At 31.5% G+C, this 57,671-nt stretch carries 46 protein-coding genes and 2 pseudogenes; 16 read left to right on the forward strand and 32 right to left on the reverse strand.

Annotated features, from left to right (window positions below; all coding sequences use genetic code 11):
- Positions 1 to 174 precede the first annotated feature (174 nt).
- Entirely contained in the window at positions 175 to 1,830 is a 1,656-nt protein-coding gene (locus ACREWB_RS18910; protein WP_431549025.1) for an oleate hydratase, read from the reverse strand.
- Positions 1,831 to 2,094: 264 nt separating this feature from the next.
- Entirely contained in the window at positions 2,095 to 2,874 is a 780-nt protein-coding gene (locus ACREWB_RS18915) for an SDR family NAD(P)-dependent oxidoreductase (RefSeq protein WP_431549026.1), read from the reverse strand.
- Between the two features lie 137 nt (positions 2,875 to 3,011).
- Between ACREWB_RS18915 and ACREWB_RS18920 the strand changes: the two genes are divergently transcribed.
- The 3 genes from ACREWB_RS18920 to ACREWB_RS18930 all read left to right on the forward strand — a co-directional run bounded on the left by ACREWB_RS18920 (position 3,012) and on the right by ACREWB_RS18930 (position 7,563).
- Positions 3,012 to 4,586, forward strand: coding sequence for a PucR family transcriptional regulator (locus ACREWB_RS18920; RefSeq protein ID WP_431549027.1), 1,575 nt, complete (start codon positions 3,012 to 3,014; stop codon positions 4,584 to 4,586).
- A 202-nt stretch (positions 4,587 to 4,788) separates the two neighbouring features.
- On the forward strand, positions 4,789 to 6,726 hold the full coding sequence (locus ACREWB_RS18925; RefSeq protein ID WP_431549028.1) for an oxidoreductase: 1,938 nt from the start codon (positions 4,789 to 4,791) through the stop codon (positions 6,724 to 6,726).
- A gap of 42 nt (positions 6,727 to 6,768) precedes the next feature.
- Complete coding sequence (locus ACREWB_RS18930; protein ID WP_431549029.1) at positions 6,769 to 7,563, forward strand: acetoacetate decarboxylase family protein; 795 nt, start codon at positions 6,769 to 6,771, stop codon at positions 7,561 to 7,563.
- Between the two features lie 71 nt (positions 7,564 to 7,634).
- On the opposite strand, the gene ACREWB_RS18935 is transcribed toward ACREWB_RS18930, so the two are convergent.
- From ACREWB_RS18935 to ACREWB_RS18960, 6 genes are all read right to left on the reverse strand, one after another.
- A complete protein-coding gene (locus ACREWB_RS18935) occupies positions 7,635 to 9,137 on the reverse strand; it encodes an NAD(P)H-hydrate dehydratase (protein WP_431549030.1) in 1,503 nt (500 codons plus the stop codon).
- 169 nt (positions 9,138 to 9,306) lie between these two features.
- The gene (locus ACREWB_RS18940) at positions 9,307 to 10,470 is read right to left on the reverse strand and encodes an iron-containing alcohol dehydrogenase (RefSeq protein WP_431549031.1); all 1,164 of its coding nucleotides are present in this window, start codon (positions 10,468 to 10,470) and stop codon (positions 9,307 to 9,309) included.
- A gap of 35 nt (positions 10,471 to 10,505) precedes the next feature.
- Positions 10,506 to 10,796, reverse strand: a complete 291-nt coding sequence (locus tag ACREWB_RS18945; protein ID WP_431549355.1) for a nitroreductase family protein — start codon at positions 10,794 to 10,796, stop codon at positions 10,506 to 10,508.
- Between the two features lie 50 nt (positions 10,797 to 10,846).
- Complete coding sequence (locus ACREWB_RS18950; RefSeq protein ID WP_431549032.1) at positions 10,847 to 11,845, reverse strand: NADH:flavin oxidoreductase; 999 nt, start codon at positions 11,843 to 11,845, stop codon at positions 10,847 to 10,849.
- Positions 11,846 to 11,897: 52 nt separating this feature from the next.
- Entirely contained in the window at positions 11,898 to 12,929 is a 1,032-nt protein-coding gene (locus ACREWB_RS18955; protein WP_431549033.1) for a threonine aldolase family protein, read from the reverse strand.
- A gap of 118 nt (positions 12,930 to 13,047) precedes the next feature.
- Positions 13,048 to 15,657: a cation-translocating P-type ATPase gene (locus ACREWB_RS18960; RefSeq protein ID WP_431549034.1), complete on the reverse strand. Its 2,610-nt coding sequence runs from the start codon at positions 15,655 to 15,657 to the stop codon at positions 13,048 to 13,050.
- Between the two features lie 640 nt (positions 15,658 to 16,297).
- Here ACREWB_RS18960 and ACREWB_RS18965 point away from each other — a divergent pair.
- Together ACREWB_RS18965 and rodA are read left to right on the forward strand one after the other, a co-directional pair.
- Positions 16,298 to 17,536, forward strand: a complete 1,239-nt coding sequence (locus ACREWB_RS18965; protein ID WP_431549035.1) for an L-lactate MFS transporter — start codon at positions 16,298 to 16,300, stop codon at positions 17,534 to 17,536.
- A 109-nt stretch (positions 17,537 to 17,645) separates the two neighbouring features.
- Positions 17,646 to 18,794 (forward strand): rod shape-determining protein RodA, encoded by a 1,149-nt coding sequence (gene rodA / locus ACREWB_RS18970; RefSeq protein WP_431549036.1) that lies wholly within the window; start codon positions 17,646 to 17,648, stop codon positions 18,792 to 18,794.
- Between the two features lie 60 nt (positions 18,795 to 18,854).
- Here rodA and ACREWB_RS18975 read toward each other — a convergent pair whose 3' ends face one another.
- Both ACREWB_RS18975 and ACREWB_RS18980 read right to left on the reverse strand, forming a co-directional pair.
- The gene (locus ACREWB_RS18975; RefSeq protein WP_431549037.1) at positions 18,855 to 19,385 is read right to left on the reverse strand and encodes a YbhB/YbcL family Raf kinase inhibitor-like protein; all 531 of its coding nucleotides are present in this window, start codon (positions 19,383 to 19,385) and stop codon (positions 18,855 to 18,857) included.
- Between the two features lie 231 nt (positions 19,386 to 19,616).
- Positions 19,617 to 20,360 (reverse strand): alpha/beta hydrolase, encoded by a 744-nt coding sequence (locus tag ACREWB_RS18980; protein WP_431549038.1) that lies wholly within the window; start codon positions 20,358 to 20,360, stop codon positions 19,617 to 19,619.
- A 324-nt stretch (positions 20,361 to 20,684) separates the two neighbouring features.
- Between ACREWB_RS18980 and ACREWB_RS18985 the strand changes: the two are divergent.
- Positions 20,685 to 23,025: pseudogene (locus tag ACREWB_RS18985) on the forward strand (GxGYxYP domain-containing protein); the annotation flags it as partial.
- A gap of 166 nt (positions 23,026 to 23,191) precedes the next feature.
- Here ACREWB_RS18985 and ACREWB_RS18990 read toward each other — a convergent pair.
- From ACREWB_RS18990 to pepF, 3 genes are all read right to left on the reverse strand, one after another.
- Complete coding sequence (locus tag ACREWB_RS18990; protein ID WP_431549039.1) at positions 23,192 to 24,049, reverse strand: SDR family oxidoreductase; 858 nt, start codon at positions 24,047 to 24,049, stop codon at positions 23,192 to 23,194.
- 209 nt (positions 24,050 to 24,258) lie between these two features.
- Entirely contained in the window at positions 24,259 to 24,600 is a 342-nt protein-coding gene (locus tag ACREWB_RS18995; RefSeq protein ID WP_431549356.1) for a BCCT family transporter, read from the reverse strand.
- 39 nt (positions 24,601 to 24,639) lie between these two features.
- Positions 24,640 to 26,448 carry an oligoendopeptidase F gene (gene pepF / locus ACREWB_RS19000; RefSeq protein WP_431549040.1) on the reverse strand — a complete coding sequence of 603 codons (1,809 nt, stop codon included), beginning with the start codon at positions 26,446 to 26,448 and terminating at the stop codon, positions 24,640 to 24,642.
- Positions 26,449 to 26,745: 297 nt separating this feature from the next.
- Between pepF and ACREWB_RS19005 the strand changes: the two genes are divergently transcribed.
- The 3 genes from ACREWB_RS19005 to ACREWB_RS19015 all read left to right on the forward strand — a co-directional run bounded on the left by ACREWB_RS19005 (position 26,746) and on the right by ACREWB_RS19015 (position 31,537).
- On the forward strand, positions 26,746 to 27,933 hold the full coding sequence (locus ACREWB_RS19005) for an MFS transporter (protein ID WP_431549041.1): 1,188 nt from the start codon (positions 26,746 to 26,748) through the stop codon (positions 27,931 to 27,933).
- A 121-nt stretch (positions 27,934 to 28,054) separates the two neighbouring features.
- Positions 28,055 to 30,745, forward strand: coding sequence for a DEAD/DEAH box helicase (locus ACREWB_RS19010; RefSeq protein ID WP_431549042.1), 2,691 nt, complete (start codon positions 28,055 to 28,057; stop codon positions 30,743 to 30,745).
- 18 nt (positions 30,746 to 30,763) lie between these two features.
- On the forward strand, positions 30,764 to 31,537 hold the full coding sequence (locus ACREWB_RS19015; protein WP_431549043.1) for an SWIM zinc finger family protein: 774 nt from the start codon (positions 30,764 to 30,766) through the stop codon (positions 31,535 to 31,537).
- Positions 31,538 to 31,646: 109 nt separating this feature from the next.
- Here ACREWB_RS19015 and ACREWB_RS19020 read toward each other — a convergent pair whose 3' ends face one another.
- From ACREWB_RS19020 to ACREWB_RS19050, 7 genes are all read right to left on the reverse strand, one after another.
- Complete coding sequence (locus ACREWB_RS19020; protein ID WP_431549044.1) at positions 31,647 to 32,624, reverse strand: diaminopimelate dehydrogenase; 978 nt, start codon at positions 32,622 to 32,624, stop codon at positions 31,647 to 31,649.
- Between the two features lie 221 nt (positions 32,625 to 32,845).
- A complete protein-coding gene (ulaG, locus tag ACREWB_RS19025; RefSeq protein ID WP_431549045.1) occupies positions 32,846 to 33,910 on the reverse strand; it encodes an L-ascorbate 6-phosphate lactonase in 1,065 nt (354 codons plus the stop codon).
- 19 nt (positions 33,911 to 33,929) lie between these two features.
- The gene (locus tag ACREWB_RS19030) at positions 33,930 to 34,562 is read right to left on the reverse strand and encodes an orotidine 5'-phosphate decarboxylase / HUMPS family protein (RefSeq protein ID WP_431549046.1); all 633 of its coding nucleotides are present in this window, start codon (positions 34,560 to 34,562) and stop codon (positions 33,930 to 33,932) included.
- Between the two features lie 23 nt (positions 34,563 to 34,585).
- Positions 34,586 to 35,884 (reverse strand): PTS ascorbate transporter subunit IIC, encoded by a 1,299-nt coding sequence (locus tag ACREWB_RS19035; protein WP_431549047.1) that lies wholly within the window; start codon positions 35,882 to 35,884, stop codon positions 34,586 to 34,588.
- A gap of 27 nt (positions 35,885 to 35,911) precedes the next feature.
- A complete protein-coding gene (locus ACREWB_RS19040) occupies positions 35,912 to 36,193 on the reverse strand; it encodes a PTS sugar transporter subunit IIB (RefSeq protein ID WP_431549048.1) in 282 nt (93 codons plus the stop codon).
- Positions 36,194 to 36,652: a PTS sugar transporter subunit IIA gene (locus ACREWB_RS19045; RefSeq protein ID WP_431549049.1), complete on the reverse strand. Its 459-nt coding sequence runs from the start codon at positions 36,650 to 36,652 to the stop codon at positions 36,194 to 36,196. It abuts the gene before it with no gap.
- Positions 36,649 to 38,808, reverse strand: a complete 2,160-nt coding sequence (locus ACREWB_RS19050) for a BglG family transcription antiterminator (protein WP_431549050.1) — start codon at positions 38,806 to 38,808, stop codon at positions 36,649 to 36,651. Before ACREWB_RS19050 ends, ACREWB_RS19045 begins: the two co-directional genes overlap by 4 nt.
- A 222-nt stretch (positions 38,809 to 39,030) precedes the next feature.
- On the opposite strand from ACREWB_RS19050, the gene ACREWB_RS19055 reads away from it, so the two are divergent.
- The 3 genes and pseudogenes from ACREWB_RS19055 to ACREWB_RS19065 all read left to right on the forward strand — a co-directional run.
- Positions 39,031 to 39,249 carry a hypothetical protein gene (locus tag ACREWB_RS19055; RefSeq protein WP_431549051.1) on the forward strand — a complete coding sequence of 73 codons (219 nt, stop codon included), beginning with the start codon at positions 39,031 to 39,033 and terminating at the stop codon, positions 39,247 to 39,249.
- 9 nt (positions 39,250 to 39,258) lie between these two features.
- Positions 39,259 to 39,612 (forward strand): cache domain-containing protein, encoded by a 354-nt coding sequence (locus tag ACREWB_RS19060; protein WP_431549357.1) that lies wholly within the window; start codon positions 39,259 to 39,261, stop codon positions 39,610 to 39,612.
- Positions 39,590 to 39,793 (forward strand): annotated as a pseudogene (locus ACREWB_RS19065) (cache domain-containing protein); the annotation flags it as partial. The gene ACREWB_RS19060 and the pseudogene ACREWB_RS19065, both read left to right, overlap by 23 nt.
- Before the next feature lie 131 nt (positions 39,794 to 39,924).
- Here the strand turns inward: ACREWB_RS19065 and ACREWB_RS19070 are convergent.
- The 6 genes from ACREWB_RS19070 to ACREWB_RS19095 form a co-directional block, all read right to left on the reverse strand.
- The gene (locus tag ACREWB_RS19070) at positions 39,925 to 40,245 is read right to left on the reverse strand and encodes a cupin domain-containing protein (RefSeq protein WP_431549052.1); all 321 of its coding nucleotides are present in this window, start codon (positions 40,243 to 40,245) and stop codon (positions 39,925 to 39,927) included.
- 110 nt (positions 40,246 to 40,355) lie between these two features.
- Positions 40,356 to 43,184, reverse strand: a complete 2,829-nt coding sequence (locus ACREWB_RS19075; protein WP_431549053.1) for a hydrophobe/amphiphile efflux-3 (HAE3) family transporter — start codon at positions 43,182 to 43,184, stop codon at positions 40,356 to 40,358.
- 33 nt (positions 43,185 to 43,217) lie between these two features.
- On the reverse strand, positions 43,218 to 43,775 hold the full coding sequence (locus ACREWB_RS19080) for a TetR/AcrR family transcriptional regulator (RefSeq protein WP_431549054.1): 558 nt from the start codon (positions 43,773 to 43,775) through the stop codon (positions 43,218 to 43,220).
- 131 nt (positions 43,776 to 43,906) lie between these two features.
- The gene (gene hcp, locus ACREWB_RS19085; protein WP_431549055.1) at positions 43,907 to 45,553 is read right to left on the reverse strand and encodes a hydroxylamine reductase; all 1,647 of its coding nucleotides are present in this window, start codon (positions 45,551 to 45,553) and stop codon (positions 43,907 to 43,909) included.
- A gap of 187 nt (positions 45,554 to 45,740) precedes the next feature.
- Entirely contained in the window at positions 45,741 to 46,466 is a 726-nt protein-coding gene (ric, locus tag ACREWB_RS19090; RefSeq protein WP_431549056.1) for an iron-sulfur cluster repair di-iron protein, read from the reverse strand.
- Positions 46,467 to 46,487: 21 nt separating this feature from the next.
- Positions 46,488 to 46,949, reverse strand: coding sequence for a flavodoxin domain-containing protein (locus tag ACREWB_RS19095; RefSeq protein WP_431549057.1), 462 nt, complete (start codon positions 46,947 to 46,949; stop codon positions 46,488 to 46,490).
- 251 nt (positions 46,950 to 47,200) lie between these two features.
- Between ACREWB_RS19095 and ACREWB_RS19100 the strand changes: the two genes are divergently transcribed.
- The 3 genes from ACREWB_RS19100 to ACREWB_RS19110 all read left to right on the forward strand — a co-directional run bounded on the left by ACREWB_RS19100 (position 47,201) and on the right by ACREWB_RS19110 (position 49,365).
- Positions 47,201 to 47,911 (forward strand): Crp/Fnr family transcriptional regulator, encoded by a 711-nt coding sequence (locus tag ACREWB_RS19100; protein ID WP_431549058.1) that lies wholly within the window; start codon positions 47,201 to 47,203, stop codon positions 47,909 to 47,911.
- A gap of 192 nt (positions 47,912 to 48,103) precedes the next feature.
- On the forward strand, positions 48,104 to 48,664 hold the full coding sequence (locus ACREWB_RS19105; RefSeq protein WP_431549059.1) for a hemerythrin domain-containing protein: 561 nt from the start codon (positions 48,104 to 48,106) through the stop codon (positions 48,662 to 48,664).
- Between the two features lie 50 nt (positions 48,665 to 48,714).
- Complete coding sequence (locus tag ACREWB_RS19110; protein ID WP_431549060.1) at positions 48,715 to 49,365, forward strand: hypothetical protein; 651 nt, start codon at positions 48,715 to 48,717, stop codon at positions 49,363 to 49,365.
- Between the two features lie 79 nt (positions 49,366 to 49,444).
- Here the strand turns inward: ACREWB_RS19110 and ACREWB_RS19115 are convergent, their stop codons facing one another.
- From ACREWB_RS19115 to ACREWB_RS19125, 3 genes are all read right to left on the reverse strand, one after another.
- Positions 49,445 to 49,909, reverse strand: coding sequence for a hypothetical protein (locus ACREWB_RS19115; RefSeq protein ID WP_431549061.1), 465 nt, complete (start codon positions 49,907 to 49,909; stop codon positions 49,445 to 49,447).
- A 300-nt stretch (positions 49,910 to 50,209) separates the two neighbouring features.
- Positions 50,210 to 51,256, reverse strand: a complete 1,047-nt coding sequence (locus ACREWB_RS19120) for a nucleotidyltransferase family protein (RefSeq protein ID WP_431549062.1) — start codon at positions 51,254 to 51,256, stop codon at positions 50,210 to 50,212.
- Positions 51,257 to 51,583: 327 nt separating this feature from the next.
- Positions 51,584 to 52,405: a DUF4352 domain-containing protein gene (locus ACREWB_RS19125; protein WP_431549063.1), complete on the reverse strand. Its 822-nt coding sequence runs from the start codon at positions 52,403 to 52,405 to the stop codon at positions 51,584 to 51,586.
- A 205-nt stretch (positions 52,406 to 52,610) separates the two neighbouring features.
- On the opposite strand from ACREWB_RS19125, the gene ACREWB_RS19130 reads away from it, so the two are divergent.
- Positions 52,611 to 53,645 carry a homoserine dehydrogenase gene (locus ACREWB_RS19130; protein ID WP_431549064.1) on the forward strand — a complete coding sequence of 345 codons (1,035 nt, stop codon included), beginning with the start codon at positions 52,611 to 52,613 and terminating at the stop codon, positions 53,643 to 53,645.
- 92 nt (positions 53,646 to 53,737) lie between these two features.
- Here the strand turns inward: ACREWB_RS19130 and ACREWB_RS19135 are convergent, their stop codons facing one another.
- The 3 genes from ACREWB_RS19135 to ACREWB_RS19145 form a co-directional block, all read right to left on the reverse strand.
- On the reverse strand, positions 53,738 to 54,088 hold the full coding sequence (locus ACREWB_RS19135) for a PqqD family peptide modification chaperone (protein ID WP_431549065.1): 351 nt from the start codon (positions 54,086 to 54,088) through the stop codon (positions 53,738 to 53,740).
- Positions 54,078 to 55,997, reverse strand: a complete 1,920-nt coding sequence (locus ACREWB_RS19140) for an OPT family oligopeptide transporter (protein ID WP_431549066.1) — start codon at positions 55,995 to 55,997, stop codon at positions 54,078 to 54,080. Before ACREWB_RS19140 ends, ACREWB_RS19135 begins: the two co-directional genes overlap by 11 nt.
- A 187-nt stretch (positions 55,998 to 56,184) precedes the next feature.
- On the reverse strand, positions 56,185 to 57,390 hold the full coding sequence (locus ACREWB_RS19145; RefSeq protein ID WP_431549067.1) for a GGDEF domain-containing protein: 1,206 nt from the start codon (positions 57,388 to 57,390) through the stop codon (positions 56,185 to 56,187).
- Between the last annotated feature and the right edge of the window lie 281 nt (positions 57,391 to 57,671).

The following is a 57,671-nucleotide window of genomic DNA, read 5'->3' on the forward strand; positions in this document are numbered from 1 at the left end:
GCCTAGACCTTCCTTCAGATTCCTCATCGCTAAGGACACCCTTGGTGTCGGCTATGTGCTTGGCACTATCAACCCGCACTCGGGACTTACACCCGTTAGATTGCGCCCATGCCGGGCGCACAAAAAAAGAATCATAGGCTTTTAAAGCCTATGACTCCTTAATATTATTTTAAATTATTTTAGCAAAGATTTTATTGCAATTAATTCTTTACTTAAGTTATCATCCTTCGTCATTTCAAGCCCAGAATTAAGTAGTACACGAACATCATGTTGCCCTTTATAAATAGGAGTAAGTCTCTTATTTAGATTTAGGAATTTATAAACAGCAATTTGTGCACCCCTTACAGAATAATCCATAGTAAATACTACATCATCTTTTATTTCGCAGAACTGTCCAAGTAATGCTAAATTAGTTGAACCTTCTGGAACATTTTCAGGTCTATCACCCTTTGCCCTAGTTAAAAATTGTGCTGTTGTAAAGGGTAATATACATGGTATACAAATAGATGTTTCGATAATCTTCTTCATATCCTCTTTAAAGTTTAGGTGATATAATACCTCAGCTAATATTTCCTCACCAGTACAATCTACCATTCTCTTCTTTATAAAATCACCTTTAGCGTATGGGAATAGTGAATAGCCCCATATAATTTCTATATCTTCAGATTGACTAAGAAAATGTGGTTGATTATGCAAAACTATTGTCATAAGCCATGAAGAATCTCTAAATGTCATATGAGCCCCAGTACCCGGCTGATTCCCTGAGAATTCTATTATTTTCTTATACATTGTTCTATCTTTAAGTGTCACTGTGAAAGATTCCCACATAGATTCTTCAACGCGATCATCAAATACTTGTGGTTTACCAAACTCTGGACGGTTAACGGCGATTTTTTCCCAAAGATCCCATGCTCCACCTACATGTTTATCATTAATTACTGGAACTGTAGTCATTGATCCAAGGCTTGTACCAGCTGTTAGTGAACCAATAGTAGCAAAAGCAAGGTCTCCCTCTCCTACTTCTATTCTAGTCTCGAATCCATCTTTGATGCATTTGAACGCTGTAACAGTAGTCTGCGTATCTGATGGTTTAAATTCTAAATCAGTTACTCTACAGTTTAATTCAAAATTAACACCTTGTGCTTCTAACCATTTTGTCATAGGGAGTAGCATTGAATCATATTGATTATATGGAGTACGACGTATTCCAGATAAATCACTTAAACGTGGTAATTCTTGTATAAACCTATGAAGATATCTCTTAAGTTCAACAGCACTATGCCAAGTTTCAAATGCAAAAAGCGTAGTCCACTGAAGCCAAAAATTTGTTTTAAAGAATGCTTCTGGGAAACAATCTTCAATAGTTTTCGTTCCTAGTGAATCTTCAGAATTAATCATTATATCCATTAACGCCATTCTATCTGCGCGATCAAGTCCTAAAGTCGATACATCTAATATGTTAGCATCATTATCTATTAATCTAGCTTTTGCATGAGTATGAATTTTTTTATTAAAACCATTAAATTCATCAAGTATTGAAACTTTAGGATCAGTTAATGATGGAATGCTTTCCATTATTCCAAAAGTACAAGCATATGCTTCCCTATCAAACATTCTTCCACCACGGATTACATAACCACCCTTATCATTACCATTTCCGTCCATGCTTCCACCTGTGATATTTAATTCTTCATATATATGAATATTTTTACCAGGAACATGTCCATCTCTAATTAAAAATATCGCAGCTGCCATTGACGCAAGTCCAGCACCAACCATATAAGCATTTGTATTTTCTACATCAATTGTTTGATCAAAATTAAATTTCATTCTAATACCTCCATTTGAAAATATGCCATAAGTTGTAAGCTTATGCTATAGGTCTAATATAAACCCAAAAGGAGGCAAGGTATACAATCACTTTCGACGAACTGTCTTAAAACCATACACATAGCTTATAATGTATGGTGCCACCCACGTGGCAAGTGGCATATTACAAGTGACAAAAACACCCTAAGCTCATTTGAGAGTCTAGGGTGTTTATAATTTTTCATAAATTTTATTGCACAGAATAAAGTACTTGTTCTATAAAATTTAAGTTAATGTATATCCACCATCAACTAAAATTGTTTGACCTGTTATAAATCCACCAGCATCGGAGCAAAGCATATTCGCAATTCCTTTAAAGTCTTCTGGAAATCCCCAACGTCCTACTGAACATTTTGCAGCAACTACTCTGTCCATCATCAATTTTTTCATAGGTGGTTCTGTAGTCATTCTACTATAAATAGGACCTGGAGCAATAGCATTTACAGTAACACCATATGGAGCTAGTTCAAGTCCAAAAGATCTAGTTACCCCTCTTATTGCATGTTTCGTAATTACATAAGGTGACATTCCAGAGCGCATTCCTAAATAACCAGCGATTGAAGAAACATTCAAAATTCTCCCACCATTGCCGGTTTTTTTAAAGTAGTTTCCTGCTTCTGCAGTAAGTGCAACAACCTGATTTAAATTTATTTGCAAACAACGTTGATATTCTTCTTCACTATAAGTATCACCGATAGGATTATGTGACTCTATACCTGCATCATTTATAAGTATATCAAATTTTCCATATTCTTTAAGCGCTGCAGGTATTATAGTACTTACTTCTTTAGGTTTTGATACATCAGCGTGTTTTGAGAAAAACTTTTGTCCTGCTGCTTCAACAAGAGCTTTTGTTTCTTCATATGATGTGGTACAGTATACGCCGGCAATATCTACACCCGCTTCCGCAAGGCCTACTGCGATTGCTTGTCCAATTCCAGTGGCTGAACCAGTAACTATAGCTACTTTTCCTTTAATATTTGATAGATCGTTTACATTTTTCATAATTTATTACCCCCACTTTTAATCTATTATTAATATAACATAGTGTATCATGATGAGAAATCTGTAGCTATATTAAATAATCCAAAAACTATTGTCTTAGTTGTGCGAAATGCACTATAATAGAATTGAGGTGGATTATGAGTATAAATTTTAATGGCTTACGTGAATATTTTTCAAAAAAAACTAAAGAAGTTTACTTTGATATGGAACCCGAAATCAATTTTGTTGATACAGAGTTACTTACTGAGGAAACAACAGTTTATTTACAAGATTATATATATGTTGGTTGTACTTCAATGATAAAAGAAGATATGGATAAATTGACTAATTCATGCTTTATTTTGATTAATGATGATCCTACAATATTAGAAAAATGTATTAAGAGTAATTTGAATATAATTGAGATAAACTCAAATGAAAATATATTAGAAATATTTAATGAAGTAAGAGCTTTTTTTCGTAGAGACATAAAATATAATCAATTTAAAATATCATTATTAGAAGCTTTTCTTTCAGGTGAAGGCATATGTAAAATAATAAATATTGCTTCAGAATTAATTGGAAACCCTTTAATTGTTATTGACCTCAGTTTCAAAATATTAGCAAGTTCACCAGTAGAAAATATTACTGATTTATTGTGGATGGATAATGTAAAAAAAGGTTATTGCTCTTATGAATTTATTGCTGAATTAACAAAATTAGAAACCCTAAAAAAAGGTAGAAAAACAAAAGGTCCCTATGTTGTCACCTGCCCCATAAGTCCCATCAAAAAACTTGTATTCAAAATACAAGTTAACGATAAAACTATAGGAAATATTTTATTACTTGAATGTAAAAAACAAATAGATGCGGATGACTATAACTATTTGATATTAATAAGCGAAATAATATCAAAAGAATTAGGAAAAAAGCAATTTTATAAGAATACAAAAAATGTTCTAAGTGAAGAAATATTATATGATTTATTAGAAAACAATATAGAAAATAGAACACTAATTAAACAAAGATTGAAAAATTGCACCTTAGTATTTAGTAATCATATCTTTGTGTTAGTAATTGATTTGTCAAATTTTGAACTCAAACAATCCGTATATTCCAGGCATTTGAATCCAACACTATTAAACCTTTTCCCAATGAGTAATTCAATTTACTATAATGGAGCTATTGTAATAATAGATGATAGTGATGAATTTGTAGAAAAAGATGATAAGACTCAAAAAGTTAAAAACTTTTTAATAAAAAATAATTTGAAAATGGGAATTAGTAGTGAATTTTCTTCAATAGAAGATTGTAGTATTTACTATCATCAAGCAATAAGGTCCTTGGAAATAGGAACCATCCTTAGCGAAAAAGAATATATTTATATGCATGAAGATATTGCGCCTTATAATTTTATTTACATGGCAAAAAATCAAATATTAAAGGAAGACTTTTATAATAATTCAATATATGTATTAAAAAAATTCGATAAAATAAATAGTTCAGAATTGTATAAAACATTATATACATATTTGAAAAATAATCATAATATGACACATTCATCAGAAGAATTATTTATACATAGGAATACTCTTAGGTATAGATTACAGAAAATTGTAGACCTTATAGGACTAGATTTAGATGAAAATGATAATAGCTTTAAACTATATTATGCTTGTAAATCAATAAATTTCTATAAAAAACTTATTAATTCACAGAATGTGGAAAAATAAATAATCTCTTTATAATCTCTGATTTTTCAGAGATTATTTTTATTTATCACATATAATTTTGCTAATAATTAATGTCATAGTGCATAACGCACAATGATAGTAATGGTTTTTGAATTTTCATCCATAGTAAGCCATTTTCTAAAATGTTATACTTCAATTAATCTAAAAGACAAACAAAAAGTATATGGGAGGGTATTATACAATGAAATATGAAAAGCTTTTTAGCAAAGGAAAAATAGGTAGCTTAGAAATAAAAAATAGAATAGTAATGCCGGCAATGGGAACAAATTTAGCTTCCTATACTGGGGAAGCATCTAATGAAATCATTGCTTATTATGAAGAAAGAGCAAAAGGCGGATGTGGACTCATAATTACTGAAATTACTAGAATAGATGATGAAACAGGGGTAGGAATGCCTAATCAATTGTGTTCAATGAACTTAAAACAAATTCCAAGACTCGAAATGTTAGCTAGTAGAATGCATAAACATAACACAAAAATATTTTTGCAATTACATCATCCAGGTAGAGAAAATCACGCCATGATGATAGATGGCCGTCAAATAGCTGGACCAAGTCCTATAATGTCATCAGCTATCGGCGAAATGCCTAGAGAGATGACAATAGCTGAAATTGAAGGACTAGTTGTAAAATTTGTAAAGGGTGCTGTTTTTGCACAAATGGCCGGTATAGACGGAGTAGAAATCCACGCTGCCCACGGGTATCTCCTTGGACAGTTTTTGAGCCCACAATCAAATCATAGAGATGATAAATATGGTGGCAGTTTTGAAAAAAGAATGAGATTTATAACTGAAATAATCATGGGCATACATGCAAAATGCGGTCCTAACTTCCCAATATCAGTGAGAATTGATGGAAATGAATTTGTAAAAGATGGTATAACTTTAGAAGAAGCAATTCAAGAAGCAGTTTATTTGGAAAAATTAGGAATAGATGTTATTAATGTAAGCTCTGGAACCTATGAATCGGTAACTACAATAATAGAACCAATTTCATATCCCCAAGGTTGGAAAAGACATTTAGCTAAAGCTATAAAAGAAGCGGTTAAGATTCCTGTAATAGCTTGCGACGTAATTAGAAAACCTGATATGGCAGAAACTATATTAAACGAGGATAATTTGGATTTTGTTGCATTAGGTAGAGCACAATTAGCAGATCCAGAATGGGGCAAAAAAGCAAAAGAAGGTCGCGCTGAAGATATTAGACCTTGTATATCTTGCCTTAACTGTATAGAAAGTGTCATGAAATGTGAAAACATAAAATGTGCAGTTAACCCAAGAGTAGGACGTGAATTAGAATATTCTGATTTTCCAAAGTCAGGACAAGGTAGGAAAGTTGTAATTGTTGGAGGTGGCCCTGCTGGAATGGAAGCTGCAAGAGTTCTAGCGTTAAAACAATTTGTTCCTATAATATTTGAAGAAAAAGAATATTTAGGTGGAAATGTATATCTTGCTACTAAGCCTCCATTAAAAGAAAAATTAGATTGGTTCCTTGATTATCAAAAATTAGCAATTAGAAAATTAAATGTTGACGTAAGATTAAATGAAAAAGCAACTTTAGAAAAAATTAATGAAATTAAGCCATATGCAGTATTTATTGCAGCAGGATCAAATGCTATGGTTCCACCAATTCCAGGAGTAACCCAAAGCTTTGTATATACATCAACTAATATTTTAGAAGGCAATGTTACATTAGAAAATAAAAATATAGTAATTGCAGGTTCAGGAATGACTGGTCTAGAAATAGCTGAACTATTGGTATCTAAGGGAAATAAAGTAACCGTAATAGAAATGGCAGATAAAATTGGACCTTCTGGATATCTACCTAATGTAATTGATATAAGTATGAGACTTGCTAAAGCTGGTGTAACACTTATGCCTTGTAGCAAACTTACTAATATTAAAGAAGGAGAAATAGATATCGAGAATACTAAAGAGCAAAAAATAACTACAATAAAAACTGATGTAGTAGTTTTATCTTTAGGAGTTAAGCCAAATAACGAAATCGTAAAAGAAATAGAAGCAAATTATAGTATTGTTGAATTATTAGGAGATGTTAGTAAACCAGGTAGAGTTGTAGATGCAGTGTTAAATGGATTTGAAAAAGCATATGTGCTTTAGTAAAATATAAAAATTAAACTAATAAATAAGGGGGCTTATATTATGTACAGTTTTACAAAAACAATGGAACAAATAAAGTCATTACAAGGAAAAAAGACAATATTTTACGGTGCAGAAATGTTAAATACAGTTTGGGAAACAAAACCAGAAATTATAGCAAAATTACTTCCTGCTCCACTTAAACCAGTAAAAGACAAACCATGGGTTTCAACATTTGTAGCAAATTATCCTAAAACAAATTTTGCACCACCATACAAAGAAGCTGGATTATTTATTCTTGCAGAATGTGACGGAGTAGTAGGTAGATACTGTTTATCTATGCCAATAACTGATGGTATGGCAATGGCAATGGGAAGAGAAGTTTGTGGACTTCCAAAGAAAATGGCGAATATAGATTTTGAAGTTAAAGATGGAAAAGCAGTAGGTAAAATTAGCCGTAATGGAATAGAGTTTTTTACAGTTAATGCAGATATTTCAGAAAGTTTAAATGAAGGTGCTACAATAGAAGAATTTAAAGAAGCGCTACCTACAGCTATGTACAATGTAACATATGCAAAATCAGCAGATGGATGCGGGTTTTTATTAAGTCCTACTTTAATAAGACAAAAACTAGCTGCAGACAATATAACTGAAAATAAATTAGCTACAACTACTATAACTATGACAGATTCTCCACATGATCCATGGGCAGAACTGGAGGTAGTGAGAATGATAGGTTCTCAGTATATTGTTAGTACAAATACATTAGAGCCTGGTGAAAATTTATATTTCAACAAGATTGATCCTATGGGATTTGTTCCATACTCATTCACAAAATGGGATTGGTGGACTAAATAGCAACAATCATCTGTATAATTAAAAGTAAAAGAGCATTCCATTAGAGTGATTTTTAATGGAATGCTCTTTTATTATTTTAAATCTTGAATTTCTTTTATTATAGAAGGAAGTACCTCTATAACATGATTTGCATTTACACAAAACATTTTCTTTGAAAGTTTATCCCCGCAGTAACCGTGAATATATGCGCCAATACATGCTGCAGTCAAAATATCATACCCTTGAGAAATAAAAGAAGCTATAATACCCGTTAAACAGTCTCCCATTCCTCCTGATGCCATTGCGCTGCTCCCAGTAGGATTAATTTGCACCGTTTCACCATCTGTGATTATCGTATTAAATCCTTTAAGCAACAAAACAACACCGTATTTTTTTGCAAATGTTTTTGCGATATCTATTTTATTTTCATTTATTTCATCTATTGAAAACCCCGATATTCTTGCCATTTCACCCATATGAGGTGTAAGAACTATCTGCCCTTTCATATTATTTAGCATTTCAAGATTTCCTTCAAGCACATTTAAACCATCTGAATCAATGACAACAGGACATTTAGAATTTACCAGAATTTTAGAAAGTAACTTTAGGGTACTCTGGTTATTCCCTAGTCCAGGACCAATTGCAATACAATTACTCGTAGTTATCAATGATTGTAATCTTTCTTCATCATTAGTTGAAACAGTCATAGCTTCAACTAATTTTCCACTTAGTATGTTTTGAATTGAGCTATCGCAACCTAATGTAACAAGTCCAGCTCCACTTCGAACAGCAGCCTGCGTTGAAATATATGCAGCGCCTGTAAACCCTGGTGATCCTGCCAAAATAAGTGTTCTTCCATAATCACCTTTATGTGAGTATTTATTTCTTTTCACAATTAACTTTTTAATAAAGTCTATATCCATTATGTACTCATTTTCATGAAATTTATCTACTACACTACTTGGTATTCCAATACCCTCAATAACAATTTCTCCAGTAAAAGAATCCGAATTATATGAAAGAAAACCCTTTTTATAAAGTTCAAATGTAACTGTTTTATTACTTTTAATACAATTCCCCATTGTTTTTCCACTATTGCACTCAAATCCTGATGGGACATCAATTGATAAAATGTACTTACTATTTTCATTTATAATTGTAATTGCTAAAGAATAAATACCTTCAACTTCTCTAGATAATCCTGTTCCAAAAATTGCATCAATAGTAGTTTCAGAGTAAATTATGCTTTCTCTTAAAATATCTAGATCTTCATTGTTATTTATTTTTATTATTTTAGCACCCATGTTTCTTATTATATTAAAATTGACCAAGGTATCTGCACTCATATTTTTCTCTGAGCCAAGAGAAAATATTTTAACATGATTTCCTCTATTCAAAAGATGCCTTGCTACTGCAAACCCATCTCCGCCGTTATTCCCGCTGGAACAAACAATCACGAATTTTTTAATTTCTCCAGGTATATTTTTAACTACCTTTAGTGCCGCATTTTCCATTAGTATAATACCTGGAATTCCTAAAACGTTTATACAATAGTGATCAATGCTTCTCATTATCTGTGTTGTTGCGATTTTCATTTTCATCCTCCTCCAAAACTACAAAAGCAATTGCAATTATATCTTTATTATGCCTATATTGTTTTTGTCCATTTCATAAACTGAAACCCTCCATAATATTTGTTTATGGAGGGTAAATTTCTTATATTTTTTTTACTTTCTATCGATAACACATGATCTATCTTATGTATTATAGCGCAGCTATATATATATTTAACACATCCTGTGCATCTAAAGGCTTGAAACTTCCAAGCTTTCCACGTGCAGTAGCTTGTTTTGCCATTTCTTCTAATTTCTCTTCATCAATTCCAATCTCTCTTAATGAAGAAGGTATTCCTAAGGATACAAAATATTCACTTGTCTTTTTGATGGCATTATGAGCAGTTTCATATCCATCACCATTAGAATCAAGTCCCCAAACATTAACTCCATATTCAACAAACTTGTTTACTGTATTATCATTTAAGGCGTATTCCATCCAATGTGGTGTTAAAACTGCAAGACCAACTCCATGAGTAATATCATAGAATGCACTTAATTCATGTTCCATTGCATGAACACTCCACTCGGTTTCTTTCCCATAGCTTAAAAGGCCATTAATAGCAATACTGGAAGTCCACATTAAATTTGCTCTAGCTTCATAATTTTCAGGTTCATCTATAGCTTTTGAGCCATAATTTATACAGGTTTTAAGAAGTGCTTCTGCCATTCTATTTTGTAAATATGCTTCTTTTGTGTTGCTAAAGTAGACTTCGAAAACATGACTCATTATATCTGCTGTACCTGCTGCTGTTTGATTCTTAGGTACTGAAAATGTATAAGTAGGATCAAGTATTGAAAACTTTGGTGCCATGTCTTTATGTCCTGTGGCTAGCTTTTCACTAGTATCTAAATTTGTAATAACTGCTCCAGCATCCATTTCAGAACCAGTAGCAGCTAATGTTAATATACTTGCAATTGGAAGCACTTTATCTATTTTTCTTGGATCAACAACAATATCCCATGCATCTCCATCATAGTATCGACCTGCTCCTATAACCTTTGCGCAGTCAATTGAACTTCCACCGCCTACAGCAAGTATAAGTTCTATTTTATTATCTCTGCATATCTCAATTCCTTTTCTTACGCTTGATATTCTAGGGTTAGGTTCAACGCCTGCTAGCTCCCAAAAACTGATACCATTCGTGTTTAAAATACCGGTAATCTTATCATATAATCCACTTTTCTTTATGCTGCCTCCACCGTAAACAAGCAGCACTTTAGATCCATAACCCTTTACCTTTTCTGCAAGTACATCTATTTTATCTCGTCCAAAAAATATTTCGGTTTGTATTGAATAATTAAAATTTAGCATGATTATCTCTCCTTTGAATTAGACTTACATATTACTTATTTCCAATTTTCATAATGAACTCTTGTTGCATCAAATCCATCTAAAAATTCACTTTTCTGACCATCTGGATATCCTACTGGAATTAATGCAAAAGGTTCAATACCTTCAGGCAAAGCAAACATGTCCGTTATATAATTCATCCTTTCTTGGACAGGTGCAATTCCAATCCAAACTGCCCCAAGTTCTAATTGTACTGCTTCTAAAAGAAGATTTTCTGCAGCTGCTCCCATGTCTTGCGGTATACAAGGCGCGAACCCCACTCCTTCTTTTCTTGATAACAGAACAATTGTAACTAAATGAGAATCTTACTAACGCAACTATTTAGCTATTTTAAATATTATTTAAGTTTTTCTATAGCTCTTTGTGCCCATTTAGAATCTTTGAGTATAGCTCTTCCAACTCCAATAAGATCTGTTTTACCTTCAGAGAGCAATCTTTCAGCAGCTGAAGCTTCAGTAATTCCACCAGTTAAAATGACTGGTATAGAAACAGCTTTTTTAATAGCATCCGTTAATGGCCAGAAATATCCTTGCTCTGTTGAACTTGGCATTGTATATCCATTAAAACCACCAGAAATATCAAGAATGTGAACTCCAGCTTTTTCGAATTCTTTAGCTGCAATTACACTATCTTCGATAACTGTCCCACCTTCTGTATAATCTGCTGCGCCGAGTCTTAAAAGAACTAGAAAATCTTCTCCCACAGCTTGTTTTACCTCTTTAATTACTTCTAAATGAATACGAATACGATTATTCACATCTCCACCATATTCGTCAGTTCTTTTATTTGAAAGGGGTGAGAAAAATTGGTTTAATAAATATCCATGAGCTGAATGTATTTCCACTCCATCAAAATTCGCTTCTTTAACAAGACTCGCGGCTCTCCCAAAATTTTTAATAATTGCTTTTATCTCATCTTTAGAAAGCTCATGTGGTAATTCACTTTCTTTAAAACGAGTATTCGAAATTGCTGATGGCGCTACTGGTTTAGTTCCCGTAACCTGACTACTAGCTGCCCCTCCTGCGTGATTAATTTGCATAACAACCTTTGACCCATTACTTTGAACTATTTTTGCCAGTTTTTTTAATCCTTCTATGTCATTGTCATTTGACACTGATAGCTGACCATTGCTTGCCTTTCCCGCCTTATTTATAAAACTATGCTCAATAATAATTAAAGATATATATCCACCTTCTGACTTTTCTTTATAATAATTTAAAATATCTTCACTCACCTTGCCGTCATCTTGAGATTTAGACGTAGCCATTGGCGCCATAACTAACCGATTATTTAGCTCTATGTTTCCTACTTTTAATGATTTTAGTAAATTATTCAATTTAACCTCCATAATCTTTATTTGTAATAAAATATAACTAGTTAAACTCACACTACACTCTTCCCATTATCCTTAAATCATCAATAAATGATTTAATCGCGTTTTCCTTTGTTGCCCATGATGTTACTAGCCTAATAGCAAAATTATCTTCATCGACCTTTTGCCATTTATAAAATAAATACTTTTCGCAAAGTCTATTAATTATTTCATTAGGCAATATAGGAAATATTTGATTTGTTGATGAATCAATCAAAAATTTATATCCACAATCACTAATTCCTATTTTTAATTTTTCCGCCATGCCGTTTGCATTTCTTGCTAGTTCAAAAAAAATATCATCTATAAACAATTCCTGGAACTGTATTCCAATTATTCTTCCCTTTGCAAGTAATGCTCCCTTTTGCTTCATATGATATCTAAAATCTTCCTTAAGCATATCAGTGCTAATTACAAGAGCCTCTCCCATTAATGCACCATTTTTAGTTCCACCTATATAAAAAGCATCGGTAAGTTTTGGAAGGTCCGAAAGCTCTACATCATTCTCTTTAGAACACAGAGCAGACCCCAGTCTCGCTCCATCCATATATAGAATCATGTTGCTTTTCTTGCAAAATTCACTTAAATCTACTAGCTCCTGTCTCTTATAAATAGTTCCTATTTCTGTTGGATTTGATATGTAAACCATCTTAGGTTTTACCATATGTTCATCTGTATGCTCGTCTATCACCATCTTTATATGACTAGGCTTAAGCTTCCCATCGTCCACTTCTACGGAAATAACTTTATGACCAGTGGCTTCTATTGCTCCAGTTTCATGAACTAATACATGTCCTGTATTTGCCGAAATAATAGCTTCATGTGGTCTTAAAAAAGCAGAAATAGAAGTAAGGTTTGTTTGAGTTCCACCACTAAACAAGTGAATATCAACATCATTAGACTTTAATTTATTCTTTAACAATTTAATAGCAGCTACGCAATACTCGTCTTCTCCATACCCCTCTACCTGTTCCATATTTGTTTCAATTAAGGCTCTGAGTATATTAGGATGAGCCCCTTCACTATAATCATTTTTAAAACTATACATTTTTTCCCCTTTCAATATCCTTTGTTATTTCTTTTATAATTTTAATTTTACTATTTATTTGATATCTTTTCAAGCCTTTATTGCACCTCATCTTTGAGTCTTAGAGGGTAAGAGAATATTACTTATGATCTCTCACAAATAATAGTTTATATATTTGAATAAGAATTAGAGGCATAAGGGAGAATCCATATATTATGGCATGTTGACTTAAAGTTAAGTGAGCTACTTCAAAAACTCCCATAAGTGGCTTAAATCTTAAAATTAGTTCTAAAAGTAAATAACCTAATATAGCGGCAATCCATAAATATCTATTTGAGAATACCCCTATTTTAAATATGGATTGCTGTGACCTTGAGTTAAATCCATGGAGCAATCTTGATAAACATAACGTTGCAAATGCCATTGTACTTGCAACTAATTTATCACCAGTTGTTAATCCTATATGGAATACAGCCATGGTACCTATTGCAATGAGCAATCCTTCAATTATTACTTCAATTGCAAATGATTTATTTAATATAGGTGAATTTGTATCTCTAGGCTTTTCATTCATTATATTTTTATTATGAGGCTCAAGTCCTATTGCAATAGCTGGAAGACTATCTGTGACCAGGTTGATAAATAGAAGGTGCACTGGTGCAAAAGGCATTGGAAGAGCTGTAAGTGAAGCATAAAGCACTGATAATATACCTGCCGTATTCCCTGATAACAGGAATTTAATTGAATTTTGTATGTTTGAATATATACTTCTACCATTTGAAATTGCCTTTACAATTGTAGAAAAGTTATCATCCATAAGCACAATAGCTGCAGCATCTTTAGCAACCTCTGTACCCGTTATTCCCATAGCGATACCAATATCTGCTTGCTTTAAAGCAGGTGCATCATTTACACCGTCACCAGTCATTGCCACTACATTTCCTAGTTCCTGCCAAGCTCTTACTATTCTTATCTTATGCTCAGGGGATACTCTTGCGTATACAGAAATATTCTTTACCACAGTTTTAAGTTCTTCATCACTTAAGGAGTCAAGCGCGTATCCTTCCATAGCTTCAGATTCATTATTTAATATACCTATTTGTTTTGCTATGGCAGAAGCAGTTATCTTATGATCTCCAGTTATCATTATTGGTTTAATACCTGCCTTAATACAGGCTGACACGGCTGTAGCAGATTCCATTCTTGGAGGGTCCATCATGGAAATGAGCCCAACAAATATTAATTCGTTTTCATCATTAACACCAATTATTTTGCTATTTTCTATTTCTTTATAAGCAAAGGCTAAAACTCTGAGTCCACTTTCAGAAAACTCCTTATTTACTCTTTCAATATTCTTTTTATCATCATCAGTAAGAATTTTAACTCCACTTGATGTAACTACCTTTATTGTTCTTAATAAAAGTACATCAAGTGCACCCTTGGTTATCATAAAGGTTTTGTCTTTAAGTTTATTGGCTGTACTCATTAATTTTCTATCAGAATCAAAGGGTACTTCAGAAACTCTTGGATAATCTTTTCTAATATCTAATTCATCCAAATCATATGTTTCACCCAGGTTTACAAGTGCAACCTCAGTAGGATCTCCAATCTCTTTATTTTGGGCAGTTACAGCATCATTGCATAATAGTGCCATTAGTACAAGGTTCTTTTCCAAAAGCTTATTATGATCAAGTTCATTAGAAGACAGTACCTTTTCATCAACATATACCTTTTGCACAGTCATTTTATTCTGTGTAAGCGTTCCAGTTTTATCTGAGCATATTACTGAAATACCTCCTAAGCTTTCAACTGCATGAAGCTTTCTTACAATAGCATTTTCACGAGACATCTTTTGGGTTCCAAGGGCAAGAACTATTGTTACTATTGAGCTTAATGCTTCAGGTATTGCAGCAACAGCAAGGGATACAGCAAACATGAAAGATTCAATAATTGCATGTCCTCTAAATATATTCAAGGCAAAAATAAGGAATGATATTATAAGTATTACAAAGGCAAGCTTTTTCCCAAAGTTATCTAAATTAATCTGTAAGGGAGTCCTCTTTTCCTTTGCGGTTTCTAAAAGGTTAGCTATTTTACCGAGTTCTGTTTTCATTCCAATAGCAGTAACTACAATTACAGCCCTTCCATAGGTTACAAAGCTTCCTGAAAACACCATATTTTTTTTATCACCAATTGCTACATTATCTTCAGTTATTATTTCAGTTATTTTTAAAACACTTTCTGACTCACCTGTAAGTGAACTTTCATTTATTTGAAGACTGTAATTTTCAATTATTCTTCCATCAGCACTTACATAGTCACCTGCATCTAAATATAATATATCGCCAACTAGCAATTCCCTTGAAGGAATTTCCAGTTTTTGATCATTTCTTAAAACTTTGGCTGTGGGTGAGGAAAGAGCCTTAAGACTATTCAAAGATTGTTCCGCCTTGATATGCTGAACAGTTCCAAGTATTGCATTTATAACAACAACTACAAGTATAACAATTGTACTCTCAAACTTTCCAAGAAATGCTGATATAACTGCAGCACCTATAAGGATTAGTACTAAGAAGTCCTTAAATTGTTCTAAAAATATCTGTATGTGACTTTTTCTAGCACCTTCAGTTAATTCATTAAAGCCCTCTTCTTCTCTCCGATTTTTTATTTCAAGTTCATTTAGCCCTTTCTCTGTAACACCCAGAGTTTGCATCACTTCTTCTGATGTTTGATTATATGATATGTTCATTAACATTCTCCTTTCTAGAACCGTTATTATATTATTACCAATAAATAATCGCTAATACAATAGATATGGATTTCCCCTAATATATATCATAGCCTTTAGCTATTGATAATAATTTATTATAGGTAAAACATATTGAGTTTAAAACCTGTTAAAATAAAAAGACTCTACAACTGGTGTTTATACCAGCTGTAGAGTCTCACTAAACTTTAGAAGTTATCAAAACCGGGATTTTAATCCGTACTGACGATTTTGATTCTGTTTTTTAAAAAAACAGGAAGTTACTCCCTCTACATATTTAATTTTGAAATCCAATGATAATCTTTATAGTAATATATTAATATTTCTAATTGTATTTGTCAACATAAATAGTTAAAATCTTCAATATATTTCTTGAGATGTAGAATACACAATACAAACACATAGAATATTATTATTTACAATTATATTTAAGTATGCTAAAATTATTTATCATATAAAAGATTTGATTAAATTAATAACTTATAGATTTACTTAATTATACACGAAGGTTTTCAATGACAAAAAGACAAATTGAAGCGAGATTAAGCCAATAGCAATAATGCTCGTATAGGAGTTTTTGCTATTAGCTTTTTTATTTTTAATAAAAAGGAAGTGTGAAAATATGAATGCACGAGAAATATTTAGATTAAAACCACCTTCAAGAAGTATTAAATTAGGGCAAAGATGGGTATATGTATTATTGGGAATTATAATTATGATGTGCTTAGGCACCGTATACTCATGGAGTGTTTTTAGGCTCCCTATAGAGGAACTATTTAATATAGGCTCTGCTCAAAGTGGACTCCCCTACATGATTTCTTTAGCATTTTATGCACTTTTCATGTTCTTAACCGGTAAATTTTTAGACAAATACAACCCTAGAATAATTATTTCACTTGGTGCCCTTCTTGTAGCCTTAGGATGGATATTATCTGCATATGCACCAAATATATATATTTTAACTATTACCTATGGGGTTATAATTGGTGCAGGAATGGGTATAGCTTATGGTGCTCCTATGACGGTAGTAGCGAAATGGTTTCCTGAAAAAAAAGGATTATTTGTAGGTCTTATACTTATAGGATTTGGATTATCACCACTTATAACAGCTCCACTTGCAAGGAATTTGATAGAAAATTATGGAATAACAAAAACTTTTCTTATACTTGGAATATCTTTTGGGATAATAATACCTTTACTGTCATATCCATTTAGATATCCTTCAGATTCAGAAAATAAAAGCCTTCAAACAACTTCAAACACAAAAGAAAATTTTAATGATACGAATACTACTAAAATGATTAAATCCCAAAGTTTTAAAGGTCTGTATTTCAACTTTATCATTGGAACAATGATTGGCCTAATGTTAATTGGAATTACAAGTAATGTGGGGGTGAATCTCATAAAACTATCGCCCAAAACAGTAGCTTTATTAATGACGGTATTTGCAATTTTTAATGGAATAGGTAGACCTATATTTGGCTTACTTACGGATAAATTCTCATCCAAAAAAGCCATGTTAATTTCTTACGGACTAATTATTACAGCATCATTATTAATGCTAACGGCAAATGAAGGCAGTTTGCTCTTATTTACTATAGCCTTTTCAATATTTTGGTTTAATCTTGGAGGATGGTTAGCTATTGCTCCAACTGCAACTCTCGCTATGTATGGAACAAAACATTATAGTCAGAATTATGGTGTTGTCTTTACTGCATATGGCATAGGTGCTATTATTGGAGTGTCCACATCAGGATTACTAATAGACTTCTTTCAGAATTATCATTCTATCTTTTATTTTGTAATAGGTTTATGTACTATAGGTATATTGTTGTCACAAAAGATGATAAAAACCACATAAAATAAAAGGTATTATTTTTCATGAGATTTCTACACATTATATGCATGATATGACTTATCTCTCAAATTATATGATATAATACTAAGAACAAGCGTACAAGGGGGATAACATGCTTAAGATGTTTAGAATTAATAAAAAATTGTTTAAACTATTAGATTTCGGCATAATAATTATTTGTATAATTATTATGTTATTTGGTTCGTTAAATATTTTAAGTGCAACTCAGCATCTTTATATAGTAAATAATTTGGTTAGTGCCACCTTGAATTTTCATTTTCTTAAGATGCATTTGTTATGGCTTATGATAGGACTATTTGTAATGTATTTAATAATTCTTATAGATTACAAAATTATCCAAAATTATGCAAATATAATATATTGGTTCGGCATATTCCTACTTGTACTTAATGCAATATGGCCAGTAAAGGTTAATGGCGCAGAGTCCTGGTTAAAAATTGGACCGTTACCACAATTTCAACCTTCAGAATTTGTAAAGATTGCATTAATAATTATGATTGCTAAACAATTAGATGAAATGGAAGGAAATATAAATAATATTAAAAATTTTCTTACACTTTCTGTTTATGCTATTATCCCAGTAATCTTTTTACTAAAGCAGCCTGATATGGGAATGACTATGTTTTTTTTCTTTATCCTTTTAGGCATGTTTTTTATTGCCGGGCTAAATCGTAAGACTATTGTTGTTGGCTTAATAGGTGTATCTGCTGCTATAACATTAGTTTGGAATTCTGGATTAATTTTATTTTATCAAAAGAAAAGATTAATATCTTTTTTATATCCAGACGAAGATCTAACAGGCACTGGTCATCAACTGACAATGTCTCAAATTGGAATAGGGAAAGGTGGAGTTTTGGGAACTGGGTTTTTAAAAGGCTCCTGGGCAGCAGTTGGAAGCACCCCTGAATCCAGCACAGATTGTATTTTTTCAGTGGTGGGAGAAGAATGGGGATTAGTTGGTGCAATTTTCCTTCTAACTTTGTATGGATTATTAATTTATAAGATAATTAAAATTTCTAAAGAATCTAAGGATATATTTGGTACAATGTTAACTGCAGGTATTATATCTATGTTCTTGTTTTCAATTTTGCAAAATATAGGTATGAATATAGGTATTATGCCTATTACAGGACTCACTCTTCCTTTTATGAGTTATGGTGGAAGTTCAATAATTACAACTTTCATATGTATTGGTCTTGTTTTAAACGTAGGCATGAGGAGAAAAAAATTCAACTTTTAGTATTTACAATTATGCCCAAGTGACAGGCACCATCCCAAAATCCAAAATCCAGTTTTTCTCTTATAGTTCAGCTGTAGCAGTCAAAACTGCACGCCCAAGTGTGTGACTAAACATTTGGAATCCAAGGGCTGCTGGTGTTGCATTAATAGTCACTCCTATATCCTCAATATCTAGTGCATGAATAACCATTAGATACCTATGTTTCCCGTGTCCATGTGGAGGAGCCGCTCCCATAAAGCGTGCAATACTTGCATCATTTTGCAATTGAATTGCGCCTTTAGGCAATTCTAGACCCTTATCATCCCCTGCCCCAGTTTTAAGTTCATTAACCGTTGCAGGAATATTTGCAACTGCCCAATGCCAGAATCCTGACCCAGTTGGTGCATCAGGATCATATACAGTTACTGCGTAGCTCTTTGTGCCTTCTGGAGCACCACTCCAAGACAACTGTGGTGAGAGATCTTTCCCATATTTCACACCAGATATTCCTGAAAACTGATCTATGGCAAATGGTTGTCCATCTTTGACATCTGTACTTGTAACTTGAAAACTTGTTGCCTTCGGTAACTTTGCAAATAATTCATTAATCATAATTATTTCCTCCTAACCTATTATTTAGTTTCGCAAAAGCAAAATATTTTTAGTGATATAATTCATTATATACCTAATTATATACTATTTACTTTAATTTAGAGACATAATACCTTTTCCAACATTTACCATATTTTTCAATAGTTTATATAATACTCTGTACTTTAATTATGGGTATTTTTTATGATAAAAAATCTTTTATGCGGTTGTAGGTTACACTTACAACCTGATCTATTTAGATATTTTATCAAGTATATCTATAGTACCCTTTACTGCTATTTGTTGCTGATTACTTGTAGTTATATTTGAGATATTATCACCTTTTTGAAATCCATAATTGCCAAACTGACAATGATTTCCACCCTCTATGCTCTGAAAAATGGAATCTTTAGGTAACAATTTTTCAGATGCTTTAATTTTATTTATATCTGCAACGCCATCCTTTGAACCCCAAGAAGAAAGGACTTTAATATTTTGATTTGACATATTATTACTGTCTTGTGGATAAGATGCATATAAAATTAATGCTTTTATACTTGTTGGGTTTGTGTATGCATAATTAGATGCCATCACACCCCCAAGAGAATGTCCACCTATAGCCCAATGTTTAATTTCAGGATAAGCTTCTATTACATTAGTTGCTCTATCTTTACCTAAAACAGCCAGTTTAAATGGCATTGGAACAATCACTACTTTATAACCCCCTTTTGCAATACTTTTGCAAAGAGATGCGTAGGCCTCCTCTTCTACTTTTCCACCTGGATAAAAAATAAAGCCAGTATCTGTAGCAGTTTTCGGGGTAAAAGTTATATACTTTCCATTTTCAATAGTTATATCATTTTCAGATTGAAAAACAGCTAATGTTTCTTCTGTAGCTTTATAGTAATTATTTGTCCAAACAATAAAGAATATAATAAATATCCCTATTAAAATAACTGGTGATAACATTAACTTTTTTTTTGTAGATTTTTTCATAGCTTGCCACCTTTCATATATTTATAATGATGTGGATATTTTCAACAAATATAATAGTTAAAGCACCTATTATCTTCGCAATGTTAAGCGCAGTTTCATATCTGTTAGCATCACAAAGTCTAGTTATAGTTGTTATTAATTATTATATCATTAATTAGTGATTAATTTATATTTAATAAACTACCCACATGCCATTTGCCACGTGGGTGGCACCATTAAACTTCTTGCATAATATATTGTAGTAGTTATATTATATGGAGGTTTTTTATGTATATTAGGTACCCTTATTTTTATCACATAATGCCCTATTGTGATGACGCAATTTCTAGGACTTCAGATGTATCCTTAGATGATAACACTGTAAATCTTGTTTTAGACTCACAAAATTACTATGACATGCCAAAACACTTTCGCAAATCTACTGATATTATAAATACGCAAAGTAATAAAGATTTGAATATTAGCGGATTAAATACATTAAGTATATCAGGTAGTCAACAATTTTCCGAATACAATTTACCCCTTATAATAAATAGTATAGGCTCTTCATTTAAAATAATAGATGCTGATTTAAGACAAGAATCACATGGATTCATTAATGGAAGTCCTATAAGCTGGGCTAATGCGCTAAATGACGCTAACAAAGGTTTAACATTTGAGCAGGTAATGATAGAAGAATGCACTAAACTTAAGAGCATTAAATTAAATGTACCAATTACTTTTTATAATCATAAAAATATAACTGTAGTTCCAAAAAAAGTTGAAGATGAAGATCATCTTGTTAATTCTAAATCACTATCATACGTTCGCATCCCTGTTACTGATGGTAAAATACCTACTGATGACATGGTGGATTTCTTTGTTCTACTCGTAAAATCACAACCCAAAAATACATGGATACATTTTCATTGTAAACAAGGCATAGGAAGAACTACTACTTTTATGATTATGTATGATATGATGAAAAACTCCAATGAAGTTTCAGCTGATGATATTATAAATAGACAACTCTTACTAGCAAATTTTGATGAAAGTCATATTAAATCTTTTAATAATAATGAGAGAATTAATTTTCTACAGAACTTCTATAAATACTGTCAGAAGTATAGTAATGATTTTTACTAAATGGAGTGACTTTAAAAAAACTCTTAAAACTAATAATTATATAAAAAACCCTACAACTCCTACTTATTTATATGTAATTTCACAAAATATAATGACTTCTAGTGAAAGAACAATGGTATCTACCCTTCAAGGTCTTGTTAACAGACAATCCATTAGTCAAATATACACACTTAGTAACGCTCAGCCTGATTACCAAATATGGCTGGATGATTTAGTAAATAATTATGGGGTTGCATATGAAATCATCTCAGATCCCTTTCGATTATTAGATATATTTAAAGACTATATTGAGGGTTATGTACTTTATAATAATAGTTCCCTAAAAGACCCTTCTATAAATAATGCTTGTTCACTTGCTTCGTTAAATAATTGCATTGCAGTTGATGAAGATATCCAGGATAAAGTACTCCTCTACGGAATAACAAAAATAAAAGGCGACTGTCGAAACACAGATGAAAAATGGGCCTACGATAATTTATGGAATTCTGGTCTAAATCATTCTATAGTAATTCAACTATCCCCAAGCAAAGTTTCCGCTTTAAGAGACTATGGAATAATGACTAAATCCTTAATATTTTATGAAGATAAAATAAACGATACATCTCTTCGCGATAAAATATTTTCATCTATGGAAAAGGACTCTATTTGTCTGGGTTGGGGACCTGATGAATTTATTAATATTAGTACAATTTCAAAATATGGCATTAGTATGGTTGCTGCAGATTGGTCTTATAATTTAACTGTATTAAGTGCATTCCCCTCATTACCTATGACTCAAAGGGCGTTAATGAACACCGAAAGCAAAGAAAATGTTCATAATGTAACATTCATAATGTCCGATGGAGATAATCAGCAATGGAATCTTGGAACGCAATATGGTTCTACCAAATGGTATGGTTCTCCTTATAGGGGTGATTTTAATTTAGGGTGGTCCTTAAGCCCATCTTTATACTACCTTGCCCCTACAGTATTTAAACTATATTATGGAAGTGCAGCTCATGGATTTACTAACGATTATTTTATAGTGCCACCATCTGGAAATGGCTATATGTTCCCAAGTAAATTTCCTAAGAATACGCTTGATATATATATTAATAGATTAAATGATTATATAAAAAAAACTGATGAGAAATATGTATCAATTATAGATTACTACTCTTTTCATAATACTGATCTTTGGGCTAAATTTACTGATAAAGATAATATAAAGGGACTATTTTATCTTGATTATGATAAACATGATAACTACAACGGAGAAATTATTTGGTCTAATAATAAACCTATAGTAGCCTGTAGAGACCTCCTTTGGGATAATCTTGAAAACGAAGATGATTTAATTGAAATTATTAATAAGCGAACTTCGTCTGGCCAAGTTGATATTTATAACTCTAATAGTTACACCTTTGTTTATGTTCATGCCTGGAGCAAAAACCTTAGCAATATTGAAAGGGTTGTAAACAAACTAAAGGAAAATCCTAAAGTTGCCATAGTCACACCTGAAACCTTTATGGAACTTATAACGAAAAATGTTAAACATTAATTTAATCTATGACCCGCTCTATGTCTTCACCTCTACTACTAGGGTATTATGCTGTAATTAAGGTGACGACTCCATTCCAGTAAATGGATGGAACGAAGTGAAATCTGTTTACTGGTTGCTACTTTTTATTTGACTACACACATGCCACTTGCCACGTGGGTGGCACCTAATAAAAATCGCTTAAACATTTACTAATTGCTTGTTCAGTAAAGTTAAAATGTATATCATAATCTTTCAGTTTATCATTTGATATACGAAGGTCTCTACACTGAATTTTATATTTTTCTATATCCTTTACTAATATATCTTTAATCCTATGTGCTATTCCCATTTTTTTAAGGACTATTTCTCCTATTTCGTATGTGCTTAGATTATTTTCACTACCTGCATTATATATTCCTTTATTTAGATGAATAATTTTATCAAAGTTTTCAATCAAATCATACACATAGGTTATTCCTCTATATTCTTTTGAAGGAAGTTTTATACTCTCATTTTTTAGTGTAGCCTTTACTACATTCCAAACTATGTTTGAATTTACCTTTATACATCTTTCGGGAAGACAAAAAAGCCAGGTAAGCCTTAAAATAACTATGTCATCCATAATTTCAAGTATTCCCTTTTCAGCCAGTAACTTGTGATTACCATATACAGTATTAGGTAGAGCTACGCACTCTTCATTATATGGACCAACCTCAGTGTTTCCGTTATATACCTGATCAGAGCTTAAAAATACCAATTTTGCTTTTGCCTCTAAGCATCCTTTAGCTACATTTATTGAGCCTTTTACATTCGTATTATAAGACTTCTCTGGGTTAGTTTGGCAAAAACCTGTATCGGACAAAGCAGCGCAATGTATTACATAGTCAGGGTTATATTTTATTATGGTCTTTATAGTTTCTTTTTCATCAGTTATATCTAAATTGCTATGATTAATTCCAATAACATTATAATCTTTTTCATAATACTTAATAAATCTTGACGCAAAAAAGCCCTGTGATCCAGTAATTAATATTGTATTCATTATTAACATCCTTTCCTATACTATTTTTTCATTCTACTTTTTTAATTGACAGTGCCTAATCTTATTGTATCATACCGGCATGAACTGGTTAATTAATGTTATCTGTTAGTTTTCATTTAACCTTTAACAATACTTTATAACAAAAACCTACTGAAATTATTTATATATTTCAGTAGGTTTATATTTTTAAAATGTATAACTTCAATTTTCTATTTTACATCTCCATCATCTATTGATTTTGTTAGTTTCTCAAACCATTTCACATCTCTAATTTTCTTTTGTTTTCTATGTGATACATGAAGACTCTTGACGAGAGATATGGCGGTTATTATAAGTATTATGGAAAATGGAAGTCCTGTACTTATAACTGCAGTTTGAAGGGCTGCTAATGCCTTTTCTCCTCCTATAAGAAGAAGTACTGCTGCTAGTAATCCCTCCATACAAGCCCAAAATACTCTTTGAGGAATTGGCGAATCAAGTTTTCCACCTGATATTATATTGTCTACAACTATAGATCCCGAATCGGAAGAAGTAATAAAAAATGATATTATTCTAGTTAAATTTAATTAAGCTATCTACTAATGCCTTTATTATCCTTCTATTTCCTCAGTAAGCTTTATTATCTCATCGATTATATTACCAATATGTTCTATAGTATCAAGCAGAGGTTTTTCTGTGGTTATATCTACTCCAGCCATTTTCGCAAGCTCTACTGGTGTTTTAGTTGAACCAGCTTTAAGTACCTCTCTCCAATCATCTATAGCTGGCTTACCTTCATTTAAAATTCTCTTACTAACTTCTGTTGCTATAGTAAGTCCTGCACTATAAGTATAGGAATAAAGTCCCATATAATAATGAGGCTGTCTCATCCAAGTGAGTTCTGCTCCATCAATTATCTTCACATCATCTCCCCAGAACTTTTCAAGTACACTTCTTTTTATTTCATTAAGATTTGTAGCCTGAACGCTTCCTCCCTGGTCAATTATGTTGTATACTTCTCTTTGATAAACAGCTTCTAAAAGGTGAGTTACAAAGTTATGATAATACGTATGTCCTATCATTGAGGATAAAACCCATCTCTTAAATCTAGGATCATCATTAACTTTCATAAGATAATTTGCCATAAGCATCTCATTCATCGTAGATGGTGCTTCGACAAAATATGTTGAAACATCTGTATCAAATATATTTTGATTTTTGTTACATAACTGAAAGTGTCCTGCATGTCCAAGCTCATGAGCTAGTGTAAAGACCTCTGCCATTTTTTCGGTCCAAGAAATTAGAATAAAAGAATGGTTTCCATAAGGGCTCGCACAGAAGGCTCCTGTAGATTTTCCCTTGTTTTGTGCAAAATCAATCCACCTTTCATCATAAGCTCTTTTAATCATAGAAAGATAATCTTCACCAAGGATGCATAATGCCCCTTCAATATATTTTTTAGACTCCTCTATTGTTATATTAGGTTCGTAGCCTGGATCAACTGAAACCTTCAAATCTGCAAAAGTCATTACATCTAGTTTGTGTATTTTTTGAAGAAGCCTAGCATACTTTCTCATGTGAGGTGCTAGCTTTTCCATAATTGTGTCTAGCTGCCTGTTATATAATTGCCTATTTACCTTTTGGGAAAATAGCAAACTGTCTATAACAGAATCAAACCCTCTAAGTGTTGCCATTGTTTTTTCCTTTTGTACTTGAGTTTGATAAGCAGCCGCTACAGTATGCTGATATTCCCTTAATTTACAAGAGAACGCTTCAAAAGCAGCTCTACGGAGCAATGTATCATTATCAGATTCCCATTCATCTTCAAAAAGTCCAAAACTAAGTGGATGCTCCACTCCTTCTACAGTAAAGTCATTGAAGTCCATATCCGCAAGTTTAGCTCGTTCATAAATGTTATAAGGAGCTTCTAAGGTTCCCGTTAAAGCAGCTAATACTCTTTCTACTTCTGGATGAAGTGCATGTTCCTTGTCTCTTTTTATATCATTTAAATAATTGCTATTTTCCTTTGACTCACTTATTGCATCTTCAATATTTTTTTCATCTGCTTGTATAATTTCGCTTTTTACAAAGCTCATTCTGCTACTTATGTCCGATGCTATATTCATATACTGCATAGCTCTGTCTTGATTTTCGTTGTTCGTATTGTCCACCGAAACTGCAAGCTCTACATAAGCTCCTGTAAGGTACATAATCTGGGCTATCTCTCTCACTTTATCCAAACACTTATTTATGTTGCTTGCTGTATTCAGCCTTTCTTTATAATTTTTCTCTAGCTCAAAAGCAAGTCCCTGAAGCTCTTTTACAGCTGAATTATATTGCTGCTCTGTTGCATAAATAGCAGATAAATCCCAAGTAAGTGATTGCTCTACATCTTTTCTATCCTTTAAAACTTTACCCATTTTAAAGCCCCCTATATATATATTTTTTGGTATCATTTATATTTTATAACTTATTATTGATTTAGTCCATAGAATACTGGAATGCATGGCGTTAATCCTTCCTTGTTCTTGATCAAACAAAGGTTGTTTCTATACTGTACCATGCATGAAAAGAGCCAAAAATCTAATTTTTTCTCAAAAATGGTTGAACATATACGTTATAGGGATATATAATAAAACGTAATGATTAATAGAAGTATCCTACCCATTAAATTTAAACTTATAATATTAATCTTATCCAAACGAGGGGGCAAAACTTTGAAGAAAACGAGAAATCAAAAACCTACTACTTATTTTACTAAATTAATAGCAGTATCCGTTGGACATTTTTTTAACGATCTTTATATGAACTTAATTCCACCTATTTTATTTTTATTTGTTCAAGAGCTTGGGTTAAGCCTAGCAGAACAGGCCTTCATCGCCTTTGTAATTACAAGTAGCGGTTCTTTTGCTCAACCAATTATTGGCTATTTTGTTGATAAGCGAGGTAAGCCATGGCTTTTGATTCTTTCTTTAGTTTGGATTTCCTTTTGGATGTCTATCTCTGGAATAATTACAAATTATTATTTATTGGTTATTATATTAGGACTAGGTGCCTTAGCATCTGCCCTATTCCACCCATTAGGTTCAGCCATAGCTGTAAAACTCGGCAAAAAATCAATGGGCAAAAGCTTATCTATTTTTATGACTATTGGAGGCTTTGCTGCTTCAGTATCTCCAATGATAGCTATTCCTATTGTAAAAGTTTATGGACTAAAGGCACTAGTATTTTTCATGATTCCTGGTATTATGGTTGCTTTATATCTGTACTTAGCTCAGGTTCATAAGGTAGACATGAAACAAATGCAAACGAATATGAAAGCAAAACGCGAAAAATTTGATTTTCATTCTGCAAAATGGGTTTCTGTATTAGTCTTTGTTTCAACCAACAAAGTACTAATTAAAATTTTCTTGATCACCTTTGGCGCACAGATTATGCTATCAAAACAGGTTGATATTAAGATTGCAGGTATAATATTGTCTGTTTATTTATTTGCTAATTCTCTTGGTACTATTATAGGTGGCTATTTAAATGATATGATTGGGAGTAAAAAAGTATTAGTGATATTTAATGTACTAGCACCCTTCTGTATGATGTTAATCGTGTTCACCACGGGTATCCCAATGGTTATTGGCTTTTTATTCATGGGACTTACCTTAAGTGGATCCAATACTGCCAATATTGTAATGGCCCATGAGTTAATGCCAGAGAATTTAAATGTTGCAACGGGATTAATTATGGGACTATCAGGAGGGCTTGGAGGACTTCTTATGCTTTTATTCGGGAAAATAGCAGATATCCAGGGCTTGATTACCAGTGCTTCTTATTTATTAATACCTTTAGTATTGGTAACCTTACTTACTATTTTATTACCAAGTGAAAAATCTAGGTTAAATAACATATGAGATGTTAGTAACATTAGGATTATCTTCCTCACTTCAGATGAATCTTAGTATATAATTGTGATATAATTAGCTTAATTAATTGAAATAATTGCGAAGATATTTTCAAGAAAGGATAAGAATAATGATGCTACATAATAAGGAAGAATCAACAAAAGATCAAAGCAAAGAATTGATTGTAATATTTAAACAAGAAGGTTTTTTTGAACTTGATTTTCAAATGACAAGTGAAAAATTTAGTGAAGATCAAATTGTAATCCAACAAGAAATAAATAACCGTTTTGTAAAGAATCATAATGAAGGTGTGTTTTTTCTTGGTTTTTTAGAAAAAACAGATGGTTTATCAGAATCTCTTACATATTTAAGACATATTATAGCTACATTTATAAAAAAGTTATCTATGAATCCAGACATAGAAATTTTACGTGAAAAAACTATAGTAGATATAGAAAAAGATGAAATTAAAGCACTATTAGATATTGCCCCCTATTTGACTGGATCAGAATACTTAAGCGATGAATGGATTGAAAGACTATGGCAAAAGTTAAACAACTCTTTTGCTGAAATAATAGGAGCTTACATAGGAAGTATTGCAGATTTTTTTTCTTTATTTAGCTCCAATATTAACTTAATTGGACGTGTGTTTTTTCACTTAGTTGAAAGCAAGAAGGATGAATATCCCTTTGCATTTTTAGCAACTTACTCAGTGAATGATGTAAAAAATGGCACATCAAAGCATCTTCCACTAAAAAATGCACTTATTGAATATGGAGAAAACAACAAAAAACTTTTAAACTTACTTTCAACAGTAAACAAGGCATCAGAAAAAAGCCAGCTAATTTCAGAACTTCTTGACACTGGTGAAATATTTCATCCATTAGGTTTAAGTGCGGGAGAAGCTTACACATTTTTAAAAGAAATACCCCTTTATGAACAGGCAGGTATATTATGTCGTATACCAAAATGGTGGAAAAACAAATCAGCATCCTTAAAGATGTCCGTAAGTGTGGGTAATTCTACTCCTTCAAGAGTAAATATAGAAGCATTAATAGACTTTGACGCAAAACTATTTCTTGGCGATGAAAAGATTACTGCTGACGAAATAAGAAATCTTCTTTCAGAAGCAGAGGGCTTAACTTTTATAAAAGGGAAATGGGTCGAGGTTAATCATGAAAAGCTAAAAGAAATGCTAAAGGCTTATGAAAAAGCACAGATACTTATGGAAAGTAAAGATATAAATATTATTGAAGCAATGCGTTTTCAGTTAAATGCTCCAAAAATATTAAATGTTTCTAAAGAAATCTGTGATCTTGAAGTCACTAACGGACAGTGGCTTAATTCCGTTGTTGAAAGATTAACTAATCCTGAAAAAATCCAAGGAATTACTTGTGGTGACAACTTTAATGCAAAATTACGACCTTATCAAGAGCGTGGTGTAAGCTGGCTTCATTTTATGAAAGCTATGGGGCTTGGAGCATGTCTTGCAGATGATATGGGACTTGGGAAAACAGTGCAAGTTATTGGACTTTTAAATTATATTAGGACGACTAATGGAGAAAAAACATTGCTAATTATCCCAGCATCACTTATTGGGAATTGGATAAGTGAAATTCAAAAATTCTCGCCTTCATTAAAATACTATGTTATACATCCTTCTGAAAACAAAAATTTAAGAGAAGATGATAGTAATTGTGTGGAGAATTATGATCTTTTTATAACTACATATGCTATGATTTCAAAATATGAATGGATAAAGGATATAACTTGGGATTCATTAGTTTTAGATGAAGCGCAAGCTATAAAAAATCCAGGAACTAAGCAAACTAGAACAGTAAAACAGTTAAAAGCCCGATATAGAATTGCAATGACAGGTACACCAATAGAAAATCGCCTTTCAGATTTATGGTCACTATTTGACTTTTTAAATAAGGGACTACTAGGGAGTGCAAAAGAATTCTCCAATTTCACAAAGAAACTTAAGGAAAATAAGGCAGGCTATGCAAAACTTAAAAAGGTTATAAGCCCATTTATTCTTAGAAGATTAAAAACAGACAAAACAGTAATTAATGATTTACCAGACAAAATAGAAATGAAAACTTATGCAAATCTTACTAAAAAACAAGTTATGCTTTACAATAAGTTAGTAAATGATTTAAAACAAAAACTTGAATCTAAAGAAGAAGGTATACAGCGCAAGGGAATAGTAATTTCATCACTTATGAAATTCAAGCAAATATGCAATCATCCGTCGCAATATCTTGGTCAAGATTCTTACATGGAAAATGAAAGTGGTAAATATGCAAGGCTTCGTGAAATATGTGAAACTATTTACGAAAAGAGAGAAAGAGTGCTTATTTTCACACAATTCAAAGAAATAACAAAGCCTCTTAGTGATTTTCTAGAAACTATATTTGAACATAAAGGACTTATACTTCATGGAGGAATAGCAGTTAAAAACAGAAAAACACTTGTAGATAAGTTCCAGGGTGATGAATATGTACCATTTATGGTACTTTCAATAAAAGCTGGTGGTGTAGGATTAAATCTTACAGCAGCTAATCATGTTATTCATTTTGATAGATGGTGGAATCCCGCTGTTGAAAATCAAGCAACAGACAGAGCCTTCAGAATAGGTCAAAACAAGAATGTTGTAGTTCACAAATTCATAACTAAGGGTACTATTGAAGAAAAAATAGATATGATGATTGAAGATAAAATTAAACTCTCTCAGGAGATTGTTCCAGACATTCAAGAAAGCTGGATTACGCAGATGAACAATACTGAGATTCTAGATTTATTCAAATTACAAATATAACTTTTGGAGGAAAAATATATGTCATCTTACGGAGGTTTCCCAGCCTATATTACAGTAGCCGAAAAAAGGAAGCGTGCACAGGCAAGTATCAAAAAGTTAAAAAAGAAAAACCCAGACATTTCTCCAGTAATAATAGAAGGTAGAACTATAGCAAAAACTTGGTGGGGAAAGTCATGGAATAAGAATCTAGAAAGTTATGCAGACTACTCTAATCGTATAGCTCGTGGACGAAGTTATGTTAGAAATGGAGCAGTATTAGACCTTAAAATAACAGAAGGAAATATAAATGCACTGGTACAAGGCAGCGGTTCAAAACCATATAAAGTGGATATTACCATAAAGGCCTTACCTCAAAATATTTGGGATAGCATTATAAATCAGTGCTTAGGTAAAATTGAATCTATTGAAGAACTAATAGAAGGTAAATTCCCCAAAGCATTAGCTGATTTGTTTACATCAAAGGGTGCTGGATTATTTCCTTCACCTAAGGAAATAGATTTAAGATGTAGTTGCCCCGACTATGCAACGATGTGTAAACACGTAGCCGCAGTTTTATATGGAGTTTCTAAAAGATTAGACGATAAGCCAGAATTGTTTTTCGTTCTAAGAAAGGTTAACATAAATAGTCTTATTTCAGAAGCTATTAATGCGAAAACTAAGACCTTGCTTGAAAAATCTAAAGCTAAGGGTCGTAGGGTTATTGAGGAAACCGACATGTTTGATATGTTTGGAATTGATATGGAAGTTCAGGCTAAGGATGATGTTCCCCCTCATATTATAATCAAAAAATAATACAGATAAGCAAGCTTATCTGTATTATTTTTTTATTATTTCATTTGTTGCCTTAAATCACTACACTCTTAAGAAAACTTACCCCAGTTGTTTGCTATTAAAAGTGATCTTATAACAACTCTTTTCGTAATTCTTCTGCTGATTTTGGGGATAAATAACTAAATGGAATATCTAATACTGTACGAGCTCCTGTTTGACCATTATTATGTAATCTATAAACTGCTCTTGCATAAGCTACTAGCACACTAGCCGTAAACTCAGGATTACTATCAAGTTTTAAACTAAACTCCATCCTTTGATTTGAACCCTCTCCAGTAACTCCTGTACGAATAACAAATCCACCATGAGGCATACCCTTGTGATTTGTCTTCAGCTCTTTCTCTGTTATAAAATTCACTGTCGTATTATAGTCTTCAAAATAATTTGGCATACATTTAATTTCACTTTTAATATCATCTAAATCAGCTGCAACTTCTGGTACAACATAGCAAACTCTCTCGTGTTTTTCCTTAGTTGAAAACTCTACATTTTTTCCTGTACGCACCATATCAATAGCACTTTCAATAGGTATCGTATATTGAATGCCATCCTTAACGCCATCTACTCTTCTAATAGCATCTGAATGTCCTTGGCTTACACCTTTTCCCCAGAAAGTATAACCTTTTCCTACTGGAAGCACTACCTCCCCTAGGAGACGATTTAATGAGAATAAACCTGGATCCCAACCAACTGATATAAGTCCAATAGTACCAGCACGTTTTGTTACCTCATCTAACTTATTAAAATATTCTGGAATTTTAGCATGAGTATCGTAACTATCTACTGTACTAAACATTTCTGCAATCTCCGGTGTCTGTTGTGGCAAATCAGTAGCAGACCCTCCACAAATAATCATAACATCAATTTTACCCTTATAATTTGTAATTTCTGAAATATGCACCATTTTTGACGCACATAGTAATTCATCTGGATTTCTTCTTGTAAAAATAGCCTCTAAATGAAAATCCGGATTTTGTGCTAGCGAAAGTTCTACACCTTTTCCAAGATTTCCATACCCTACAATACCTACTCTAATCTTTTTACTCATTTATTTCCCTGACCCTAAAGCCAAGTCCCTCCTTTTTTTTAAATGTCATTTTTAATTTTATAACAATCTTATCACAATTCCTTACATTTTTCCATACTAGAATATTTTAATAATCTATATCTATATAAATTAGTGGCAGGATTTAATATATCTGTATATAATTAATAAAAAAGAAGCCAAATTTTTAGGCTCCTTTTTATTATATACTTATTTTAACCATATTATAGGAAAGAAGGGTATGGTAAATCCGTATCAGCTTCAAAACAATCTTCAAAGCCTCTTCTATAATGGTAATGGAGTTTATCTTTATCTGCCGGATATACAAATTTTCCTCCTGGCTGCCAGATAAATGGCTTAAACTTATATTGAAGTTTATCCTTTTTCATATTATAAAGTACGGTAATTTCTGAAGTATCGGCCTGCATATTCGTCCATATATCATGATGAAATGGGATCATAACCTCTGTATTTAGAGCTTCTCCCATTCTTAATATATCCGAAGCAGTCATTTTATCAGTGATGCCTCTTGGATTTTCTCCAAAAGAACCTAATGCCACATCGATCTTATAATCATTTCCATGTTTAGCATAATAATTAGAATAATGTGAATCACCACTATGATATATATTTCCACCTGATGTTTTTATAAGGTAATTTACAGCCTTTTCATCCATATCATCTGGAATCCTTCCTTGCATACTCTCACTTGGAGGCGATGTGATTAAAGCCGTACGATCAAAGGATTCAAGTGCTAAAATTTCTATATCCTTGATTTTTATTACATCCCCTGGTTTTACAGTGATACATCGCTCAGAAGGTACCCCCCAACTAATCCACTTATCAACGCATGATTTTGGTCCAATAAAAGGTATATTTGAATCACAATTTTGCAATATTGCCGCAGCTACGTTTATATCTATATGGTCATTATGATAATGAGTTGAAAGTACTGCATCGATTTCTTTTATTGCAAAAGGGTCAAGAACAAAAGGCGTAACTCTCAAATTTGGCTGAGCTATTCTTCCACCACACATTCTTGCCATCTGATGATCTGGCTTCATAGGTGGAAGTTTTTTCGTTCTTTTACCTGTCCCACACCAAAAATCAATACAGATATTAGTGTTTGCCTCAGTTTTAACCCATATGCCTGTACATCCTAGCCACCACATATCGAATGTACCAGGTGCAACTACCTCATCTTCAATTTCCTCATTAAGCCATGTTCCCCATTGAGGAAAAGTGCTTAGTATCCATGATTCCCTAGTAATATCATTAACTTTATTCAATATACTCACCCTTTCATCATTACTGTTTATCAGCTATTTCTCTGAATTTTATTGCAATTTCTTCTTTGTTTTTCACATTTAATATGGCACCGCCAATGACTGCTATATCTGGATTCAACGCTTTTTTAATTTCAACTATTGAATTTAAATTTATTCCTCCAGCTAAAGCAATAGGCAAATTTGTAAGCTCCTTTATTTCTAAGAATTCTTTAAAGCTTTCAACCAAATTTTCACCACAATCAGAGTTTTTATGGACACAAAGATATTCAACACCTAGATTTTTTAATTCTTTACATCTTTGATTATAATTATCCACTGACTGCATATCAAAAATTACTTTTATTTCTGTGCTTTTACATATTTGAAGTACCTTTTTAATTGAAGTGTCGGTTGCACATGCAAGCATAGAAAACATATTTGCCCCTGAAGCACACATAAGCGTTGCTTCTCTTTCTGGACCGTCTATTACTTTGGCATCAATAAATATAATTTTATCCGGACATAGAACCTTTATTTTATATACTATACTTAACCCACATAGTTTCAATAGTGATGTTCCTACTTCAATTACATCAAAATATTTTCCTACTTCTTTAACAACCTCTAATGCTTCATTTTCGTTAAGCAAATCTAATGCAAGCTGTAATTTCATTGTCACACCTCTTTAATTTAAATTTATACTAACCCAAGTAAACTTCCTATTAACTTTAATAAATATAATATCGGTAACCAAACTAAGGTAAAGTCGATATTTGAGAACATCAAGCCCGAACCATAAACTGCTCCCATTAATGGGTATAATGGAATACACCCTAAATGTGCAAGTAAACTTGAAATAAAGCCAGCTGCTAATGCACCTTTCCACCCGCCAAATTTATTTCCAAAAACACCCATTGTGCAACCATCAAAGAACATTATTATTGGGCTTGGAAATATAATAATTGAGCTTTGAAAAACTATACATCCTAATGTTACTAATATTGCTGCTGCTACGGAAGCGAGAAATCCTAACATTGCACCAACAGGTGAATATGGGTATAATGCTGGAGCATCCAACGCTGGAACAGCATCTGGAATAAGATACTCAGAAATCCCTTTAAATGCTGGGACGATTGAACCTATAAACATTCTTACACCTGTTAGCAAAACAACGATACCAGCTGTAAATTGTAGACCTTGAAGAAATAACCATATAATCCAATTCGATGTTCCACTTAAATCTTGGATACCTTTTTGTCCCACTGCTATACCAATTCCTATAAATATTATTGGCATTAAGAAGGCCATTGTGATCGTATTATCTCTAAAAATAGATAAGTATTTAGGCAATTTTAGATTTTCAGCGTCATCTTCTGGATTTCCAACAGCTTTCCCAATTTTTGATGCTAAATATGCACCAACCTGTTGATGATGACCTAATGTCAAATCGTCCCCTAGAAAGTCCTTTGCAATAACTCTTGTAATTGCAGGTGTTAAGGTCCAGTATAGTGCACAAAGGACAGATGAAACTATAAGTAATGAGACACCCTTTAATCCTAAAACATTAGGTAGTGCTAAATTTAAAAATGCTGATAAAAACAACATGATATGAACAGTTAAATAAACATTCTTAAATTTTTTAAATGGTATAACAGCAACTAACAATAAATGCATTACAAATCCAAGTAAAAATGTCATAGTAATACTATTCGCCAGCGTTTTCATTCCAACCGAAAATGCAGCTTCGTTTGCTGGCAATACTCCATTGATTCCTAAAGTGGCATTGAGTTTTGACATAATAGGTCCCATTGCTCCGAGTAAAGTAGAAGCACCAATTGAAATAATTAATAGTCCTATCATTGTCTTAATTACACCATCAATAACTTGTGTTTTCTTTTTCTTTTGTAAAATCAATCCTAGCATTGCAACTAACCCTAGTAATATCGGAGCCTTGTCAAGAACTTGAAATAATATAAAATTAACAATAATTTTCATAACTTACTATCCCCCTATTTGTTTTATTTATTTTATTAATTCTTCTAGAATTGGTTTTATTATAGTCTCAATTTCTGATTTTTTAACAAAGTTTGTCAATATAACAGTTTTATCCATAATATTACTTGGAAAAGTTTCGGCAATTTCTCTTGTTGTTACATACAAATCTCCAACTACACTAGTTACGCTACCTAGATCACAGGTTTCAACATCCGCATCAAAATTCAAATTTTTCATAACAGCCTCTATGTTCATTTTTGCAATAATACTAGAACCAAGCCCCATACCACATACACAAATTATTTTCATTTATATTCCTCCTTTTATAAAATTATTTATTTTGTAGGATACCTCTTCAGGTTTTTGAGATCTTTTTAAGAATTCAACATTCTCATCCAATTCGAGAAAAATACATAATCTTTGTAACAAACCAATATGACTGGTATTACTTTCAGCCGCAATTGCAAATACTATGCTCACTGGATCGTTATCTTTATTTCCAAACTTCACTGGGCTTTTTAAAGTAATCATACTAATTCCCGTTTTTATTACATCAGTACTTGGTCTCGCATGAGCAAATGCTATGCCTGGAGCTAATACTATGTAAGGCCCTAACTCCTTAACCACATCTATCATAGCCTGAACATATTTTTGCTCAACATACTTATTTTCATATAGAAGTTCTCCTGCCTTTTTAACACATTCCTCCCATTCTAAGGCCTCAAAGTTTAACAAAATATTTTTATCTTCAATAACATTTTCATTCATATGATTTCCCCCTCAATCTCCAAAAACTCATTTATCTTTTGAATCATTTTCACTTTACTTTTTTCTCGTCTTAAAACTTCCACCATATCTTCGTTGTCCAATATTTTACCTAACTGTATTAATGCATCTCTATGAGATGTTTTATCCATGGCACACATTGCAAAAACCAAATCCACTGGGTCTTTATCTTTACTCCCAAATTTTATTGGGTTTTTTAATCTGACAAAACTCATACCTACTCTTTTTACACCATTCTGTATCCTTGAATGTGGAAGAGCAATTCCTTGCCCTATAACTACATATGGTCCTAAATTTTCAATCTCTTCAATCATCGCATCGGTATATCGAGGTTCTATAAAATCATTTTCAGACAATATTTCTCCGGCTTTTCTTACAGCTTCTTTCCAGTCAGAAACAATTATATCCAAGGAAATAGTAGATTCTATTAAAAGATCTTTTAAGGAGTATTGAAAAATTTTCTTATTTATTGAATTCCTAGTTATTATATAGTTTTCTCTCAGTTCTTTCACCAATCCCTTGTTGTCTGTTATATTGCAATATTCACTAATTTTCCTTATAATATTTTCAATTAATTCATCATCTTGCAATATATTATCTTTAGGGTTTTCTTTATGTGGCACTTTACTTTTTTCTTTTAAATATTTTTTTAGTAGTTGTTTATCATTTTCATTAAGAAAGGAATTTACCAATATGCAATTTATTGGTGGTTTTTTTATTGGTATTGTGGATATTATAAGATCAATCTTCTTACCTTTTATATACTCTTCCATTTTGTGGAATGCAATTTTCCCAACAATATTAACATCAAATTCTGCATCTATCCTCAAGGCAAGAAGCTCCGATGTACTATTCCCAGCACTACATATAATTAGAATGTTCTTAGACAAGCCTATTGAATCAATACTTTTAAATTTTTCTATTGTAACTTCAAAAAGTATTGTAAAATATCCAATTTCCTCATCTGATAGTTTGCTGTCAGTGTATCTCTCCAAAGGCGTAAGACACTCTTTAACAGTATCAAACAATCCACCATATTCACATTTTATTTGTTTAATTAAGGGATTTTTTAGTGGAATATTATTTTTTAATCTAAAAACAGCTGGCCGTATATGATTTATCAATCTGTCAAACAAACTTTCATCACAGTTAAAATTAACATTAAGCATTTTATTCATATTCTTAATGATTTCATTTATTAACATTTCTAATTCCATATAATTTTTATTATCAGTTTCTTCTTGCAGCGTAACCCCTCCACTTAATAATTGCTGGGCAATATGAGTTATTTCAACTAATGGAATTTCTATATTAAAATGTTTTTCAATCATATTTACTATATATTCAGATACAGAAAATTCAGTAGTATACTGGATATACTCAATATCCTCACTATGCATAGTAATATTAATATTTCTATATAATAATATTCTTTTAATAACCACTGCAATATATATTATAATACTTGTGAAAGCTTCATCAGAAAAAACTAATTTCAAATCTTCTTCCGTTATTTTAATACATTTTTTTATATACTCTAAGTCAACATCATAAAGAACTTTAATAATATTAGAACTTAATTTAAATTCATCTAAATCTAACGCTGTACTTAAATGTGCTTCACTAATAAGTAGCTGAGTTATCATTGCCCATATTTTATCTTCTTCTCCCTCCACTTTTAAACCATAGTTTGGCATTGCTACTAAAATTAAGCCATTATCCTCTAAAGCTTTTTTTACACCTTTTAGATCAGTTATCACAGTTGTCCGACTTACACAAAGTATGTCTGCTAAATCATTTATTACAATAAAATCTTTTCTTTGAAGCAATTCAAAAAGAATTATTGTTAACCTTTCATTTGACGAAAGCACATATTCGGATGATCTTTCATCACACCTAATAGTTTCTATAACGTTTTCATATGCGTCAAGACTTAATTCTATCCCAGAGTTAGGTTTTCTAATTAATCTAGATAATCCCTTCTTTTCAAAATAATAATCTATTTCATCAAGATCATATCTTATCGTTCTTCCACTTACATTGAATAATTCTGATAATTCTTTGACGGTAACAGGTTTATTAGAACCGCATATCTGTAGAATTATTTGATTGGTTCTTTTTCTAAGTATTATGCTCACCTCCCTATTGTTTATTGCTTAATTTTAGTATATCAGCTTAAAGATTATTTAAAAGAACAGTTTTCTTCTAAACGATTGTGGCAAAGTGTGTATTAAAGTATACATTAACGAAAAATATGTAGCATGTAAGTAATATATACATTATAATTAAAAGTGTATGCTTTTAAGGTGAATAATAAACTAAAATTCGATATAATTCTAAATAAATTTTAGGAGGAAACGATGAAAAAGAAAAATTTGACATATATGGTCTTGTTAAGAATAATGCTAGTGGCATCTTTAGTTCTTACATCACTAGGTTTTTTTTGGATACATGATATAAATAAACAGGCCAAAAATGATTCAAATGAAATTAAAGAAATTCAAATGAATTATATAAAATCAGAGCTCAGCAGTAAAGTAAGTTCTATGGTTGAATATACAAACTATTGTAGAAAATAGACAGAAATTATTTTAAGAACTAATTTAAAAGCCAAAGTAGAAGAAGCAAAATCAATAATAAATTCCATTTATAATACCAATAGAGATACAAAAACAAAAGAAGAAATTACAGAGCTTATTAAAAGTGCACTAAGAGATATTCGATTTAATAACAATAGAGGCTACTATTTTATAGATACTTTAGGTGGAGATGTAGTTTTATATCCCGTTTATCCTGAGAGTGAAGGCGGAAACATAATTAATTTACAGGATGATTTAGGCAACTTTGCGCTGCAAGAAGAAATAGGAATGATTAAAGAAAAATCCCACGGGTTTATCGAGAGATTTTGGAAAAAACAACCAACAATATTTATTTGTACATGATTTTAAAGGTGTGGAACTAGCAAATGGTCTTTTCCCACAGTTAATAGGCACTAATAATTATAAATTAGAAGATTTAAATTGTAGAAAAGTTGTTCAAGAACAAATTGAAATGGCTAAGACACAAGAAAAGGGGTTCTTGATTCATTATTGGAGGTTACCTGCTGGAAATAAAAAAATCTGATGATTATTTATATGAAGCTAAGAATAACGGAAGAGATCAAATAGTATCAAATGTAGAGCATAAAACCAACCCCTTAATTGAGATTGGTTTTATGCTTACTTTTATTTTCTTCATAACTTCACAAAGAATGGTTATTTTATATTTGGTGTTTTAACATTTAAAACACTAAATGCTTCACCTTGATCTGCCCATAGTGCCATGTTAGTATTAGGTTCACAAACAATAATATCAGTTGCGTTAACTACAGCTTTTTCTTCTCCAATTTGTATTGTTCCTTTACCAGAAATAACATAAAAAAATACATCAACAGGCACCTTATGGCGAGCAACTTCATCCCCAGGTTGCAAATTCAAATTCATAACTCTTGTGTTATCATGGCTTATAAGTTGTTTAACTACAACTCCTCTCATATTCTTATTGCCTTCAATTTCATTCATTCTAATAATATTCATTATATTTCTCCTTCATATTTTATTTTTTCTACTCCTTAAAATACAATTAAATTTTCATCTAATTGCTTGTTATTTATATTCTATCCCTATAGACCTATTTTTAATGTGATTTAAATCAAATCTCTGATATCCTTTTTATTTAAGATAAATCTATCAAGTAATATTAAAACTGGAGGTAATATTATAAAGGTACTAATCAAAGCTAATGATATATTTATTACTGTCATTAAGCCAAAGTCCTTTAATATTATAAACTGAGAAGCCATTAGCACTGAAAATCCTCCTATGGTAGTAAGCCCTGATGCTACTATAGCTTTCCCAATCTTTGTAACAGCTATTACTATAGCTTCTGTTTTGTGTTTTCCTGATTTCCTCTCTTCTAGATACCTTTCCATTAGCATTACTGTCATTTCCGTTCCCATACCAAGAACTAAAGCCCCTAGAGTTGCTGTAATAGGTGTATACTTTAGACCTAATGAATACATTACTCCACTAGACATTCCCACTATTAAAATCACAGGAAATATTGGAATAAATGCCTTAACTGGATTTTTGTATATAAGAAGTAGAGCAAGCAGTACGAGTCCTATCCCTATAATTGTCATCTTAACTCTTCCCGATGTAAGCCCTTTAACCATTTCAACATCTAACATAGATTTCCCTGTTACTTGCACTTCCATAGAGGAATCACTTAAATCTGCTTTTATTTTTGTTACAAAATCTTGTAACTGCTCTGTACTCACATGTTTAATATTAAGTAACATTACAGATTCTGTTTTTTTATCATTTAAAAACATTTTCTTCTGTTGTTCCGGTAGTGTTTTAACTAGTTCAATATAGTCTACATAGCTTAAATTCTCATCTGTTGAAACGTTATTAACCAAGGTATCTATGGATTTTACATCTACTACAATATCTCCATACTTTCCCTTTATATCTTTTGTTTCAGATTTTATCCAATCTATATTTTTTTCACTCAAAATATTACTATCTTTTAGATATATAGCCATCTGATCTGTTGAACCTACTTCATCTCTAATAGCATGTATATCCTCCAAAGCTTTCATATCTTGAGGCATAAAGGTTTCGATATCCGTTTCTACACCTATATTTTTATCAACTATATATCCCATAGAGGACAAAACTATTACAATTATTAATACAACAACTGAATATTTTATAACTGCTTTTGTAGTACTTTTTAAAATTCTATCTAATAGGCTTTCACTATTAAATTCTTTTACTTTATTTTCTTTTGGTATATCCGATTTATCCCTTAAATGTAGTATTGGCAAAAGTAGAAGCATACTTCCGATAAAGCTTATTATTACTCCTATTGTTAGCATCTTTCCAAAATCTTGAATCATAGGAACTGGTGAAGCATATAGTGATATAAATCCTAAAACTGTAGCTAAAACTGCAATTGCTAAAGCTTTACCTATCTGACTTAGAGTCCTCGCTGTGGATTTCTCTTCCTCATATCTATTTTGAAATTGTATTGAGTAGTCTATCCCAAGACCTATTAATATTGGAAATACTGCCATTGACACCATAGTAATGGGTATACTTAAAATTCCCATAAATCCTAGAGTTGCAATTACAGATACTAATATAATACCTAAACTTAGCATTCTCCATCTCACTTTAAAAACAATAGCAAGAACTATAAACATTATAAAAACTGCAAGTCCAACCATTATTGCCATATTAGATTTCATTTCACTTCTCAATGATGAATCTAACACTGGTTTTCCTGATACTACATACGAAATATTTTTAAAACCTTCCTTTTCTAATGCTGTACTCACATCTTTAGATATCTGATCTTTATATTCATCCCCTAAATTACCTTGTAGTTTTACAACCATTAAAGTATGTTCATTATCTAATATTACATCGGAAAACATTGAACGAATCTTATTAGTTTCATCTTCGTATAATATACTATCGAGTCCTACCTGGTCTCCTGGTATATCTGCCACCATCATATTGCTTTTGTCGTAAAAAATTCCCAGTCCTTTAGATGCATCTCCAAGTTTTTCTCCCATAGTAATAAATCCTGATGCCATTTCTTTTAACTCATCTGGTGAAATACCCCCTGTAAGTCCCGCTTTCATAGATGAGGTTTCCCCTGCTAATTTACTACTTATACCTGTCAATGCTTTGGATGTGTTTTTAGTTCCTTCTTGAATATTTTCTGTCTTTTCTCCCATGCTTCTAATACCTTTAGAGCTTTTATTTATATTTTCTGATATACCATTTAATTTCATTTTTAATTGTTGATTTTCACCAGCTAAATTACTAAGTTCCTTTAATTGACTTGATGCTTCGCTTAGTCCATCTGCTGCAGTTAGAAGTCCTCCTTTAAGCTGTTTTGCGCCCTCTGTTAGCTTGTTTTGTCCTATAATAAGCTTATCGAAAGCCTCTGTTGATTTAGATAGACTATTTAATTTTTCTTCTAATTCCTTTGGATCCTTTACTTTCTTTGAATTAAGTTCATTCCCAACATTTATAATTTTAGTGCTCATGTCATTTAATCCATCACTTAATGTAAGTATTTGTTTTTTTATTTCTATACTTTGCCTTTCTGTCATTTGATGAACAATGCTAGCTGGACTCATAAATGAAAAAATATTTTCTTCGTATTTAAATTTCTTCTCCACATCCCACATTTTTTGTATATTTTCATGAGATAATAAATTTCTCTTTGAAGGATCTGTAAATAAAACAAGAATAGAATCTCCACCAAAGGTTGTTTCCATATTTTTGTTTGATATATATACATCGTTATCCGTCTTAACCAAAGTTTCATTCCCTGTTGCCATTCTAACATTTGAAACTCCTGCTATTAATACGCCAAATAATACTACTGACGCTAATAGTATTTTAATCGGCTTTTTCTCTATTGAACTACCTAACCATTTAAATAATCTATCCATGTAGACCAATCCCCCCCTATTTATAACTGTTATTTATAATATAAGTGATATTATTTTCTTAACATATTTTTTAATGTTTTCTTCATTTGCTTCTGGCATATATAAAAATGATAATATTCCACCCATTAACATCCTTAAAGTGATATCTTCATCCTCTTTAGGTATACCCATTTTAGTTAAAATACTTTTTAGAACTTTCAGGATTTTCTCTATAAAATTTTCATTTCCCAGTTCAGTTAAAAGGTGCGATTCCATAAGAATTAATTTAATTATTTCACGATTTTCTGATATTAAGCTAATCCTATCATAAAGAATATATTCTAATTTCCCTAAGGGGCTCAATTCCTTTGAATCATCTATTGTTTGTTTTAATGTACTAAATAAAATAGGTTCAATCCCTTTTAAAAATATCTCTTGTTTAGAAGAAAAATTTCTAAACAATGTTACTTCTGATATTTCTGCTGCTTTTGCTATTTCTAAAGTAGTACTGGCATTAAACCCTTTTTCAACAAATATCGTCATAGCTGCTTGTAATATTTGTTTCATTCTATCATCTTTATTCATTCTTTTTTTTATTTTTTTAGTTTCCATATTGCCTCCTTATGTATGTAAGTGCTTACTAACATATCATATAATAAGTATGATATAATGTCAACGTTTTTATAAAAATATAAATCACCATAATAACTTAACATCTAAGCTATTATGGTGATTTATATTTTTTATCCCAGTATTTGTTTTAAATCCTCTTCTGGTGTGCTTATTGGTTTAACATCAAAAGTATCAACTAAGAATTGTAATACATTTGCGCTTAAGAACGCTGGTAGTGTTGGTCCAAGGTAAATTCCTTTTACTCCAAGTGAAAGTAATGCCAATAAATCAGCAACAGCCTTCTGTTCGTACCAAGTTAAAATTATTGCAAGCGGTAGATCGTTAATACCACATTTAAATGCATCAGCAAGTGCCATAGCTATTTTAACAGCTGAATATGCATCGTTACATTGACCTATATCTAATAATCTTGGAAGTCCTGCTACTTCGCCAAATTCTAATTTATTAAAACGATATTTTCCACAAGCTAAGGTAAGAATAATGCAATCCTTCGGAACTTGCTTTGCAAATTCAGTGTAGTAATTTCTTCCTGTTCTTGCACCATCACATCCGCCAATTAGGAAGAAGTGCCTAATTTTACCGTCTTTAACTGCATTCACTATTGTTTCTGCATGAGCCAAAGTTGCTTTGTGTCCAAATCCAACTAGAATTTCTTTAACTTCTTCATCTTTTTCGAATCCACCGAGTTCTAGCGCTTTGTTTATTATTTCAGAGAAGTCCTTATGACCATTCTCATCCGCAGCTATATGCTTTACTCCATCCCAGCCAACAACACTTGTTGAAAAAATTCTATCTTTATAAGAATCCCTTGGTTTCATTAAGCAGTTCGTTGTCATTAAAATGCAACCAGGTATACCATCAAATTCCTTTTGTTGATCTTGCCAAGCCCCTCCAAAATTACCTACTAAATGTTTATATTTATTGAGCTTTGGATAGCCATGAGACGGTAACATTTCACCGTGGGTGTAAATATTTATTCCCTTGCCATCTGTTTGCTGGAGTAACATTTCAAGATCCCTTAAATCATGACCAGAAATCACAATAAATGGTCCTTTTTTAATATTTACATTAACCTTTGTAGGTGTTGGAGAATTATATTTCTCATTATTAGCTTTATCTAATACCTCCATAACCTTAACGCTCATATCTCCAGTTTTAATTAAGTACTTGATAAGATCTTGAAGGTTTAAACTATCATCAGTCATTACTGCTAAGGCTGTAAAATAAAAATCATCTACTTCATCGCTATTGTATTTAATAAATCTAGCTTGATGTGCATATGCTGCAATTCCTTTTAATCCGTATTTTATAGTTTCGCGAACTGAGCGGATATCAGCATCTAAATCCTCATCATACATAACACCTGCTCTTTTAGCGTCTTCAAGCATCTGCTCTTTAGTATCACTTAGATTATATAAAGCCTCTTTTGCATTTACTTCTTCCCCTGATGCTTTTTTCCTTGCATCTTCTTTTATTACTTGAGATTTTTTAAGCATATCTATATGAGATTCAGGATCAAAATTAACATTAGTTAATGTCATAAACAATGAATTTTCAATAAATGAAACCCATGACTTATCAATTTTTTCACCTTTAGCTAAAAGTTTAATAGCATAACAGCTTATTCCTTTTAACTGATATATGAGCAAATCCTGAAGTGCTGCAATTTCTGGTGTTTTTCCACAGACTCCTACGTTGGTACAACCTTTTCCACCGGCAGTTTGTTCGCATTGAAAACAAAACATTTTTCCTTGCATATTTAACCCTCCTAATTTTCAAAACTTCTATATTCTATTCTACACGTTCTTGGTATAATTATACAAGACATTAATGAGAATAGTCATATATGAATGTTATAATAATTATTGAATACAAATTATTATCATCATGATTAAGGTTAATTATACATAATAAATATTCCATTTTTAATAAGTTTTTTGATAATTATTTAATAGAGCACCCCCTCTTCTGTTGAATCATAGGAAAGAGTACACTGTTTTCTAGATAAATATGAATAAATAGATCCTTCTCTAAGTCATGGATTTTTGTATATGCTAGTATGAAAGAAGTACACGCCCCCTCTGGAGCATTAAAATCTCTAGTTATCTTCTCTAATTCTTTAATTATATTCCCAGCTGCGTCATGCTCACTCTCTGTATCCTTTATAACCTGATGTATTTCTGATAAAACACTATCGTCTTTGGTTATTTCGTATTTTTCAATAAGGGGGAACAGGTTCTCTTCCTCTTTAATGAGATGCTCCTCTAGTTCTATTTTCAAGGTTCCGAAAAGTTTATGCACCTTTAATAATTCTTCACTATGATGCTGAAAATGTACCTTGAGCACTTTAAATAATAGAATATCTATTTCTCTAAGTTGTTTTTTTGTAAATTCATGGTGGTTTTGTACTATGTGCTTTATTAAGATGGAAGGTTTTTCTTTTCTCCAGTCTTTATATTCTGAGTTAGATTTTGTAAATTTCTCGTACTCGCTATTAAGTTCCTCAATAATTATATCATAATCTATTACCATCTCATCCAAGGCCCCTGCTAAGGTATCATGTCCACCACAGCAGTAATCTATTTTGTATCTGTTAAATATTTCTGCAGCACCTGGGAAAATTGAAACTATTTCGCCCAGACTTTGATTTTCACTTATAATTTTTTTCATAATTAATTCCTCCTCTTATTTTTAAACTGTAGCTAGTAATAAATCAGCAGTATAATTAACTGCTCTTTCAATGCTCTTTAGGTTGTCCTCGTTTGGTGAGAATCTAATCCTTAGTGGGAATTCTATATCGATCATACCAGTAGACTTAATTACATCAGAAGTACTCAAAACTTTAATATTGCTTTGCTCCAAATAATCTTGAACTACCTCTATAGCTTCTCCACTCCAACCAAATGAACCAAAAGCCGCTCCTATTTTATTTTCTAGGTTTACTCCTTGTAGTTCTTTTAATATATCTTCCATGTTTCCAATCATATCAGCATACTTTGTGGAGCTACCAAATAAAATAGCGTCCGCGTCATTAATAGCTTTCATTACTTCTTCTTTTGCTACCTTGTTTACATCTATAATCACTGAAACTATATTTAACGCTTCAAATTTTTTTTTAATAAACGTAGCGATTTTTTTTGTTCTACCTGTCATAGTGGAGTATAACCTTACCAACCCAATATATATTCTCACTTAGCATAATATTTTTATTCATAATGTATTCCTCCTATATTTTACTTTATTCTAACGTGTTCTTGCTTTCCTATGACCCCATTCTATAATAATTCCCATTTTAAAAATATGATTCAAATCACAAATTGAAAAAAGAACAAAATTTATACATATTAACAATTGACCACAATAAATTAAAAATGTTATGATATTAAATGGTAGGTGATATATATATGGAAAATTGTAATTGTGAAAAATGTAATCATAGCCTATGTGCTAAAAAGGTACCAATATTTTCATTTCTATCTGATGATGAGCTTATAAAAATTATTGATATGACTGGACATAAAGTCTATAACAAAGGTGATATGTTATGTAGTCAAGGTGAAAAATCAGATACCCTATTCATTATTAATGAAGGTCAAGTTAAAACATCTAAATTAACAAAAGAAGGTAAGGAGCAAATAATTCATATCTTCACTGGTGGTGATTTTTTTGGGGAATTAAGTCTCTTTAGTAGTGATGAACTATGTAATTTTGATGCTTATGCTATCTCAAACGTTAAAATTTGTACACTAACTAAGCAAGATATGGATAAAATCATAATGAGTAATCCAGAAATATCATTAAAGCTATTACAAGTTATTTCAAAACGTCTATCTCAGACTGAAAATCTTGCCCAAAATCTTGCTACTAACGATGCAGAAATAAGAATCGCATTTATGCTTTTAGAATTTGGTGAAAAGTATGGTGTAGTCGTAAGTCAAGGCTTGCAAATCAACTTACCCATTAACAGAGAAGAAATGGCAAATTATGTTGGAGTTACAAGAGAAACCATAAGTAGGAAACTCAGCATATTTGAAGAACTGGGCATTATTAGCCTTAAGGGCAACAAAGTACTGATTATAAAACAAATAGAAAAATTAAGATCATATGTAGAATAGTACTGTCAAATCAACCTAAGAGATTATATACGCTCTTATGTTGATTTTTTTATTTAAAAACTTGTAACGTAAGTTACCGTCTTATAATATAAAAACTAGTATTATATTATTAAACAAGTTAATAATAATGATTGTAAGTTAAATCATCCCCTATGGAGATGCAAATTAATTAAAAAATAAGGAGGAACAAGCATGGATGCAATAGATTTAATGATAGATGAGCATAAATATATATCACGAGGATTAAAAGTATTTAGGAAATTAAGCATAGAAATATTGAATACTAATACTGTTGATTTTGTATCCTTTGAAAAGATGATTTTATTTGTTAGAAATTACGCTGATAAACATCATCACAATAAGGAAGAGGTTGTCCTATTTAAAAAGATGGAAACTCAATTAGGTCAAAAGATGGTAAAGGGACCCTTATCCGGAATGTATATAGAACATGATTTAGGAAGACAACATATTAAACTTTTAGAGGAAGCTCTACTACGAGTTAAAAATGGCGACTTAGATTCACAAGTTGATATAATCGCAAATTCTATCTGTTATAGTGATTTATTAACAAGACATATTGATAAAGAAAATAAATTAATATATGCCTTTGCTAGAAGAGCATTAAGTGAGGCTGACATGGTGGACGTAAATGAAAATTGTGAAAAACTTGAATCTATAGCAAATGAAAATCAGGTGCAAAAGAAATATATCGATGTTTTAGAAATGCTTGAGAAGAAGTATGTTACAGATTAATTAATATGCATTTATACTAAATCAATATTTATATTAAGGAGGAATTTTTAATGAGCAGATTTTTAGCACCAATTCACACTTTATTATTCAATAAAATAAAGGTAACAGAAGATCTAGAAATAAATTTAATAAATTCATTTAAGGAAGTTTACGGAGAAAAAGTAACTGTAATCGTAAATGATATTAATAAAAAATATGGTAATCCCTTAGAGGATGCACCTCTTGAGGACTTGATTGATACAGATAACATACATGGATGGCTACAGAATAAAATAGCAGCCGCAGAAACCCGTCAAGCAGAACTTTTAGGATATTTAATTAATAAATTCGGTGAACAAGCAGAAAAAGTAGCCTTTAATGTATATAACAATCAAGCTAACAATTTAGCAAAACAATCAAAAAATATTTATGAAACTACCACAGCTCCTGATATCTACCAGGCACTTAATGTATATATACTTGAAGGTATGCCTTGTGATAATGTAAATAGTATAACTATAAAAGACGTTGATATATTAGAGTGGCAGAATATTAAATGCTTACATAGAGCATATTGGGAGATTGCAGGAGCAAATGTAGATACCTTATATTCTCTTAGATTTTCATGGTTTAAAACTTTCGTACAAACAATTAATCCTCAATTTACTTATACAGTAAAAAAAGAGGGCTCCACTATTATTCATAGAATCGAAAGAAAATAAAGTTAATTATATAAAATCTAATAGAAAAAGGTATGAACCCTCAAAATCTAAGTCTCCAATATTCTTTTTAATTAGAAGCTTAAATTGGTTTAAAAACTTCCTCTTCCCATTTTTGGTAACCATAAATAATAATAGAAAAAATAACAAAAATAAAGTATCGTTTCCATGGAGTAGTATTAACTAATTGATAAATTCCTAACTTATTCTGTAATAAATATGGAAGTGGGAAAATTGCAAACATAAAATCTAAAACTATGTTAGTTATTAAGTATATCCAAAATCTCTGAAAAGTAAAATGAAAGATCCATATCGTTGTTACTAAAAAACCACCAAGTACAAATGCTTCAAACGAAGGTTGTAACCAAGGTAATATATGTACTTTTATAATCCAATATTTTTCATTGTAAGCAATTAAATTATAAAGAACCATTAGAAATGATGCTAAAATACCTACAGGCATAAAATGCTTTACCTGTTCTTTCTTCAAAAAAAATAATGTTAACCATGGAACCACTAATATTATCCATAATACGATTTTACTCAACAAATTTTTCACCCCTATTTTAATTATATATATTATAAATGTATTTTTTTTACGTGATATTATCATGTGCATTTAAAAAGACAATACTCATAGTAATTTATGGTATACCGAATATTCTCTTAAGCACTCCTAAAATACCGTAAAATCACAAAAAAAATTAAACGACCTCAGTCCAATGAATCTTAGGGCTATGGCCGTTTAAGTCAATTTTATTTTTCCTACCTAAGTTAACTTCTAATAAATCCACATCCAATGTCAAGTTTTTGCCTAGTTTACACGACTCGGGATGTAAGCGGTGCCTTAGCTGCGCTTACTATTTTTATTTAGAGCTTCAGTCTCAATATCATTGGTGTTTTCATTAATATTAGATATCATAAAATCCGAGTTAATAATAACACTTGAAACTGTACAGTTGTTTTCAAATGTTATTTTGTCCCAAACAATAGAGTCAGTGATTATAGTATTTGAACCTACTTTACAATTATTACCAACGCTCACATTGGGACCAATAGTAGAATTAACCCCAATTCTAGTGTTTTCACCAATATACGTAGGACCAATAATTTTACTAGAACTATGTATTGTTGTATTTTCACCTATAAATATTCCCTGATGTTCATCTTTAATTTCTGACAGTGGATACTCTCCGCTTAAAACATCCTCATTGGCCTGAATATATTCTTCAATACTGCCTATGTCCATCCAATATGCATCACTTTTATAAACAGCTATAGAATACCCTTCTTTTAAGAGTAATGGATATGTTTCTTTTTCTATTGATACTACCTGTGAATCTGGAATTTCCTTTAAAACATTTGGTTCAAGTATATATATTCCAGCATTAATATAGTTTGATTTTATTTCTGAAAGCTTTGGGTTTTCAGTAAAACTTTCAGCATAAAGATTCTCATTATATTCAATAACACTATAATCACAAGGATTTTCAACTTTAGTTACTGCAATAGTAACTGCTGCACCTTTTTCTCTGTGAAATTTCATCATATCTTTAATATTGATATCACTTAAAATATCCTCAGTAAATACGATAAAAGTATCATCGAAAAATTCCTCAGCATTTTTGATTGCACCTCCTGTACCTAAAGTAATATCTCCGCCTATATAATTAATCTTTACCCCTAATTTTGTACCATCACCAAAATATTTTTCGATTTTTTGTGGTTTATGGCCTGTACTAAGTATAACTTCATCAACACCATAATCCTTAAGTTTTAATATATTTCTTTCTAAAAGTGGTTTCGCCATAATTGGCATCATAGATTTAGGTAAAACGTCAGTTAATGGTTTTAATCCGTCCCCCACTCCGTCTACAAGAAATAATGCTTTCATAAGTTTTCCTCCTTAGTAGTTAGCTTCCTCAAAGCACACTTCTTTTGCAAAAGCGTCATTATAAAGTCTTATTGTATTTTCATATATAAAAGTGATTTACCATACAATTCCATTGTACCACAATAAGTACTTATCAGCGAGTTATGAGGAAATTATTGTATTTCCCTTGCTTTCCTTGCAAAATAATTGAAATAACTAGAGCTAATAGAGGTTATAGCCCTTTGCAAGTAACATACCATTAATTTTATTATCAAATCAACAAATTTTGGGTGGTCTCTCTTTGGGCTCAATATAAAAAGCTGTGATTTGTCATTTTTATTTCAAGTGTTATTTACATGTTGCACCAAATGTAAATGGGATGAAATGCAAATCTTGATTATCGGACTCCCCTTCAAATATTACCTTTAAATTTTCTCCATCTTCTTGTATCGGTTCAAATATTAAAACACCATCTTGAGCAACTCCAGGCAAAATATGACTATCTATTTCGGGCACTTTTTCATTAAGGTTAACTAATTCTTTAAATTGTTTATTACCTTGCGTTATATTAGTATTTAAACTATAAAAACTAATTTTGTCTTTTGTAGTATTATTAATGTTTATAAATAGCCTCGTTTCTTTTTCTGCAACTTCGATTTTATTAAGTTTTAAGATATAACCATTTTGATTTATTTCCTTATTTATTTGAATAGTCTTAATAGCTGGTGCAAATGCAGGTGAATAATCTGACCTTTCAATTTCGTTTGCTGCAATGCTAGGAGCTGTAAGTTCTACACCAAAAGGATTTTCACCTTCAAATGCTTTTCCAACAATTCCTGACACTTCAATAATATCGCCATTCTTCACACCAAGCTCTGGGTCTTTAAGTCCTATTATAGTTTTTTTGCTATGATCATCATTAGCATAAGCTTGAAGGTAGGTTCCTTTATCATCCTTCTTAGGTTCGGTAAATATCCTTGCATAGAAACAAACTCTTCTACCTTCAAACTTACTCGAATCTGAATATAGTTGAGCAAATTCGGTTTTTGAAAGTGGTGTTGTATTCTCCGAGCTAGAATTACTGGAATTTGAGCTACTTGCACCACAGCCAGTTAAAGCTAAAATAGAAATAATAACAATTATAAATAAATTTGTGATTTTCCTTAACATAAAACTTCCCCCTAACTTTAGATATTTTATATATTTCTACATTTATTTTCAAATTCCTTTAAATGCCTTGAATGAATTTAAACCCTCTTTAATTCCTTAGGTAAAAATCAATTTTCTGATAAATACTTTTTAATTGTTAAAATAATTCTACTATGCTAAGATTATAGTAGTCGTAATTAAATAGCACCCTTAGGAGGATAAAATTATGAGAATAGCTTTAGTTGGTTTTGGTGGAGTAGGGAAAGCATTTGTTAAACTACTCACTCTTAAATATAAATATCTAGCAAAAAAAGGGCTAAATATTAAATTGCTTTACGTTCTTAGTTCAAAGGGAGGAATATATAATCCTAATGGTATAGATTTAGCTAATCTTATTGAGTTTTTAAAAGACGAGAAAGATATTACTAAATATCCACATGGAGGAGACAGTAATGTCACATTTTCAAGTATATTAAATAACAAGGATATAGATTTATTAGTTGAAATGACACCAACTAACAGAAAAACTGGCGAGCCAGGAATGACACATATAACAAATGCTCTTAATAATAAAATTCATGTTGTAACTGCAAACAAAGGTCCCATACTTTTGGGATATAATAAATTAAAAAAGATAGCGCTTAAAAACAATGTACAGCTTGGAATTGGGTGTACAACTGGTGGTGCACTACCTACTATAAATAGTGGAATGATTGATATGGCGGGTGCTACGATATCATCAATTGAAGGTGTGCTTAACGGAACTACTAATTTTATCACGAATTATATGGAACTACATGGAACTACATATGAAACAGCCCTTCATGAAGCTCAAAAAATTGGAATTGCAGAGAAAGACCCCTGCCTAGACGTTGACGGTTGGGATACTGCAATAAAACTTGTAATTTTAACTAATGTTCTAATGAATAAAGAAATGACTCTTAATGATGTATTAATTGAAGGTATAACTAATTTAACTAAGACTGATGTTGCAAATTCACTTATTGAAAATAAAAAATATAAATTAATTGGTAGAACCATAAATACAGATGACACCATCCATATGAGTGTCAAGCTTGAAAAACTAGACATAACTAACCCATTATATAACGTTGATGGTAAAAATAAAGGAGTTAGATATATATCAGATACGTTAGGTGATCTAACATTAATAGGCGGAGCATCAGGCGTGATTCCAGCTGCAGCATCTGTTTTAAGAGACATAATTAACATTCATGATGGTTATAAATTCATCAAATAGCTTTAAACTGATTTTATTTAAACAAACAAGATTCAAGGTCTAATCACAAAAAGACAGCTGCGCTAATTCCTTAGCGTAGCTGCCTTTTTATATTAGAAATGTACTTTTTCTATATACTTACAATTAACGTCGATATGGTTTAAGAATAACAATAATCTTTCATAAAGTGGCTGAACTTTATCACCATACTTTACTTCTAGATTTTCTCCAATATCTTTTACAGTTTTTTTGCCATCTATCTGTAAAAACACACAACTACCATACTCATCTAAAGAAGTTTTCTTATATTCTGGAATTCTGAATTTAAGTTTTCTAAAGAACTTTTGGATCTTATGATCTTGTTTTTCAATCATAGTCACAATGTTGTCTATGCCTACTTCATATTGAAAGCTGTCAGAAACTTTATATATTATATTTAAAACATCTTCATTATTACTTAGCATTTTTTACCTTACTACTTACTATAGGAATTATAGTAGCTATTATTAGAACTACTAATATTATAATTGCCATAGAATTAGAAGCAGCAAACCCGCTTGGACCAGCTCCTTTTAACACTTTTGTTACTTGAAGTATTATTCCTATAAGTCCTATTATAGAACCACCAGCAACAAGTCCAGATGATAAACTTATACCATTAGAAACTTTATGCTCTTTTTCTTCTACAGATTTAGAAGTTTTTTCTATAAATACACGAACTAATGCACCTACGAGTATTATAGAAGTTGTAGCTATTGGTAAATAGAATCCTATAGCAACTGTCATTACAGGAAGTTTTAATAAGTAGAAAACAACTCCCATAACGGCACCAACGATGATCATAACCCAAGGTAATTCACCTGACATTATACCAGCAGTTAATGTTGCCATTAAGTTAGCTTGAGGCAATGCAAATTGAACATTATCACCAGTCATTGCAAGCTTACTTGCAAGCAATAATATAACTCCTATAACTACTGCAACACCAACCACACCAGATATAGCAAAGTATTTATCCATTTCATTTTTGTTACCACCTACTATGAAAGTAACCTTTTGTGATTGAGCGTAACCTCCAGCCATAGCAATAGCTGTAACTATAAATGTACCAAATAAAAGTAATGTTCTGTTGTTTCCAGGGCTTGTCCATCCCATTCCAACAAACAATAATGTTACAACAACTATAGAAGCTATAGTCATACCGGATACAGGAAGATTTGAAGTTCCTATAGTTCCAGTTAAACGACCAGAAACTATAACAAATAGTAATGATAAAAATAATGACAGGATAGAAGCAGTTATAGCCATTAATATGTTACCACCAGATATAAGGAAACCTCCTAAAAAACATACTACTATTCCAATAAGTAATACTATGATTGCAACAGATGAGCCTTCGCCACCATTTGAATCCTTAGCATTAAGAGTTTGCTTTATGGAAGTTATTATAACAGGTATAAGCTTTACAGCACCTATTAACCCACCAGAAAGCATCATACCAGCACCAATATATTTCACATAACTACCAGCGATATGTTTAACCTCCATAGCGTTTATAGCAACACTAGGATCATTCCATACAGTTACACCATCTCGTCCAAGTTCTATAAAATACCCTATCAAAGGCATAATACCGAAGTTAGATAACAAAGAACCCGCAAACATCATAAGTGAAACTTCTAACCCAACTATGAATCCTATACCTAATAATAGAGGGTTAACTTCAACTTCAAATTTCCACTTATAGAAAGTTTCATTTACATAACTTACAACAGTGTTAGCTAAATTAAAAAATGAACCCGTTACTAAAGTTATAAGACCACCAATTCCGAAACCGATTCCCATGAATTTCATTGACTCTCCAGCACCTTCTGAAGCAACAAGTGTTTCAGATATAGCCATTGACTCAGGGTACATTAATTTACCATGCTCTTCAACTATTAAATAATTGTAAACAAGAGAAGCTACTCCCATACCGAATAAAACTCCACCTATACCAACAGCAAATCCTTCTAAGAAAGAAACTTTAGCTCCTATTAAAAGAACTGCTGGTAAAACAAATATTATACCACTAGCAACAGATTCTCCACCACTAGACATACCTTGAACTAAGTTTTTGCCAAGGATACCCTTTTGTTTAGCAAATGCAGCTATTAATGCAGAACCTATTATAGATCCTGGTATACCAGCGGCAACTGTAAGCCCTGCTTTCATTCCTGAATAAGCAGTTGATGCTGCGAATATAGTGGCTAAAATTATACCGATTATTAATACGGCAAGATTTCCACCAGATTTAGAACCACTAGAAACGTAAGGAACGTATTCTTTACCAGTTACGCCCCCGTATGCATTTTTTGACAACTTATGATCCATAAGTTATACCTCCTTTAATGTTTTATAAGTACAATTATACCACGGATTTATCCTCAAACTATTTTTCACAATTTTACGAATAAAGAATTTTACTTATTAAATAAGTTTCAATTGTTTTATTATTATACAATATATTCAATCTTTTCTCGTCTATCTACATCATCACTAAACTGAAAGTTGCAGTTTGCTATTTAGAAACGACAACCCTATTTCGATTTTCATCCTTTGCCTTATACAATGCATTATCAGCTGATTTAATAAACTTTTCAATAGAATAGTTATTGGATGGTATAGTTGTATATACTCCCAAGCTAATTGTTACATGTTTTGCAACAGAAGACATCTTATGTGGAATATCTAATTCTTCTACATTCTTACGTATTTGCTCTGCAATTAAAAAAGCTCTCTCATTACTCAAATCATTAATCACCATTGAAAATTCTTCTCCTCCATATCGCGCTACAAAATTTGAAGAATCAGTAGAAAAATCTAACAAAACTTTAGCAATTTTGATTATACAATTATCACCATCCTGGTGTCCGTAAGTATCATTAAAGGATTTAAAAAAGTCAATATCCATCATAATTAATGTTAGTGAACTAGAACCTTTTATACATTGTTCCCATTGAGATTTTAGTAACCTATCAAACATTAAACGATTATATAAACCAGTTAATCCATCCTTTTGAGCTAATAATTCCAACTCTTGATTTACCTTTTTTAATTCTTCATATAGTTTCTCCATCTCACTAGTTTTTTCTTGTATGATTTTTGTATTATTAAAATCATCTACTCTCCCCTTATAAATAAAGGTCTGTATTAGCCAGGATATAATTATAACTATTGAAGTATTAATATAATTACCCAAAAGCACTAAATGATTTTTTTGAAAAAACGGCAAACAAATAATAAATATAATATTTACAGATATATTTATAATCAATGTATCTATAGGCTTAATTGATGAAAATAATGCTACACCTATAATAGCTGTAAAATATACAGTAGTTTGCCCGTATGAAATCTGATCTAATAAGGTTATACCAATACTCCACATTAGGATAAAACATGCACCTGCATAGAAGATACGTTTAATAGTTTTTCTTTTAATAATCTTACTTTTTTCTATTTTTGAGAATAAAATAAAATAAGCAATGCAATTAATAATCATTACTACATACATTATTATATAATAAATACGAGGAGTATTAAAAATTTTCTCTTTTTCTATTATAGCTGAGACTATTATCATAATAATTTCAAAAACAATTAAAATTACAGTTAGAACTTTTACCCTGTATACGCCCATTTTAATCATTTCATCACTAAATTCTGTTTTATATTTTTCTATTACTTTTGAATTTAAATATTTGTTAATTTTATAAAAATTCATTTCATCCCCCCCGTGCTATAAAGGTAAACCACCTTAATTTGATACAATATTCACTTTGTAGCTTTATTATAAACAATTTCCTCCAATTTAACAAGAAATAATCAAATTCTCGACATAAAAAGCCACAAGTTCTACATGGTGGAGGGGATGATAATGAAATTGCTCCATCGCTCGGGACTTTGCGAGGTAGCCGAGCTTGCTGCTGCACCCATTAATATTCTTTCAAACTGTTTATCAAATTTGTTTGTCGTTATAAAACTTTCATTTAAAAAAGCAATTTT

This window comes from Clostridium sp., from assembly GCF_050717635.1.
In the GTDB taxonomy this organism is placed as follows: Bacteria; Bacillota; Clostridia; order Clostridiales; family Clostridiaceae; genus Clostridium_AD.

Bases quoted from the DNA above. Each gene is read 5' to 3' on its own strand.
- ACREWB_RS18910 (WP_431549025.1), bottom strand. From the start codon at position 1,830: ATGAAATTTAATTTTGATCAAACAATTGATGTAGAAAATACAAATGCT.
- ACREWB_RS18915 (WP_431549026.1), bottom strand. From the start codon at position 2,874: ATGAAAAATGTAAACGATCTATCAAATATTAAAGGAAAAGTAGCTATA.
- ACREWB_RS18920 (WP_431549027.1), top strand. From the start codon at position 3,012: ATGAGTATAAATTTTAATGGCTTACGTGAATATTTTTCAAAAAAAACT.
- ACREWB_RS18925 (WP_431549028.1), top strand. From the start codon at position 4,789: ATGAAATATGAAAAGCTTTTTAGCAAAGGAAAAATAGGTAGCTTAGAA.
- ACREWB_RS18930 (WP_431549029.1), top strand. From the start codon at position 6,769: ATGTACAGTTTTACAAAAACAATGGAACAAATAAAGTCATTACAAGGA.
- ACREWB_RS18935 (WP_431549030.1), bottom strand. From the start codon at position 9,137: ATGAAAATCGCAACAACACAGATAATGAGAAGCATTGATCACTATTGT.
- ACREWB_RS18940 (WP_431549031.1), bottom strand. From the start codon at position 10,470: ATGCTAAATTTTAATTATTCAATACAAACCGAAATATTTTTTGGACGA.
- ACREWB_RS18955 (WP_431549033.1), bottom strand. From the start codon at position 12,929: ATGTATAGTTTTAAAAATGATTATAGTGAAGGGGCTCATCCTAATATA.
- ACREWB_RS18960 (WP_431549034.1), bottom strand. From the start codon at position 15,657: ATGAACATATCATATAATCAAACATCAGAAGAAGTGATGCAAACTCTG.
- ACREWB_RS18965 (WP_431549035.1), top strand. From the start codon at position 16,298: ATGAATGCACGAGAAATATTTAGATTAAAACCACCTTCAAGAAGTATT.
- rodA (WP_431549036.1), top strand. From the start codon at position 17,646: ATGCTTAAGATGTTTAGAATTAATAAAAAATTGTTTAAACTATTAGAT.
- ACREWB_RS18975 (WP_431549037.1), bottom strand. From the start codon at position 19,385: ATGATTAATGAATTATTTGCAAAGTTACCGAAGGCAACAAGTTTTCAA.
- ACREWB_RS18980 (WP_431549038.1), bottom strand. From the start codon at position 20,360: ATGAAAAAATCTACAAAAAAAAAGTTAATGTTATCACCAGTTATTTTA.
- ACREWB_RS18990 (WP_431549039.1), bottom strand. From the start codon at position 24,049: ATGAATACAATATTAATTACTGGATCACAGGGCTTTTTTGCGTCAAGA.
- pepF (WP_431549040.1), bottom strand. From the start codon at position 26,448: ATGGGTAAAGTTTTAAAGGATAGAAAAGATGTAGAGCAATCACTTACT.
- ACREWB_RS19010 (WP_431549042.1), top strand. From the start codon at position 28,055: ATGATGCTACATAATAAGGAAGAATCAACAAAAGATCAAAGCAAAGAA.
- ACREWB_RS19015 (WP_431549043.1), top strand. From the start codon at position 30,764: ATGTCATCTTACGGAGGTTTCCCAGCCTATATTACAGTAGCCGAAAAA.
- ACREWB_RS19020 (WP_431549044.1), bottom strand. From the start codon at position 32,624: ATGAGTAAAAAGATTAGAGTAGGTATTGTAGGGTATGGAAATCTTGGA.
- ACREWB_RS19030 (WP_431549046.1), bottom strand. From the start codon at position 34,562: ATGAAATTACAGCTTGCATTAGATTTGCTTAACGAAAATGAAGCATTA.
- ACREWB_RS19035 (WP_431549047.1), bottom strand. From the start codon at position 35,884: ATGAAAATTATTGTTAATTTTATATTATTTCAAGTTCTTGACAAGGCT.
- ACREWB_RS19040 (WP_431549048.1), bottom strand. From the start codon at position 36,193: ATGAAAATAATTTGTGTATGTGGTATGGGGCTTGGTTCTAGTATTATT.
- ACREWB_RS19045 (WP_431549049.1), bottom strand. From the start codon at position 36,652: ATGAATGAAAATGTTATTGAAGATAAAAATATTTTGTTAAACTTTGAG.
- ACREWB_RS19055 (WP_431549051.1), top strand. From the start codon at position 39,031: ATGAAAAAGAAAAATTTGACATATATGGTCTTGTTAAGAATAATGCTA.
- ACREWB_RS19070 (WP_431549052.1), bottom strand. From the start codon at position 40,245: ATGAATATTATTAGAATGAATGAAATTGAAGGCAATAAGAATATGAGA.
- ACREWB_RS19075 (WP_431549053.1), bottom strand. From the start codon at position 43,184: ATGGATAGATTATTTAAATGGTTAGGTAGTTCAATAGAGAAAAAGCCG.
- ACREWB_RS19080 (WP_431549054.1), bottom strand. From the start codon at position 43,775: ATGGAAACTAAAAAAATAAAAAAAAGAATGAATAAAGATGATAGAATG.
- hcp (WP_431549055.1), bottom strand. From the start codon at position 45,553: ATGCAAGGAAAAATGTTTTGTTTTCAATGCGAACAAACTGCCGGTGGA.
- ric (WP_431549056.1), bottom strand. From the start codon at position 46,466: ATGAAAAAAATTATAAGTGAAAATCAAAGTCTGGGCGAAATAGTTTCA.
- ACREWB_RS19095 (WP_431549057.1), bottom strand. From the start codon at position 46,949: ATGACAGGTAGAACAAAAAAAATCGCTACGTTTATTAAAAAAAAATTT.
- ACREWB_RS19100 (WP_431549058.1), top strand. From the start codon at position 47,201: ATGGAAAATTGTAATTGTGAAAAATGTAATCATAGCCTATGTGCTAAA.
- ACREWB_RS19105 (WP_431549059.1), top strand. From the start codon at position 48,104: ATGGATGCAATAGATTTAATGATAGATGAGCATAAATATATATCACGA.
- ACREWB_RS19110 (WP_431549060.1), top strand. From the start codon at position 48,715: ATGAGCAGATTTTTAGCACCAATTCACACTTTATTATTCAATAAAATA.
- ACREWB_RS19120 (WP_431549062.1), bottom strand. From the start codon at position 51,256: ATGAAAGCATTATTTCTTGTAGACGGAGTGGGGGACGGATTAAAACCA.
- ACREWB_RS19125 (WP_431549063.1), bottom strand. From the start codon at position 52,405: ATGTTAAGGAAAATCACAAATTTATTTATAATTGTTATTATTTCTATT.
- ACREWB_RS19130 (WP_431549064.1), top strand. From the start codon at position 52,611: ATGAGAATAGCTTTAGTTGGTTTTGGTGGAGTAGGGAAAGCATTTGTT.
- ACREWB_RS19135 (WP_431549065.1), bottom strand. From the start codon at position 54,088: ATGCTAAGTAATAATGAAGATGTTTTAAATATAATATATAAAGTTTCT.
- ACREWB_RS19140 (WP_431549066.1), bottom strand. From the start codon at position 55,997: ATGGATCATAAGTTGTCAAAAAATGCATACGGGGGCGTAACTGGTAAA.
- ACREWB_RS19145 (WP_431549067.1), bottom strand. From the start codon at position 57,390: ATGAATTTTTATAAAATTAACAAATATTTAAATTCAAAAGTAATAGAA.